At 43.2% G+C, this 57,671-nt stretch carries 47 protein-coding genes (2 of these 47 cut by a window edge); 31 read left to right on the forward strand and 16 right to left on the reverse strand.

All coding sequences use genetic code 11. From position 1 onward, the window contains the following. Positions 1-131, forward strand: partial view of an NFACT RNA binding domain-containing protein gene (locus B0E43_RS27580; RefSeq protein ID WP_077347815.1) — the 3' end only. 1,453 nt of this gene lie to the left of the window's left edge; only the last 131 of its 1,584 coding nucleotides appear in the window; the start codon falls outside the window, past its left edge; its stop codon occupies positions 129-131. Between the two features lie 201 nt (positions 132-332). Here B0E43_RS27580 and B0E43_RS27585 read toward each other — a convergent pair whose 3' ends face one another. The 3 genes from B0E43_RS27585 to B0E43_RS27595 form a co-directional block, all read right to left on the reverse strand. Next, positions 333-1,304, reverse strand: a complete 972-nt coding sequence (locus B0E43_RS27585; protein WP_254423372.1) for a fasciclin domain-containing protein — start codon at positions 1,302-1,304, stop codon at positions 333-335. Positions 1,305-1,424: 120 nt separating this feature from the next. After that, the gene (pyk, locus tag B0E43_RS27590) at positions 1,425-2,855 is read right to left on the reverse strand and encodes a pyruvate kinase (RefSeq protein ID WP_077347819.1); all 1,431 of its coding nucleotides are present in this window, start codon (positions 2,853-2,855) and stop codon (positions 1,425-1,427) included. 7 nt (positions 2,856-2,862) lie between these two features. Continuing rightward, a complete protein-coding gene (locus tag B0E43_RS27595; RefSeq protein ID WP_077347821.1) occupies positions 2,863-3,291 on the reverse strand; it encodes an IPExxxVDY family protein in 429 nt (142 codons plus the stop codon). Positions 3,292-3,443: 152 nt separating this feature from the next. On the opposite strand from B0E43_RS27595, the gene B0E43_RS27600 reads away from it, so the two are divergent. Genes B0E43_RS27600 through B0E43_RS27620 form a run of 5 tightly spaced genes read left to right on the forward strand, consistent with a single transcriptional unit; the run spans position 3,444 to position 8,678 of the window. Continuing rightward, on the forward strand, positions 3,444-3,680 hold the full coding sequence (locus B0E43_RS27600) for an acyl carrier protein (protein WP_026950184.1): 237 nt from the start codon (positions 3,444-3,446) through the stop codon (positions 3,678-3,680). A gap of 19 nt (positions 3,681-3,699) precedes the next feature. Next, the gene (gene fabF / locus B0E43_RS27605; RefSeq protein ID WP_077347823.1) at positions 3,700-4,950 is read left to right on the forward strand and encodes a beta-ketoacyl-ACP synthase II; all 1,251 of its coding nucleotides are present in this window, start codon (positions 3,700-3,702) and stop codon (positions 4,948-4,950) included. A gap of 5 nt (positions 4,951-4,955) precedes the next feature. Beyond that, entirely contained in the window at positions 4,956-5,696 is a 741-nt protein-coding gene (gene rnc, locus B0E43_RS27610; RefSeq protein WP_254423373.1) for a ribonuclease III, read from the forward strand. Between the two features lie 29 nt (positions 5,697-5,725). Continuing rightward, a complete protein-coding gene (gene nadE / locus B0E43_RS27615) occupies positions 5,726-7,564 on the forward strand; it encodes an NAD(+) synthase (protein WP_077347825.1) in 1,839 nt (612 codons plus the stop codon). Between the two features lie 10 nt (positions 7,565-7,574). Then, on the forward strand, positions 7,575-8,678 hold the full coding sequence (locus tag B0E43_RS27620) for a prolipoprotein diacylglyceryl transferase (RefSeq protein ID WP_077347827.1): 1,104 nt from the start codon (positions 7,575-7,577) through the stop codon (positions 8,676-8,678). Here B0E43_RS27620 and yidD read toward each other — a convergent pair. Then, positions 8,675-8,899: a membrane protein insertion efficiency factor YidD gene (gene yidD, locus B0E43_RS27625; RefSeq protein ID WP_139352673.1), complete on the reverse strand. Its 225-nt coding sequence runs from the start codon at positions 8,897-8,899 to the stop codon at positions 8,675-8,677. The two genes, B0E43_RS27620 and yidD, sit on opposite strands and share 4 nt — an antisense overlap. 91 nt (positions 8,900-8,990) lie before the next feature. On the opposite strand from yidD, the gene B0E43_RS27630 reads away from it, so the two are divergent. From B0E43_RS27630 to B0E43_RS27645, 4 genes are all read left to right on the forward strand, one after another. After that, on the forward strand, positions 8,991-10,406 hold the full coding sequence (locus B0E43_RS27630; protein WP_077347930.1) for a POTRA domain-containing protein: 1,416 nt from the start codon (positions 8,991-8,993) through the stop codon (positions 10,404-10,406). 68 nt (positions 10,407-10,474) lie between these two features. Continuing rightward, complete coding sequence (locus tag B0E43_RS27635; RefSeq protein ID WP_077347829.1) at positions 10,475-11,296, forward strand: hypothetical protein; 822 nt, start codon at positions 10,475-10,477, stop codon at positions 11,294-11,296. Beyond that, complete coding sequence (locus B0E43_RS27640) at positions 11,293-13,386, forward strand: helix-hairpin-helix domain-containing protein (protein WP_077347831.1); 2,094 nt, start codon at positions 11,293-11,295, stop codon at positions 13,384-13,386. Before B0E43_RS27635 ends, B0E43_RS27640 begins: the two co-directional genes overlap by 4 nt. 64 nt (positions 13,387-13,450) lie before the next feature. Continuing rightward, positions 13,451-15,865, forward strand: coding sequence for a zinc-dependent metalloprotease (locus B0E43_RS27645; protein ID WP_077347932.1), 2,415 nt, complete (start codon positions 13,451-13,453; stop codon positions 15,863-15,865). A 55-nt stretch (positions 15,866-15,920) separates the two neighbouring features. Here the strand turns inward: B0E43_RS27645 and B0E43_RS27650 are convergent, their stop codons facing one another. Further along, positions 15,921-16,505: a hypothetical protein gene (locus B0E43_RS27650; protein ID WP_139352674.1), complete on the reverse strand. Its 585-nt coding sequence runs from the start codon at positions 16,503-16,505 to the stop codon at positions 15,921-15,923. A 159-nt stretch (positions 16,506-16,664) separates the two neighbouring features. Between B0E43_RS27650 and B0E43_RS27655 the strand changes: the two genes are divergently transcribed. The 4 genes from B0E43_RS27655 to B0E43_RS27670 are packed head-to-tail and all read left to right on the forward strand — an operon-like array spanning position 16,665 to position 22,162. Next, positions 16,665-18,038 (forward strand): tetratricopeptide repeat-containing protein, encoded by a 1,374-nt coding sequence (locus B0E43_RS27655; protein WP_077347835.1) that lies wholly within the window; start codon positions 16,665-16,667, stop codon positions 18,036-18,038. Between the two features lie 24 nt (positions 18,039-18,062). Beyond that, positions 18,063-20,099 carry a M3 family metallopeptidase gene (locus B0E43_RS27660; protein WP_077347837.1) on the forward strand — a complete coding sequence of 679 codons (2,037 nt, stop codon included), beginning with the start codon at positions 18,063-18,065 and terminating at the stop codon, positions 20,097-20,099. Positions 20,100-20,151: 52 nt separating this feature from the next. After that, positions 20,152-21,246 (forward strand): AI-2E family transporter, encoded by a 1,095-nt coding sequence (locus tag B0E43_RS27665; protein WP_077347839.1) that lies wholly within the window; start codon positions 20,152-20,154, stop codon positions 21,244-21,246. Further along, positions 21,230-22,162 (forward strand): lipopolysaccharide assembly protein LapB, encoded by a 933-nt coding sequence (locus B0E43_RS27670; protein ID WP_168171901.1) that lies wholly within the window; start codon positions 21,230-21,232, stop codon positions 22,160-22,162. Before B0E43_RS27665 ends, B0E43_RS27670 begins: the two co-directional genes overlap by 17 nt. On the opposite strand, the gene B0E43_RS27675 is transcribed toward B0E43_RS27670, so the two are convergent. From B0E43_RS27675 to B0E43_RS27685, 3 genes are all read right to left on the reverse strand, one after another. After that, positions 22,150-25,083, reverse strand: coding sequence for an ATP-binding protein (locus B0E43_RS27675; RefSeq protein ID WP_077347841.1), 2,934 nt, complete (start codon positions 25,081-25,083; stop codon positions 22,150-22,152). The genes B0E43_RS27670 and B0E43_RS27675 overlap by 13 nt on opposite strands. Positions 25,084-25,212: 129 nt before the next feature. After that, a complete protein-coding gene (locus B0E43_RS27680; protein ID WP_254423374.1) occupies positions 25,213-26,253 on the reverse strand; it encodes a porin in 1,041 nt (346 codons plus the stop codon). Positions 26,254-26,492: 239 nt separating this feature from the next. Further along, complete coding sequence (locus B0E43_RS27685) at positions 26,493-28,754, reverse strand: aconitate hydratase (protein WP_077347845.1); 2,262 nt, start codon at positions 28,752-28,754, stop codon at positions 26,493-26,495. A 590-nt stretch (positions 28,755-29,344) separates the two neighbouring features. Between B0E43_RS27685 and B0E43_RS27690 the strand changes: the two genes are divergently transcribed. Next, a complete protein-coding gene (locus B0E43_RS27690; RefSeq protein WP_077347847.1) occupies positions 29,345-31,144 on the forward strand; it encodes a histidine kinase N-terminal 7TM domain-containing protein in 1,800 nt (599 codons plus the stop codon). Here the strand turns inward: B0E43_RS27690 and B0E43_RS27695 are convergent. Then, complete coding sequence (locus tag B0E43_RS27695; protein WP_077347849.1) at positions 31,116-32,144, reverse strand: acyl-CoA reductase; 1,029 nt, start codon at positions 32,142-32,144, stop codon at positions 31,116-31,118. The genes B0E43_RS27690 and B0E43_RS27695 overlap by 29 nt on opposite strands. A 118-nt stretch (positions 32,145-32,262) precedes the next feature. On the opposite strand from B0E43_RS27695, the gene B0E43_RS27700 reads away from it, so the two are divergent. The 5 genes from B0E43_RS27700 to cas6 all read left to right on the forward strand — a co-directional run bounded on the left by B0E43_RS27700 (position 32,263) and on the right by cas6 (position 36,391). Beyond that, complete coding sequence (locus B0E43_RS27700) at positions 32,263-32,610, forward strand: 4Fe-4S binding protein (protein WP_077347851.1); 348 nt, start codon at positions 32,263-32,265, stop codon at positions 32,608-32,610. Positions 32,611-32,790: 180 nt separating this feature from the next. Then, on the forward strand, positions 32,791-33,120 hold the full coding sequence (locus B0E43_RS27705) for a DUF3276 family protein (protein ID WP_077347936.1): 330 nt from the start codon (positions 32,791-32,793) through the stop codon (positions 33,118-33,120). Between the two features lie 83 nt (positions 33,121-33,203). After that, positions 33,204-34,298 carry an AI-2E family transporter gene (locus tag B0E43_RS27710; protein ID WP_077347853.1) on the forward strand — a complete coding sequence of 365 codons (1,095 nt, stop codon included), beginning with the start codon at positions 33,204-33,206 and terminating at the stop codon, positions 34,296-34,298. Beyond that, complete coding sequence (ychF, locus tag B0E43_RS27715) at positions 34,298-35,395, forward strand: redox-regulated ATPase YchF (RefSeq protein WP_077347855.1); 1,098 nt, start codon at positions 34,298-34,300, stop codon at positions 35,393-35,395. The genes B0E43_RS27710 and ychF overlap by 1 nt, the downstream gene beginning before the upstream one ends. 99 nt (positions 35,396-35,494) lie before the next feature. Further along, positions 35,495-36,391: a CRISPR-associated endoribonuclease Cas6 gene (gene cas6, locus B0E43_RS27720; protein ID WP_077347857.1), complete on the forward strand. Its 897-nt coding sequence runs from the start codon at positions 35,495-35,497 to the stop codon at positions 36,389-36,391. A 35-nt stretch (positions 36,392-36,426) separates the two neighbouring features. Here the strand turns inward: cas6 and B0E43_RS27725 are convergent, their stop codons facing one another. Both B0E43_RS27725 and B0E43_RS27730 read right to left on the reverse strand, forming a co-directional pair. Beyond that, positions 36,427-37,701 (reverse strand): DUF5103 domain-containing protein, encoded by a 1,275-nt coding sequence (locus B0E43_RS27725; protein WP_077347859.1) that lies wholly within the window; start codon positions 37,699-37,701, stop codon positions 36,427-36,429. 37 nt (positions 37,702-37,738) lie between these two features. Continuing rightward, a complete protein-coding gene (locus B0E43_RS27730) occupies positions 37,739-39,664 on the reverse strand; it encodes an ABC-F family ATP-binding cassette domain-containing protein (protein WP_077347861.1) in 1,926 nt (641 codons plus the stop codon). Between the two features lie 90 nt (positions 39,665-39,754). Here B0E43_RS27730 and B0E43_RS27735 point away from each other — a divergent pair, with 90 nt between their 5' ends. Beyond that, positions 39,755-40,942, forward strand: coding sequence for a sorbosone dehydrogenase family protein (locus B0E43_RS27735; protein WP_077347863.1), 1,188 nt, complete (start codon positions 39,755-39,757; stop codon positions 40,940-40,942). Positions 40,943-40,976: 34 nt separating this feature from the next. Here B0E43_RS27735 and B0E43_RS27740 read toward each other — a convergent pair whose 3' ends face one another. The 4 genes from B0E43_RS27740 to B0E43_RS27755 all read right to left on the reverse strand — a co-directional run bounded on the left by B0E43_RS27740 (position 40,977) and on the right by B0E43_RS27755 (position 45,448). After that, positions 40,977-42,296 carry an AarF/ABC1/UbiB kinase family protein gene (locus tag B0E43_RS27740; RefSeq protein WP_077347865.1) on the reverse strand — a complete coding sequence of 440 codons (1,320 nt, stop codon included), beginning with the start codon at positions 42,294-42,296 and terminating at the stop codon, positions 40,977-40,979. Between the two features lie 2 nt (positions 42,297-42,298). After that, a complete protein-coding gene (locus tag B0E43_RS27745) occupies positions 42,299-42,964 on the reverse strand; it encodes a TetR family transcriptional regulator C-terminal domain-containing protein (RefSeq protein ID WP_077347866.1) in 666 nt (221 codons plus the stop codon). Between the two features lie 111 nt (positions 42,965-43,075). Continuing rightward, the gene (hslV, locus tag B0E43_RS27750) at positions 43,076-43,618 is read right to left on the reverse strand and encodes an ATP-dependent protease subunit HslV (RefSeq protein ID WP_077347868.1); all 543 of its coding nucleotides are present in this window, start codon (positions 43,616-43,618) and stop codon (positions 43,076-43,078) included. A gap of 171 nt (positions 43,619-43,789) precedes the next feature. Continuing rightward, positions 43,790-45,448: a pyruvate dehydrogenase complex dihydrolipoamide acetyltransferase gene (locus B0E43_RS27755; RefSeq protein ID WP_077347870.1), complete on the reverse strand. Its 1,659-nt coding sequence runs from the start codon at positions 45,446-45,448 to the stop codon at positions 43,790-43,792. Between the two features lie 110 nt (positions 45,449-45,558). Between B0E43_RS27755 and B0E43_RS27760 the strand changes: the two genes are divergently transcribed. From B0E43_RS27760 to B0E43_RS27785, 6 genes are all read left to right on the forward strand, one after another. Then, entirely contained in the window at positions 45,559-46,518 is a 960-nt protein-coding gene (locus B0E43_RS27760) for a YheT family hydrolase (protein ID WP_077347872.1), read from the forward strand. Positions 46,519-46,548: 30 nt separating this feature from the next. Further along, positions 46,549-47,247: an SOS response-associated peptidase gene (locus tag B0E43_RS27765; protein ID WP_077347874.1), complete on the forward strand. Its 699-nt coding sequence runs from the start codon at positions 46,549-46,551 to the stop codon at positions 47,245-47,247. Between the two features lie 101 nt (positions 47,248-47,348). After that, positions 47,349-48,347 carry a 3-oxoacyl-ACP synthase III family protein gene (locus B0E43_RS27770; protein ID WP_077347938.1) on the forward strand — a complete coding sequence of 333 codons (999 nt, stop codon included), beginning with the start codon at positions 47,349-47,351 and terminating at the stop codon, positions 48,345-48,347. Beyond that, on the forward strand, positions 48,348-48,926 hold the full coding sequence (locus tag B0E43_RS27775) for a hypothetical protein (RefSeq protein WP_077347876.1): 579 nt from the start codon (positions 48,348-48,350) through the stop codon (positions 48,924-48,926). A 107-nt stretch (positions 48,927-49,033) separates the two neighbouring features. Further along, complete coding sequence (locus tag B0E43_RS27780) at positions 49,034-50,578, forward strand: toxin-antitoxin system YwqK family antitoxin (protein WP_077347878.1); 1,545 nt, start codon at positions 49,034-49,036, stop codon at positions 50,576-50,578. A gap of 67 nt (positions 50,579-50,645) precedes the next feature. Beyond that, on the forward strand, positions 50,646-50,807 hold the full coding sequence (locus tag B0E43_RS27785) for a Lacal_2735 family protein (protein ID WP_139352675.1): 162 nt from the start codon (positions 50,646-50,648) through the stop codon (positions 50,805-50,807). Between the two features lie 203 nt (positions 50,808-51,010). Here the strand turns inward: B0E43_RS27785 and B0E43_RS27790 are convergent, their stop codons facing one another. Then, entirely contained in the window at positions 51,011-51,532 is a 522-nt protein-coding gene (locus B0E43_RS27790; RefSeq protein ID WP_139352676.1) for a phosphoheptose isomerase, read from the reverse strand. A 204-nt stretch (positions 51,533-51,736) separates the two neighbouring features. Here B0E43_RS27790 and B0E43_RS27795 point away from each other — a divergent pair, with 204 nt between their 5' ends. The 4 genes in view from B0E43_RS27795 to B0E43_RS27810 are tightly spaced (at most 23 nt apart) and all read left to right on the forward strand, a layout consistent with a single transcriptional unit that may run on beyond the window. Then, the gene (locus tag B0E43_RS27795) at positions 51,737-52,984 is read left to right on the forward strand and encodes an ROK family transcriptional regulator (protein ID WP_077347880.1); all 1,248 of its coding nucleotides are present in this window, start codon (positions 51,737-51,739) and stop codon (positions 52,982-52,984) included. A gap of 17 nt (positions 52,985-53,001) precedes the next feature. Then, positions 53,002-56,286, forward strand: a complete 3,285-nt coding sequence (locus B0E43_RS27800; RefSeq protein WP_077347882.1) for a VCBS repeat-containing protein — start codon at positions 53,002-53,004, stop codon at positions 56,284-56,286. After that, positions 56,283-57,611 (forward strand): vanadium-dependent haloperoxidase, encoded by a 1,329-nt coding sequence (locus B0E43_RS27805; protein ID WP_077347884.1) that lies wholly within the window; start codon positions 56,283-56,285, stop codon positions 57,609-57,611. Before B0E43_RS27800 ends, B0E43_RS27805 begins: the two co-directional genes overlap by 4 nt. A gap of 23 nt (positions 57,612-57,634) precedes the next feature. Beyond that, positions 57,635-57,671: the 5' end (the start) of a sulfatase gene (locus tag B0E43_RS27810; RefSeq protein ID WP_077347886.1), read on the forward strand. It continues 1,385 nt past the right edge of the window; 37 of the gene's 1,422 nt are visible here — the first part of the coding sequence; it begins with the start codon at positions 57,635-57,637; its stop codon lies beyond the right edge, outside the window.

Here is a 57,671-nt window from a genome sequence, read left to right on the forward strand (position 1 = left end):
TTTACACAGAAGCCAAATTTGTACGGAAAGTCAAAGGTTCGGCTCCTGGCTCGGTCATGGTAGATCGGGAAAAAGTGGTCATGGTGCCTCCAGTCGGCCCAGATGAGGAAACTTCTGCCAGAAAATTATAGGCTTCTTGCTGGCCGAGGATTACCCGCATTCTAAAAGCCACTCAAATGAGCTGAGTCATTTGGCTAAAGTCATGAAAACAATCATTGTTCAAAGACAAAATCAAAAGTATAAATACGGGAATTCAAAAGACTAGCTAAAAAAGAGAAAGACTGACTCAAGAGATGAATCAGTCTTTCCCAATTGTCTTGAGTGAAAACCTGCTACAAAGTCGGTAGCAAAACTCCGTCTATCACGTGAACCACACCGTTGTCAACAGCGACGTCTGCAGCTACGACTCGGTAAACATTTCCAGCCGAGTCTCTCACAGTAACTTCATTGCCTGACTTAGTTACGGTCAAATTTTCCCCAGCTAAGGTCGGAACGGGCTGACTTCCCTCTTTCAGATCAAAAGAAAAAGCGACTGCTGGAACGACATGAAAGCCGAGAACTTTCTGAACTCCATTTACTCCGATAGCACCTACCAAATCTTGTAAGGAGTTCAGTTTAAGTTTTGCCAAAAGCGCTGTAAAGGCAGTATTGGTTGGGGCAAAAACGGTGATTTCGTTGGCGTTTATAAGCGTTGGACCAACACCAGCAGCATTCACAGCATCCAAAAGCACGGTCAGATTCGCCGCAGAAGCAGCTTCTACGATGTTTGGCAAATTCAGCTCTGGAAGAAGAACTCCATCGATTACGTGAACCACCCCGTTGTCAATTGCCACATCTGCAGCTATGACGTTTACCGTATTTCCTATTGCATCTGTCACGGTGACCGTGGAACCATTCACCTTAACCGTTAAGTCTTGCCCAGCCAGCGTGGTAAATGTATTGGTTGCCGAGAGATCTTTTGAAAAAGCTACTGCAGGAACTACGTGAAATCCGAGCACGGACTGCAGGTTTTCTTCCCCTCCGATCTTGGTTACAAGTTGATCGAGATTCGCTGCGCCAAAAGCACTCAAGGCAGCAGCAAAAGCCTCATTGGAAGGAGCGAAAACCGTAATCGCTGTTTCGGACTGAAGTACGTCCAGCAGGCCGGGAACAGCATCCACTGCACTAATTAGTGTGGTCAAACCCGCATCGGTAGCCGCTTCCGCCAACGTTGGGTTCTCTACAGGCTGCTCGTCTGAATCATCGCATGAAACAAATGCGAAAAGCACAAAAAGGGTAAGTAGGAGTTTTGGGAACTTTATCATTTGTAGTAGTAATTTGTTTAACATTTAAATCTTTTTGTTAAACATTTTGTTTTGATAAATACAAAAAAAAATGGTGAGCACTTCTGCCCACCATTCTAATTTCTCGCAATTCCTTCCCTGTTACTCTACCACGTGTATTTTCAGCATGTTTGTTCTGCCTTTTTCCTTGAGCGGCATGCTGGCGGTATTGATGATGATGTCACCGGACTGCACATGACCGTCGTTTTTCAGCGTCTTTTCAATATCCTCGAAAGTGGCATCGGTTGATACTTGGCTGCTGTAATGATAGGCTCTTACACCCCAAACCAAAGACATTTGGGAAAGTAGTTTTTCATTTCTGGTGAAAATAAAAATATCTGCCAAAGGACGATGAGATGCCAATCTGAATCCAGTAAATCCAGAAGAGGTTATACCTACTATTGCTTTTGCTTTTACATTTCGGGAAAGTCTGGCAGCCATCAAGATCAGGTTGTCACTTAGGAAAGTAACGTCGTCTTCGGGGATTTTATAAAGGTTGTGGTAAATCTCCGCGTTATTCTCAAGGTAGGTGATGATGCTGGTCATCGCTTTCACTGCATTCACAGGATATTTTCCGGAAGCAGTCTCAGCAGATAGCATCACAGCATCCGCTCCGTCCAAGACAGCATTGGCGACGTCATTGGTCTCTGCTCTTGTTGGACGGGGATTTTGAATCATGCTTTCCATCATCTGCGTGGCGATGATTACAGGCTTGCAGGCAAGCTTGCATTTTTCCACCATCTTTTTCTGCCAAAGAGGAACAATTTCCATCGGAACTTCCACCCCCAAGTCACCCCTTGCAACCATGATAGCATCAGTGGCTTCGATGATGGAATCAATGTTTTCAAGTGCTTCCGGCTTTTCAATTTTCGCAACGATTTTGCACTCTTTACCCGCAGCAGTTATTCGTTCTCTGAGGTCAATAATATCCTCGGCCGACCTTACAAAAGACAAGGCGATCCAATCCACATCCTGCTCCAATCCAAACTTTAGATCTTGAATATCTTTCTCGGTAAGTGAAGGGGCTGAAACCTTGGTATTTGGAAGATTGATACCTTTTCTTGACTTCAGGATTCCACCGTGGATTACTGTTGCGTTGACATTTTTTCCGTCAGTGCTGTTGACAACCACCTCAAGGTTACCATCATCGATCAAAATTCTATCTCCCGGAACAACGTCCTGAGGAAGATTCTGATAGACAGTGCTTACCAAAGAAGCAGTACCTATTACAGGGTCATTGGTGATGGTGATTTTCTCACCCGGCTTAATCTCCACTCCGTTGTTTTCAACTTCGCCCACGCGAATTTTTGGTCCTTGAAGGTCCTGGAGAATACCCAGGTGGCAATTAAGTTCTTTGTTTACTCTTCGGATGATTTCAATTACCTCCTGGTGTACCTCATGACTACCATGAGAAAAATTCAGTCGGAATACATTAGCACCGGCAGCTGCCAGGCTTTTGATCATTTCGTAATTGTTTGAGGCGGGGCCTATTGTAGCCAGAATTTTTGTTTTCTTAAAAGGCAGGTGGCTCATTGGGTCTTTAATAAGTTAATAGGTTTTCTTTCGATTTTATTTTTGAAACATCCAACCGCACAACGCTTTGAATGAAGGGGTTTTTTGAGAGGTGATCCACAAATGTAGTAATACTGAGTTGTTGTGTTTGGTCTTGCACTAAAAGAAAGTAGTCCAAATTTCGCAATTCCGGGATCAAATATGCCAATTGCTGAGAAGTATTGAGTGCTTTATTTTTCAAAAGTTGGATATATCCATGGGGTAAAGGAAGGAAAAACTGGGAAATTTCCAGCCTAAGTGAGGAGAGAAATTCGATTTGGATATCCTCCGATCGGACCAATTCCAAGTCTAAGTCCCTATTGATCAACCAAGCCATTTTATAGTCTTTAACAGGCGAAACAAGCCCTATAAGCTCAAAATCAAATGTAGGTTCTATAAATAATTTGGTCTTCTTCATGAAGGAAGAATGGGGATGGCAACAAAGTTAGAAATTAAAATTGAGCAGGACGAACGGACAATTTGCATAAAAATTTACTTCGGTCATTTCTTTGCCAATTAGGTTTTAAATATATTTCTTTGCGGAGTGTTATTAACTAAACTGATCACAAAATGTCTGAAATTGCACAAAAAGTAAAGGCCATCATTGTTGACAAACTGGGCGTAGAAGAGTCTGAAGTGACTATGGAAGCAAGCTTCACCAATGACCTTGGTGCTGACTCTCTGGACACTGTGGAATTGATTATGGAATTCGAAAAAGAATTCAACATCTCTATTCCAGACGACCAGGCCGAGCAAATCGGTACTGTTGGCCAGGCTATCACATACCTTGAGGCAAACGTAAAATAAGAACTACTAAATTCATTGTATGAATTTAAAAAGAGTTGTTGTAACGGGTTTAGGTGCCCTCACACCCATAGGAAACACCACAGAAGAATTCTGGAAGGGGTTGATTAATGGTGTGAGTGGCGCTGCGCCTATCACCCGCTTCGACGCTTCACTTTTCAAGACCCAATTTGCCTGCGAAGTCAAAAATCTCGACCTCGACCAATTTATTGAAAGGAAAGAGGCAAGAAAAATGGATGCATTCACCCAATATGCAATGATCACAGCCGATGAGGCCATCATTGACTCAGGGTTGGATCTTGAATCCATTGATAAATCCAGGGCAGGTGTCATCTGGGGATCCGGGATCGGAGGACTTAGAACCTTTCAGGAAGAAGTTACCGATTTTGCAAAAGGTGACGGTACCCCTCGCTTCAATCCATTCTTTATTCCTAAAATGATCGCGGATATTTCCGCAGGATTTATTTCCATCAAATACGGATTCAGAGGACCAAACTTTGTCACTGTTTCTGCCTGTGCATCTGCTACAAATGCATTGATAGATGCATTCAATTACATACGTCTTGGCAAAGCTGATGTCTTTATCAGCGGTGGTTCCGAAGCAGCGGTTTCTGAAGCTGGCATTGGAGGCTTCAACGCAATGAAGGCACTTTCTCAGCGAAATGATTCTCCTCAGACAGCTTCCAGACCTTTTGACAAAGAAAGAGACGGTTTTGTATTGGGTGAAGGTGCGGGAGCTTTGATCCTTGAAGAATTGGAGCATGCTAAAGCAAGAGGTGCCAAAATCTATGCTGAAATCGTAGGTGGTGGTATGACGGCTGATGCTTACCATATAACTGCCCCACATCCAGAGGGATTGGGAGCAAGCAGTGTGATGAAAATAACACTTGAGGATGCGGGGTTGAAACCTGAGGCAATTGATTATATCAATGTACATGGAACCTCTACGCCACTTGGTGATGTAGGTGAAACAAAAGCGATTCAAAAAGTATTCGGCGAGCACGCTTATAAGCTCAACATCAGCAGTACCAAGTCAATGACCGGACATTTGTTGGGAGCAGCAGGAGCTGTGGAAGCTATTGCTTCGATCCTGGCCATCAACAACAGCATTGTACCTCCTACGATCAACCACTTCACAGACGATGAGGCTTTTGATCCGGGACTCAATTTGACGTTTAATAAAGCGCAGGCGAGAGAGATCAATTATGCGCTTAGCAATACCTTTGGATTTGGTGGGCACAATTGCTCTGTCATTTTCAAAAAATATAACTGAACAGAGTGAAACTCTTCCAGAGACTCGGAATCCACACTCTTTTCTTTAGCTCAAAAGACAGAAGGCTTGCATCCTCGATCAAAATGATCATTGGGCGCAAGCCTTTAAATTTATCGCTCTATCGACTGGCGCTCACACCTTCCGGTCTTGGAGAAGAAACCTCGAACGGTTTTAGAATTTCAAATGAGCGATTGGAATTTTTGGGAGATGCAGTACTAGGTTCTGTCATTGCCGAACATTTATTTAAAAAATTCCCCTACCGAGACGAAGGATTTCTGACTGAGACCCGGTCCAAACTTGTAAACAGGGAAACTCTGAATGAAATTGGAATCAAAATCGGGCTGAAAAACACGCTCGAACAAGTTGTCAGCAGCCGACAGTTTATCGGCAACAAATCTCTTTTTGGAGATATCCTAGAGGCATTTGTCGGAGCGGTTTATCTGGACCGGGGGTATGAATTCACTCAAAAACTCATCCTACAACGAATTCTCTTACACATGGATTTAGATAGTATGATAAGTACTGTAACCAATTATAAGAGTAAGATTATCGAATGGTCGCAAAAAGAAACCAAGGCTGTTGAATACAAAATCCTTAAAATCACAGGAAACCAACGATTTAAGGAATTTGTTGTCGAGCTGTGTATCAATGGTGAATCAATAGCCCAAGGAAAAGGCGGCACCAAAAAGAAGGCTGAACAAGAAGCTTCAAAAAACGCCTGCGAAATCCTTAACATTGCCGTTTAGAAGTTAATTTTTGCCAATTCAACCACCCCATGGCTGCCATCAAAATAGCAGGTGCTACTGTCAATCAAACTCCTCTGGACTGGAAAGGCAATCTGGACAGGATCTTGGTTGCCATTCAACAGGCAAAATCCCAGCAGGTTGAAATTCTTTGCTTTCCTGAATTGGCGATAACCGGATATGGGTCTGAGGATCTTTTTCTGAGCTATTGGTATCCCAAAAAGGCACTTACCCAGCTGTCCAAGCTGATCCCCTTTTGCACAGATATTACTGTGGCTGTTGGACTTCCAGTGAGAATTCAGGACAAAGTCTATAATACCGTAGCAGTCATCGAAAATGCCAAACTGAAGGGTTTTGTAGCCAAACAGTTCATGGCAATTGACGGAGTCCATTACGAATTTCGCTGGTTTACACCTTGGGAAGCTAATCAGGTTATTGATTTTGAGTTTGAGGGTGAAAAGGTCCCACTTGGTGACTTGACCTTTCATCACAAAGGAATCCATTATGGATTTGAGATCTGCGAGGATGCCTGGCGAGGAAAAAACCGCCCTGGCTATCGGCTTGCTGACAGAAATGTCGATGTGATCTTCAATCCCAGTGCCTCCCATTTCGCCATGAAAAAGACGATTGAGCGCAAGGAATTGATAGAATTCAGCTCCCAAGCCTTTAATTCCTACTATTGCTATGTCAACTTATTGGGCAATGAATCCGGTAGGATGATTTTTGACGGAGAAATCCTTATGGCAAAATCAGGGCTACTTTTAGCCCGAAATCAGCTCCTCTCATTCCAAGACTATCAGGTTTTTGTGTTTGAATTGGAGGAAAAACTTCAGGAAATTGCCCCCATTCAACCCAAGGAATGGGAATTTGTGCAAGCCTCGGCTTTGGCATTATTTGATTACCTGAGAAAAAGCCGAAGCAAAGGATTTGTCCTGTCTCTTTCCGGAGGAGCTGATTCATCCACCATCGCTGTATTAGTTGCTGAAATGGTGAGAAGGGGAATCGGAGAGTTGGGACTCGAAAGATTTGTGGAAAAATTAGGGATTTCTTTTTCACCCAAAACAGACAATCCGGAAAAGGAACTGGTCGGCGAGCTCCTGACTACAGCCTACCAAGGAACCAAAAACTCATCCCAGGACACCTTCAATTCTGCCAAAAATCTGGCAGAAAGTCTTGGAGCAAAATTTTATTCCTGGAATATCGATGAGGAGGTTGGATCCTATACCCAAAAAATCGAAACCGCTATCGGTCGCAAACTTACCTGGGAACAAGACGACATCACGCTACAAAATATTCAAGCCCGGACCCGGTCTCCGATAATTTGGATGCTCGCCAATATCAACAATGCGCTTTTGCTCTCCACTTCCAACCGAAGCGAAGGAGATGTCGGCTACGCAACCATGGATGGCGACACCAGTGGCAGCATCTCTCCTATTGCGGCTGTGGACAAGCATTTCATCCTCCACTGGTTGAAATGGGCGGAGAAAAACCTGGACAGGCCCGGTCTTGCCTCGGTAAACTCCCTTACACCAACTGCCGAATTGCGTCCCTTGGAAAGAACCCAAACAGACGAAAAAGACCTAATGCCCTATTCGGTAATCGTGGAGATCGAGCGATTGGCGATCCGGGACAAAAGATCCCCGATGGATATTTTCTTGGTATTGAAAGAGGAACTAAGTCTCGAAGACGCCGTTTTGAAGGAGTATATCAAAAAATTCTTCCGACTTTGGTCCCGAAACCAATGGAAAAGGGAGCGATTGGCTCCATCTTTTCACTTGGATGAATTCAACGTCGACCCAAAAACCTGGTATCGCTTCCCGATTTTATCAGGAGGTTTTGCCGAGGAACTAGATCAATTAGACCAAATTTAAACAGCTATTTATGCTTGAATCTTTTCTGAATTATGTGGTATGGGATCCCAATCAGGCAGTTTTTGCCGGATTTGAAAGACTGAGATGGTACAGCTTGCTTTTTGCCTTGGGCTTTATCATTTCCCAGCAATTCATGGTTTACTTTTTCAGAAAAGAAGGTCAGGATGAAACTTTGGTTGACAAGCTGACCATCTACATGGTTTTGGCAACTATCATAGGAGCGAGATTGGGACATGTACTATTCTACGAGCCCGACAAATACCTCAGCAATCCGATTGAAATCCTAAAAGTTTGGGAGGGTGGTCTGGCTTCCCATGGAGCGGCCATTGCTATCCTTTTTGCGCTCTGGATGTATTCCAAAAGGACACCCGGACAAAGCTACCTTTGGGTAGTAGACCGGATCGTAATCGTCACAGCAATGACGGGGGCATTGATCCGTTTTGGGAATCTGATGAATTCTGAAATCGGTGGAAAAGACACCGGAACTGACAGTGGATTTGTTTTTGCCCGGGATACAGAGGAAATCCTGGAAACCCTGAAAGTCCCATTTGAGTCCATAGAAGCCTATAAACCCGAAGATCGCTCAAGTGAAATACAGGGAAATGGAATTGTGCCGGTAAATTTTGACATAAAAATCAGCAAAGGAAATTTCTCGAAAGAGGACCTTTCTTCCATTTTAGAGCGAGACATTAAATATGCTCTGACACAGTTTAAATCCTCCAAAGAATACCTCGCTGAGTCAGTAGAGAGCCCATTGAATTTTGAAATTCAAGAACAAGCGGACGGCTATCTCGTGACTGTAAAAACATTTGGCAGGGTCAAATATCCAACCCAAATCTATGAGGCGGTTTCCTATTTTCTGATCTTTTTGATCCTTTTGGGACTTTGGTCAAAGTACAAATCCCGACTTCCAGAAGGTTTGCTGTTGGGACTTTTCCTGATTAGTGTCTTCGGAATGCGCTTCGTCTGGGAGTTCTTCAAGGAAGTTCAGGTGGATTTTGAGCAGTCGATGCAATTTAACATGGGGCAAATCCTGAGCATTCCATTGGTAATCATCGGGGTAATCTTAGTGGGTATGTCTCTGAAAAAAGGATTTAAGCCGGAAAAAATTTAAGGAACTGGATCATGGCCATGTCCTCCCCAGGGATGACATCGGCCAATCCTTTTGAATCCCAACACGCCTCCTTTCAGAACCCCATGCTTCAAAATCGCCTCTTTCATGTACTGACTGCATGTGGGGGTAAACCGGCAACTTGCCGGAAAAAGCGGAGAAATTACATATTGGTAGACCAAAACAGGAAATATGGCTATCTTTCTCAAGCGGGTTTTAAACATTTGTTATACCTTTTGGTTCGGCATGCTGTGTTTCAACCAAATTAACTCAATTAGAATTCCATTGATTTTACTTTTCAGAAACATATTCAGCTTGACTTTTTTTTGCCTATTGGTGTGTCTAGGTGAGGTCAAGGCTCAGGATACAACACTGGAACCTGTCAATCCCCCTACTCCAGACAGTGTCAAGGTAAATAACATCTTCATCATCGGGAATGAAAAAACCCAAAAATCCATCATCCTCAGGGAATTGGATTTTACAACGGGGTTTTATTACGATTGGGAAACATTCATGGGAATCCTCAAAGCGGATCAGATAAAAATCTATAATCTGAGGCTTTTTACTGAAGTTGAGGTCACTCCTCTTTTTACCGGAGATGATGAAGTGGAAATTCTGATTTCCGTCAAAGAGCGCTGGTATGTCCTACCATCTGTAATATTTCAGCTTGCAGACCGGAATTTTTCCGAGTGGTGGACCAATCAGGGCAGAGACTGGTCGCGCGTCAATTATGGACTAAAGATTAACCACGGGAATGTCGGTGGCAGGAATGAAAAACTCCGTTTTTCAGGCCAATTGGGATTTACCAAAGGACTGGACATTCTTTATTCCAAACCTTACATCGATAAAAAACAAAACCATGGATTGGCGATCCAGCTGACCTATGCTGATCAAAAAACCATTGCGATTAAGTCAGTGGACAACAGGCAAGTTTTTTACACCAATGAAACTGAGGATGTCCTGCGGAAAAATTTTTCCACTGCACTGAGGTATACCTATAGGAGAACTTTCTACAACTATCATTTTCTCACTCTCGGCTTCAACAAAACCTGGGTAAGTCCGGATGTACTTATAGAAAACCCGGACTATTTCCAGCACGAGGGCAACAACCTTCGGTATGCCTATCTGCAGTACTCTTTTCGCCATGACAGGCGTGATAATGTAGCCTATGCCACGCAGGGGGAATTGCTCCAGCTGACTGCTACCAAGTATGGAATTATCTACACAGATGAACTTGATGAGGTAGAAGTCAATATCGTGGCCAATAAATATTTCCCAATCGGTGAAAAATTCCACTTTGCCACCGGCTTAACTGGTGTTTGGTTTTTAAGCCCGCAACAACCTTACACGCTAGTCAGGGGAATTGGATATGCTCCGAATTTCATCCGTGGCTATGAACTGAATGTCATTGAAGGTCAGCAGTTGTACGTTCATAAAAACAGCTTTAGGTATAAATTCCTCGATCTGTCTTTTGACATTTCCAGATTAATCCCAATGGACCAGTTTAACACTGTTCCATTTAAAATGTACCTGAGCGGAAATTTCGACCATGGAACGGTGACGGATCGAAACCAACTTCCTGAAAATGCCCGACTCACCAACAAATACCTTTTTGGCTACGGTGGAGGGATAGATATCGTAGGAATTTATGATTTGGTCCTGCGATTTGAATATTCTATCAACAACCAAGGCGAAGGAAATCTCTTCTTCAATTTCAGAGCTCCCTTCTGATTTTAAAAAAGCACTTTACTTAAGTTTAATTTCTACCTAAATTAGGTTCATATTTTTTTCTGAACCTGATGAAGCAATTTCTTTTTTTATGCTTCTGGATTTGGGCTGTTGGCATATGCAAAGCCCAAACCGACCCACTCACACAAGCCCATGGTGCCCGAAGCCAAGGCTTGGGAAACTCACGAGTGTATCTGCCGGATTCCTGGACCTATTTCAATAATATCGGTACATTGGATCGAATGGAAGAAACCGAAATTTCAGCCGGCTTTGATTCCAGGTTTGGGCTTCAGGAATTGAGTACGGTAGATTTGGCGCTGGGCTGGAAAAATGACTTTGGTACAATCGGTTTGGGTATTTCAAGGTTTGGAGGAAAGCTCTTCAACCAACAATTGATCGGATTGGGCTTTTCCAATACCCTTGGAATTGTAAGTCTTGGTGCGAAAATCGATTGGTTTCAAACCCAAATCGAAGGGTTTGGGACCGGAAATGCAATGGTTTTCTCCTTGGGTGGAGTTGCCGAATTAGGACCTGATTTTTTTCTGGGAGCAAATTTTTCAAATCTAAATCGGGCAAAACTCAGCCAAAACAGTGAACAGCGACTTCCTACGGCCATTCAAATGGGGATTGCCTATTTGCCTGGAGAATCCCTGAAAATTCTTGCTGAGATTGAGAAAGACATCGAACTGGATCCTGTTTTCAAGGCCGGAATTGAATATCAGCTCAGGGAAGGGGTATTTCTTCGTACTGGAATCAGCAGTAATCCCAGTCGGCTCAGCTTTGGTTTGGGACTGAGAAAAGAACAATTCGGCTTTGACTATGCTTATGGGCAAAACACCAATCTGGGCCGTACCCATCATCTGAGTTTGGTTTTGAAACTGGAGAAGAAATGAGATTTGGGCTCGGAATTTTCTTTTTCGTGCTTTTCCCATTTATGGCTTTTCCACAAAGTCCTCCAAAGTCTGCCATAGATTTGGAGTCCTTTATGGAGCGACTTTTCCCAATTCAGGAAGAGGATCTGGATTATGAGTCCATCTATGAGGTGCTTTTCCAACTCTACCTAAATCCAATAGATATCAATCGGGCAGATGCAGAAATCCTTCAGGCCTCCTACCTTCTCAATCCGTCGCAGATCAGCAGTCTGATTTCTTACAGAAACGATTTCGGCCCTTTGCTTTCACTGTATGAACTTCAGGCTGTTCCGGAATTTGACCTTTATACCATCGAAAATCTAATCCCATTTATCACATTGGGGGATTCAGGTTTAAGAAGTGAGAAATTTTGGGAAAGGGTGAAAAAAGAAGAACAGGCCTATCTCCTTTTTCGCCACCAACGCACTTGGGAAACCCGAAGGGGATTTACCCTCGCAGACACCAGTGCCAACGGGACAATTTCAAGCAGATATTTAGGTGATCCAAACAACGTCTATTTGAGATTCCGCATTCAGCATGCACGGGATTTTAGCATGGGAATTACCCTGGACAAAGACGCCGGGGAACAGTTTGCTTGGGATGGAAAAACGGCAAGATATGGGTTCAACTTCTTTTCCTTTCACTTTACCCGCTACTATGTGGAAAAATGGAAAACCATCGCTCTGGGTGATTTTCAGGCTTCTTTTGGACAGGGATTGGTATTTGGAGCTGGATACACCTTAGGAAAAGGAGCCGAAACAGTGCCTACAGTCCGACGCAGCAGCATCGGAATTTTGCCTTACACCGCTGCCATGGAGTTTGGATTTTTCAGAGGAATCGGCTCCACACGCCAATTCAAAAACTGGCAGGTTTCTGTTATCGGTTCTCATGCCGAAAGGGATGGAAGAATCTCAGTTTCCACTGATTCCATAGACTCTGCAGAAGACATCATCAGTTCCATAAATCAATCCGGACTGCATCGAACTTCCAGTGAACTGTCAACCAAAAATCAATTTAAGGAAACCAACTTGGGTGGAAACATCCAATATTCCCATCCATCAGGGAAGCTACAAATCGGTGCAAACTCTTTGTTTTCACGCTTTGACCGTCCCTGGATAAGGTCAGTCCAACTTTATAACCAATTTGAATTTGCTGGTCAAAGCAATCTTGTTTCAAGTCTCTATTTTAACTACAACTGGAAAAATTTCTTTCTTTTCGGAGAATCGGCTCTTTCCCAAAGTGGAGGTAGCGGAACAGTTTTGGGTTTTGTCAGCAGCCTGAGCAAACAGGTTGATTTTTCATTGCTTTGGAGAAACTATGACCGGAATTTCCACAGTTTTTATGCTTCAGGTTTTGCAGAAAATACCCGCCCCATCAATGAGCAGGGAGTCTATTTGGGTATCCAGATCAGACCGGAAAAACGCTGGAAGATCAATGCCTATTACGATTTTTTCAAATTCCCCTGGCTGAGATATCGGGTGTATGCTCCTTCAAAAGGATACGAATGGCTAGCCCGAATTAGTTACCAACCGTCTCGAAATCTGATTGCTTTTCTCCAAATCCGAGAGGAGCAAAAAGACAGAAATCTGTCTGATTCAGGAGAACCAACTTTACCCTACCTCGTTCAGCCCGTTAAAAAATTGAATGGCTTGCTGAGTTTGGAGACCCACCTTTCCAAAAATCTTTTCCTCCGTTCACGGATTCTTTTAAGTCAGGTAATAATCGAAGAGAAAAAAACCTATGGATTTATGGTTTTGCAGGACGTCCAATACGGCCAAGACAAATGGCGACTCACGGGAAGAATTGCTCTATTCGATGCCGAAACTTATGACAACAGGCTGTATGCCTTCGAAAACAATGTGCTGTGGACTTTTTCAATTCCTGCTTTCTCTGGTCAGGGAATGAGGTATTACCTACTCGGACAATACCAGATTACTTCAAAACTGACAGCATATTTGCGGTTTTCACGAACCACTTACACTGATCGGGAAGTCAGCAGCAGCGGACTACAAACCATTGAAGGCCCCAAACAAACCGACACTGCATTGATGATCCGATATTTTCTTCGGTGATTTTCCACTGATGGTGCTGGAGTCCCTGAGCTTTTTGATAATTTGTACCAAAGCAAATTACCCTATGAAAAAACCACTTTACCTACTCAGTTTTTTATTGCTTTGGACATTTTCAGGTTTCTCGCAAACCTTGGATCTGAGCAAAATGAGCAAAAAAGACGGATTTGTGCCTTTTTACCTGGATGAGGAAAAAGGCAAAATCTACCTCGAAATCTCCTCCCTCGACAAGGAATTTCTCTATGTCAACTCCCTGACGGCCGGTGTCGGTTCCAATGACATCGGACTGGATCGCGGCCAACTCGGCGAAGACCGATTGGTCGAGTTCCGAAAAACCGGAAACAAAGTTTTTTTGGTGCATAAAAATTTGGGTTTCAGAGCTTATACTGACAATCCTTATGAAGCAAAATCCATCCAAGACGCTTTTGCGGAATCCGTCCTTTGGGGTTTTGAAGTTGTCCAAAAAGAAGGCGAAAACCTGATAGTGGACGCTACCAATTTTTATCTTCAGGATGCACATGGTGTATCAGAAACCCTCAGCAGATCACGTCAGGGCACTTATCGGGTTGACGCAAGCCGCTCCGGACTTTATTTTCCCATGACCAAAAACTTCCCGCAAAACACGGAAGTGGAAGCAACGATTACTCTTACCGGAACAGGTGCAGGTGGCTATCTGAGATCTGTGACGCCAACTCCAGAGGCGGTTACTGTAAGAATGCGGCATTCCTTTATCGAACTTCCGGAACTGTACGCCAAGAGAGAATTTGATCCGCGAGGAGGGTTTTTCTTCATCAGCTATCAGGATTATACCACTCCCATCGATCAGCCGCTTGTAAAGCGCTTTATTTCAAGACATCGTCTGGAGAAAAAAGATCCAAATGCTGCCGTATCAGAAGTAGTTGAGCCAATTGTGTATTACCTCGACAGAGGGACTCCTGAGCCGGTGGCTTCAGCTTTGATCGAAGGTGGAAACTGGTGGGCTCAGGCTTTTGAGGCTGCCGGATTTAAGAATGCATTCCGCGTGGAGCTTGCCCCAGAAGGTTTGGATTTGCTGGATGTCCGGTACAATGTCATCCAGTGGGTTCACCGCTCGACGAGAGGGTGGTCTTATGGGTCAAGCGTGAGAGATCCACGAACAGGCGAAATCCTGAAAGGACATGTTTCCTTGGGGTCTTTGCGTGTAAGACAGGATTACCTGATTGCTCAGGGATTGCTGCAGCCATTTGAAGAGGGAAAACCCGCTGATCCAAAGATGATGCAAATGGCATTGGACCGTCTCAAGCAATTGTCTGCACATGAAATTGGCCATACAATCGGGGTGGGACACAGCTATGCCACTTCTCCAAGCAGCCGATCTTCTGTCATGGATTACCCCCATCCAGTCATAACTGAGGGAGCCAATGGTGAACTCGACTTTAGCCAGGCTTACGATCTGAAAATCGGTGAATGGGACAAATGGGCGATCAAATATGGCTACGGCACCCCAACACCAGGACAAAGTGAAAGTGAGTTTTTGGAGAAGACTTTAAATGACACCTATGCAGCCGGATTCGAATTTATTACGGATTCAGATTCCAGAAACCCGAGCGGTGTTCATCCCCGCTCCCATCTTTGGGACAATGGAGCCTCAGCATCTACCGAACTGATGCGCTTGCTCAAGTTGAGAGAAAACCGCATGAAGTCATTCGGCTTGAATGCCATCCGAACAGGTGAACCCCAGGCAATTTTGGAAGAGGTATTTGTGCCACTTTACCTTATGCATCGCTACCAGTTGGAGGCGACAAGCAAATTGATCGGAGGATTGGATTACACCTACAAAATCAAAGGAGACAACCAGCCCGCTCAAAAATGGATCCCTGCAAAGGACCAGAATGACGCTTTGAGAGCTTTAATGACCACCATTTCACCGACTCAATTGGAAGTTCCGGCTCACGTGTTGGCCTTGATTCCTCCCAGACCTTTTGGTTATGGAAGAAACAGGGAGACTTTCCCTTCCCGTACAGGGCCGACTTTTGATCCGATTGCGCCTGCTGAAACCATTGTGGACGCAACATTTAGCTTCCTTTTTGAAAGCGGAAGGATCAATAGAATTTACCTCCAAAACCTCCAGGATAAATCACTTCCCGGTTATGAATCAGTGTTGGATCAAGTTTCTGATCAGGTGTTTTCTTCAACCATGCCTGGTGGCTTAAAAGATGAAATAAAGCTGATGACCGAGGCAAAATTGGTTGATCACCTGATTTCACTTTCAAAAAATCCGGAGGCCTCACAAACCGTGAGAGCACTTACGCGAATGCGGCTTGAAAAAATTGCCGCGATGTCAGGAGGCACCAGTCTTTTGGCAGCTCATAAACAATATCTGAGAGATAAAATTGAAACTTATCTTGAGTTACCTGAAGAATTAATCGTCCAAGAAACTCTTTCAATTCCGGATGGAGCACCGATCGGAATGGATGAGATGAGCTGTGATTTTGACTTTTAAAAATGAAAACCGGGTGATAAGCCCGGTTTTTTTATGGAATTTTCATTGTCTTTGGTCAGTTCGATCTGTTCCAATAAGCTCTCTTGTCAAGGTCAGGCAATGCTTCTTTGAAATTGGATTCAAGGCCTTTTATGATCCATTTTTTCTTTGATAAAGCGCCCACTCCCGCTCCGACAGCCACACCGGCGGTAGCTCCAAAAAATCCAGATCCAATGAATAAGGCGGAATCTCCTCCCGATTCTGCATAGATTTGAGAAACCGGATCTGCTTCTGATTCAAAAGTCGCGGCATGAATGAGCATGCCTGAAACAAATCCTATCAAACTTCCTACAGCAGCACCTTTTCCTACCGGTCTGTTTCTTATTGTTACCAAAGACTCAATCTGAGAATAATGCAGCCGCTTGATTTCTAATCCGGTAGTCTGGGCCGTTATAGATTTCAGACGGGTCTCAGTGAAGTAAACAGAGTCTTGGGACACTTTTAGAAGTAATCCCCGAGAGGTCTTTTGCCCATCGGTCCCGGTGATCCAAACCTGTCTTCCAGCTTTATTGAAAAACAGCCCACCGCCAACTTCTGCCTGTGCAAATCCCTTTGAAAAAAGGATTAACAGAAAAATCAAATTGAAAAGAAGGGTTTTCATAGCTTTTCTTTTTAAGAAAATTACCATCAAAACTCATTGGTAAGGCTCCAAAAAATCACAAGTTGAAATAATTGATTTGCAGAATTTACTTCATAAAACCATTACCTTTCAGGATATTAGAATTAAGCTTTCAATCGCCATTTTTGATTTTTTAAAAGAATGAGTACTACTAAAAAAAGATGCTTTGTTGTGATGGGATTCGGGATCAAAACCGACTATATCAACGGACGAAAACTTGACCTGAACAAATCCTATCGGTTGCTGATCAAACCTGTGGTGGAAGCCAAAGGAATAGAATGCGTCCGGGCTGACGAAATCACACACTCCGGATCCATCGATGTGCAAATGTACCGGGAATTGCTGCAGGCCGATTTGGTCATTGCTGATCTTTCCACACTCAATGCCAATGCGCTCTATGAACTCGGGGTAAGACACGCGCTTCGACCCTTCACGACTATCGTGATTTCAGAGAATAAACTGATGTATCCCTTCGATCTCAACCACGTGGTGATTCACAGCTATCAGCATTTGGGAGATGCAATTGACTATGAGGAAGTGGAGCGTTTCAGAGCAGCATTGGGCGATGTGATCCAGTCCGTTTTGGAAAAAAATCAAGCCGACAGCCCTGTCTACACCTATCTGAATTCCCTGATTCCCCCCAAACTCCAGGAACAAATCGAAAAGGCCGTGGTAGAATCGGAGAAAAAAGAAACTACTCCGGAAATTGGAAAAGCACTTTCCCTGATCATTCAGGAGGCCGAAGATGCCATCGAAACAAAGGAATTTGCAAAAGCTAAGAGTCTCTTCCAAACTGCAGTAATGCTTTCAAGTGCAAACTCTGCTCAAAAAGACACCTATCTCATCCACCGCCTGGCTTTTACAACTTACAAAGCTGCTCAACCGAATTTGCTTCAGGCTCTCTATGAGTCATTGAACCTACTCCAATCCATTAATCTGGATACCACAAATGATCCAGAAACCGTCTCGTCCGCCGGCGCTGTGGAGAAAAAACTCTACGAATGCGGCGAAGGAGATCAACACCTTGAAAATTCGATTCTATACTACCAGAGAAGCTATTACCTGCTCAACAACCGCTACAACGGGATCAATCTGGCGATGACCCTCCTTTATCATGCCACCTCCAACCTGGCAAAAAATGACCAAGACCGGATAGCTGATCTGATTTTTGCGCAGCGGACCTGGAGGCGAGTGCTATATCTTTGCGAACGCGATTGGAAGCTGATTCAAGAAAAAGAAAAAAATGACCAAGCACTCATCAACGACGGCACCAAAGACGGACAGGAACTTCAGGAATATTACAATAGCCAGAAATACTGGATTTTAGTCAATCGGGCTGAAGCCAATTTCGGCCTAGGAGATTTTGACTCTTATCGAAAATCCCTCGAAGAGTCTAAAAACACCCCTTTCCATCCTTGGCAGTTGGAGAGCTTTACCGAACAAATCGGTAAATTGGAGGCTGAAATGAAAAAAGTGGGGCATCTCCTTGAACCAAAGTGGATTGCTCCAAATTAATTACCCAAACGATTGCCCAATTCTATGACTAACCCGCTTTTGGCAGATTTTGCCACGCCTTTTGATACCGCTCCCTTTCACCTCATCCAAACCTCACATTTCCTTCCAGCTATCAGCGAAGCGATTCAGCTGGCAAAAGCCGATATCGAGAAAATTAAGTCTGAACCAATTCCGACCTTTGAAAATACGATCGAGACACTGGACAGATCGGGAAAGAAACTCGGGATAATTTCTTCAATATTTTTTAACCTCAATTCGGCGGAAACCAACGATGAAATTCAGAAACTGGCAAGGGAAATCTCTCCTCTCTTGACCGAGCATTCCAATGACATATTATTGGACCAAGAGCTTTTCCATCGAGTAGCTCAGGTTTTTGAGGAGAAAGAAAACCTAATACTTTCCCCGGAGCAAACTACTTTACTCGAAAAAACCTACAAATCCTTTGTCCGAAACGGAGCAAAATTGAGTATCGAAGACGGTGAAAAGCTCCGAAAAATCGATCAGCAACTTTCTCAATTGAGTTTGAAATTCGGAGAAAATGTGTTGGCTGAGACCAATAAATACGTGCATTTCATCGATGATGAAGCTCAACTGGACGGCCTGCCAGAGGGCATCAGAGAAGCTGCTGCGCAAATCGCTGAAGAAAAAGGGCAGCCCGGAAAATGGGCCTTTACGCTCGACTATCCCAGCTACATTCCTGCATTGACTTATGCCAAAAACCGTGAACTGCGGAAGACGCTTTTTATGGCTTTCAATACCAAATCCTCCAAGGGTGACGATCTGGACAACCAAGAAATAATCAAAAATCAGCTTCAGCTCCGCCATGATCGGGCAAATCTTCTGGGTTATTCCTCTCATGCAGCATTCGTTTTGGAGGAAAGGATGGCAAAAAGTCCGGAGACAGTGATGGAATTTTTGGAATCCTTGCTTCAAAAAGCCAAACCAAAGGCCGAAGCAGATGTCCGTGAGGTTGCAGAATTTGCCCAAAAACTGGATGGGTTGGAAACTCTCGAACGATGGGATTTTGCTTATTACTCAGAGCTTCTGAAAAAGGAAAAATATGCGCTGGATGACGAAGTATTGAGACCCTATTTTCAGCTGGAAAAAGTAATCGACGGGGTTTTTCAAACTGCTGGAAAACTCTTCGGAATCACTTTCAATCCCAACCCTGAGATTCCGGTTTACAATCCTGAGGTGACAGCATACGAGGTGAAAGACCGGAATGGAAAACATTTGGCGGTTTTTTATGCTGACTTTTTCCCAAGGCCTGGAAAACGTAACGGTGCCTGGATGACCTCATTTCGTGGGCAGTACTTAGAAAATGGCACAGATCATCGACCTCATATTTCTATTGTTTGCAATTTCACAAAGCCTACCAAGAGCAAGCCAAGCCTTTTGACATTCAATGAAGTGACTACTCTTTTCCATGAATTTGGACATGCGCTTCATGGAATGCTGGCCAGAAGTACCTACGAATCTCTGTCTGGCACGAGTGTTTTTTGGGATTTTGTGGAGCTTCCCTCCCAGATTTTTGAAAACTGGTGCTATGAAAAAGAGTGTTTGGATCTATTTGCCAAACATTATCAATCCGGTAAAAAAATCCCTTCTGAATTGATCGAAAAAATAAAAAATGCGGCAAATTTCCAGCAAGGTTATATGACGGTGAGGCAGATTAGTTTTGCCCTTTTGGATATGGCGTACCATAGCAAAAATCCTGAAGCCATTTCTGATATCGGCGCATTTGAGGAAAAATTAATGAAAAATACCGATGTGCTTCCAAGAGTGCCGGGCACCATGGTGAGCACCAGTTTTTCCCATATTTTCCAAGGCGGGTATTCTTCAGGTTATTACAGTTACAAATGGGCTGAAGTACTGGATGCCGATGCATTTGAATTGTTCCAGGAAAAAGGAGTATTTGATTCTGAAACAGCCCGCTCATTTGAAAAAAATGTCCTTTCCGCAGGAGGGAGTGAGCATCCTTCCGTTTTGTACCAACGATTTAGAGGAAGGAATCCAAAACCTGATGCTTTACTAAAAAGATCGGGCCTGATTACAAGTTGATTGCAAAATCACCTGATTAGTTCTACCTTCTTTGAAACAAATTTTTGATTATATGAATACCCTCCGTTTCCAGTTGCCTGCATACATGAAAGCCCTTTCAGTTATGGTTTTCATCATTGTACTAGTTTTTTTTCTGATTGTGGGCAAAAGTCTGTTGGTTCCACTTTTCATGGGAGGCTTTTTTGCAATTCTGTTTACTCCTTTGGGAATGTTTTTGGAAAAATTTCGGATTCCAAGAATTTTCAGTGCCATTATTTCCCTCCTGCTAATGATTGCCTTGGTTGTAGGACTGATGAGTTTTATAATCGGCAACATTGTTAGTTTCACAAAAGATTTCAATGACGTTTCGGGTCGACTGGTGACAGTAGCGAGTAGCTTGGATCAATGGACCTATCAGAATTTTGGAATCAATGAAAATTTGGCTGAAAAAGCTGAATCTGACTATCTCCTTGAATTACTAAATCAAAATAGTTCGAGCATCTCCAATTTTGCTTTGAATACAATAGGATCCCTCACGGGTCTGATATTGATTCCGGTTTTTATGTTTTTCTTTCTGCTTTACCGCGACCACCTTACTAATATGATGATCATGGTCTACCGGGACCAGGATCCGAAATTAGTAAAACTGCGAATCACCAACTTGCGGAAAGTTATCCAAAGCTATATCGTGGGTGTTGGCAAAGTCATGGTCATTCTGGCTGTTTTAAATATTTCTGCATACTCAATTTTAGGGGTCAAGCATGCCATATTCTTTGGAGTCATTGGAGCAATTTTGAATATTATCCCCTATGTCGGACCATTCTTTGGAGTTTTATTGCCAATAGTTTATTCCTTTTTGACTATGGATAGCCTGTTCTATCCATTTGCAATTTTTGTTGCATACCAGGCAATCCAGATGCTAGAAGGCAATTTTCTCACGCCAAAAATTGTCGGAGGAAATGTCAACCTGAATGCCTTTATCACGTTTCTTGGCTTGCTGGTCGGCGCAGCTATTTGGGGCGTGGCGGGGATGATTTTGGTGATTCCCACGATGGCAATCCTACGGGAAATTTTCGATTTGAGTGAAAACACAAAACCTTTCGCTATGCTTCTGGGAGAGGAAAAACAAGAAAAAAAAGAGTCGACTGAAAATGATCAATCCCAATAAAATTCTTCTTGGAATCTGTCTTTTGGCAATAATTGGCTGCGATAGCATCGAGGATAAGAAAGGAAGGTTTCTGCTCAAAGGCAATGAAAAACTGGAGGAAAATGATCCCAAATCAGCGATTGTTTTTTATAACGAAGCATTGGCACTGGATTCTGCCTACGCTGATGCTTACTTTAATAAAGCGATGGCTCAACTGCGACTCCACCAACTGGATGAAACCATCCTGGATCTGAGCAAAGCCATCCAGATTCGGCCGGATTATTTCGAGGCCATTTTTCAACGGGGTTTAAGTTACTTGGATAATGGGGAGTTTTACAAGGCAAAAGAAGATGCAGACAGGCTGCTCCAACTCGATGCTAACAACTGGAAATCTTATTTCCTTACCGGCCTCAGTCAGGAAAAACTGAAAAAATTCGCGGAAGCCCTTGTGGCCTTTGAGCAGGCTTCAATTCTTGAACCCAGCAATTCTGACTTGCTTGTCAACCAGGCAACACTCCTCTTTTATCAAAAAGACTTCGGAAAAGCTAAGGAAATTATATCCAAGGCAGAACTTTTGAATCCCTCAGAACCCAACCTTCATAACCTGCGCTCAATGATCCTTTTTGAGGAAAAAGATTTGGATGGAGCATTGATTTCAGTAGAAAAAGCAATTGCCTTTGACAATCGGCAAGCCTATTTCTACAATAACAAAGGGCTTTATCTGCTATTTTTGGGAAAACCTGAAGAAGCCATAGACTTGATCAACCAAAGTATCCAGATGGATTCCAAAAATCCGTTTGCAATGCGTAACAAGGGGATTTATTATGTGATGCAAGGGGATAAAATCTCTGCTTTGCAATACCTGAAAGAACTGTCAGAAAAATATCCGGATATGGATCTAGTCCAGGAATACTATCAAAAAGCTCAGGCTTTGTAGGATTTTTCAGCAATCACTTCCTTCACTTTTTTAAGGAGTTCATTGGCATCAATCGGCTTCGCCACAAATCCCTCAAACCCGCATTCGTCAATCCTTTCCATGATTTCGAGTTTTGCAGCTGCTGTCAAGGCGATGATTGGTGTGTCGCAAAATTTCTTTATTTCTATAGTGGCTTCAAAACCGTCCATTTCAGGCATTTGGATATCCATCAGGATACAGTCGTACTTTCCTTTCCGGACTGCATCTACCGCTTCTTTTCCATTGATGACTCGCTCAAATGTGAATCCCCATTTCTTGATGATTTTTCCCAAAACGAGGGCGTTCACCTCATTATCTTCCGCCATCAAAAAGTGAATGTTTTCAAAAGATTTTGAAGGACTTTCATTTCTTGGAGTTGGGATGGCTTCCTCCTGAGCTTTTTCAAACTCAAGGTCAAAAAAGAACCGACTGCCTTTCCCCACCTCTGATTCCATAGCGATTTTTCCGCCCATCAGATTCAATAGCTTCCTGGTAATAGAAAGCCCAAGGCCTGTTCCTCCATACTTTGAACTAAAAGTAGGTCTTACCTGATCAAAGTCGTTGAAGATTTTCGCATGATTTTCAGGAGCGATTCCTATCCCAGTGTCCTTTACTTCAAAACTGACGCGAACTTTACCTTTTGCTTGGCCAAGAAGCTCGATTTTCACATCGACGTTTCCTACGTGGGTAAATTTGAGCGCATTGGTAATCAGGTTGTTCAAAACTTGAGACAGTCTTGTTTTGTCTCCCCTCACCTGGATATCGAGGCCATCTGACAAATGAAGTTCCAGTTTGTTTTTGCTGTCTTTGGCATGAAAAGACAGGCCCTTCATCACCTGCTCCAGCAAATTTTTCAGGTTGAATGGATTATTTTCGATAGTCAACTTTCCGGCTTCGATTTTCTGGAAATCAAGCAGGTCATTGATCATGATGATCAGGTTGTCTACTGCAAAATTGATGGTGTTGAGAGCTGTCTTTTGGTTTTCCGTCGGGTCCTCATGGAAAAGGGAATAAACCGATCCAGAAATAGCATTTAATGGAGTCCTCAATTCATGGCTGATCATAGACAGGAAGTCAGATTTGATCTGGTTGGCTTTTTCAGCTGCCAGTCTAGCCTCATCCAGCTTAGCCTCAAATTCCTTCTGTTTCGAAATATCTGTCAGATATCCATACCAAACCATGTCTCCATTTTCCAAAGCCTGTGGTCTGGCTGCTCCCAATACCCAGCGGTAATCTTGTGGTGATCCTCCGGATTTGACTCTGAACTGACATTGCCATGGTTCCATTTTACGGGCAGATGCCACGGAAGACATGATTACCATGGGTAAATCCTGGGGATGAACTTTGGAAATTGCCGCCGAGATATCGGTGAATTGGTGAATTTCATCCTGGGAAAGCCCAAGAACTGAATTGATTCCTTTGGAGAGGAAAGAGAAATTCATCTGACCCTCCGAATTCAGGACAAGCTGATACAATCCCCCAGGTACTTGCTCTGTGAGGTTGATCAAAAAATCACTGCTAGCTTCTACTCTCTTTTCAAGATTTATTTTTTCGGAAATATTCCTGAAGGATAGTGTGATGTATTCTGTTTGATTAAAAACAGTTTTGCGTGAAGCCACCTCTAGGGTTAGCTGTTTTCCTTTATCATTAATCAATAGTGTGGAAAAACGCGAAACTGATCTGTCGCTTGCCGGTGAAGAGACCCATTCTTTCCATGGGTTGGATTCCTCGAAAAAAACATTCAAATCCTCCAAGTGTGAGATATGATCTGTTTTTTCAAACCCGAAAAGCTCATTCACTTCTTTGTTTGCCAGAAAAACCTTGCCGCTCGGTTCCACGATCATCATCGCTTCAGGGCTTTCCATCCAAAGATGCTGATGCATTGCCAACTCATTTTGAATTGCAATTCTTTGGCTGTCATCCCAGATTACTCCCCAAATTTCAGTTTTGTTTGGATCAGGGAAAAAAGCTGAAAACCTAATCTTATGGGATTTTGATAGTTTAAGACTTCCCTCAAATTCAATTTGATTGGAACTTTGCTTCGCGGCTTCAGCTCTGATTTGGTCCAAAAACAAACTGCGAACGGTCTCGATTTTGAATTCTTTCCCAAGCAAATCCGTGATAATTTTTTCGGTAGCAGGCTCGAGCACCAGGACTTGCTTTTCCAGATTCATTTTCCAGTTTCCTGAATAGGTTAAATCTGAAACACTTTCGCGTAAAGTCTGAAGTTTTTTATCGTTGCTCTGGCTTTTGACCCGCTTTGAAATATCTCGGGCAATCACAAAAAACGTCTCTGGATTGAATTGGACCGAGCATTCCAAGTGACGGAAAAACCCGTCTTTCCCCAAAAATCTCAACTCACAAAAGGCAACTGTTTGGCTTTTGTGATGTGATTTCCAGATCTCCTGAATATTCTTTAGGTCCCCCTCGTGGATGAATGGGCAGAGATTGGTATTGAGAAGTTCTTCTGTTTCATATCCCAAAACCGGCAAAACTGTGGGATTTAGATAGGTCAGGTGATCGAATTTCCCAATGGCAATAAGATCTACCTGTGAAGAAAAAAATTGGTAGGCCTCCTTTTTACTCGGAAGCCCGTGTGTTTTCACTTCTTTTCCTTTGTAGAAAAGGAAATAATTAGCTCCACTATCTTGAGGCAATTCGAGTCTAAAGGAATAGTCTTTTTTATTGTGGGATAGAATAAGTTCTTCTTTAAAAATATAGGCATTGATATCCAGTCCCAAACCAACCAAAGACCTGTCAGTCAAGGTCTCTCCTACCTGTTCCTCAAATGATTCGTTGGCATAAAAAATAGAATAGGGATAGGTATCGTCAGCAAGAAAGACCATTTCTGATGATTCATAAATAATCTTTTTAAAGGTGCTGTTTATGCCTTTGTCCTGCATTGAAATTCAATTGCTGTATGTCCCGAAAGGAGGTAAACCATAAATGGTTCCACTTACACGGTAAACATACAGCAATTTGCATTTCGTAGCAAGTTAAATTACTTATAAATACAATTTTTTACAGAAAAATCATATTCCAAACTCGACTTGGAAGGTTCCGAACCAGTAATTGTCATAGTCGTTCAATTCTGGGGCTGCATCCAACCAGCCGTAGCCAAAGTTTGCCTGGATTTTAATGCGGTGACCGTTGAGATATCGGGTAAAACCGAGAATGGCTTCTTCAGCTCTTTTTTCAAGATTTACAATTTCCTGGTCAGGATTAACGACTGCGTACCGGAAGGCAAGCTCGGATTTTCTGGACAACATCCTACTAACATGGAAGTTGGCGCCATTTCCAACCCAAACCGCCCGTTTGAGTCCTTCGGCATTTTCGGTGATTGGATCCAGGGAATTTCTACGGAAATACTCTGCCATCACTCCCCAACCGATGTACTTAAACATGGCATCGGCAATAAAGACATTTTGATCCCTTTTCTCATACAGATATGTCCCTAACTGACCTCGAGTTCTTGCAGCATTTTCATTCCAGTTATAGGTTATCCCAATGGAAAGTTTAGGATTGGGTTCAAATTCCAGATCTCCCTCAGAGTAATCCCCGGAGTTTATGAATTTTCCAAAAGGCAGGTACTCAAACCTACCTGTATAACTCAGCCCGTAGTCTCCAGGAGATGGATTTCTGCCCTCACCAGTACTGACAGCTCCTTTAAGTTGGTATTGAGCCTTCCCTTTGGTTGGTAGAGTATAGTATCCAAAAAATCCAAAATCACGATCCAGGGTAAACACTCCATTTGCGATAGAACGATCAGCAAACTGGAGATTACCAGAACTAACCACTCGCTCACGGTTACCCGGCAATTTGGATTGGCCAAATCCAAAATAAAGATTCGGTTTGAAATAATAATAAATAATGGCATCACGGATTGGCTGGGCATATTCTCCTCCATCCAGATCGAGATCGGATTTTGAAAAGCCCAACTGGATGTAATATTGAATCCTCGGATTCAAAACGTAGCCGTCAAATCTTAACCTAAGCCTTCTGACACGGAAATCTGTTTGCTCAATGGATAAATCCTCCCCACTTTCAGTTCTGACACCAAAACGGTTTTGCATCCTGAACCTTAGGTTTAACTTAAATAAGGAATCTTTGGAAATGCTTATGCCATTTTCCACGTTTAGAAGAGCCCTTTCGTCACTTTCAACTTGGGAAAAGGCAGGATTGGAAATCAAACCAATCATTATCATCGCCCATGAAACAATGATTATGGACTTTGGTGATAAATTATTCATGAATCAGATAGAAAAAAAGCCGTAACGAATGACGCTACGGCTTCACTTAATTACTCGTTTAATTATGCTTTTGCCTTGATCAAATTTAAAGCTGCACCTGCTTTGAACCATTCAATCTGGCCTTCATTGTAGGTATGATTGGCTGAAATGGTGTGGCTGCTGCCATCTTTGTGGTTAAGCACAATTTGCAACGCAACACCCGGTGCAAATGTAGTCAAGCCCAAAATATCTATGGAATCATCTTCCTGAATCAGGTCATAATCTGCCGGATTAGCAAAAGTCAAAGCCAGCATCCCCTGTTTTTTCAGGTTGGTTTCGTGAATACGTGCGAATGACTTCACCAAGATGGCGCGAACACCAAGGAATCTTGGTTCCATGGCAGCATGCTCTCTGGAAGAGCCTTCGCCGTAGTTTTCATCCCCTACGACTATCGAACCGATTCCGTGTTGCTTATAATTACGCTGAGTTGCAGGTACTTCCCCGTATTCACCGGTCAGCTGGTTTTTCACAGAGTTTGTTGCATCGTTGTAGGCATTGACTGCACCGATCAACATGTTGTTGGAAATATTATCCAAGTGACCTCTGAATTTCAACCAAGGACCTGCCATGGAGATGTGGTCAGTGGTACATTTTCCTTTTGCTTTGATCAAAAGTTTTAATCCTTTCAGATCGACACCTTCCCATGCTGGAAAAGAAGCAAGCAATTGAAGTCGGTCAGACTTTGGATCGACAAGTACACTTACCTTGGATCCATCCTCTGCCGGAGCTTGATAGCCGGCATCCTCGACAGCAAAACCTTTGGTAGGAAGTTCCAATCCGGTTGGCTCGTCCAATTTCACAGCCTTACCCTCTGTGTTGGTCAGTGTATCAATCAAAGGATTGAAAGTCAAATCACCTGCAATGGCCAAAGCAGTTACGATTTCCGGAGAAGCTACAAATGCGTGAGTATTTGGATTACCGTCAGCACGCTTCGCAAAGTTTCTATTGAAAGAAGTAATGATGGAATTTTTCTCTTGCTTTTCTGCACCGTGACGTGCCCACTGACCGATACATGGACCGCAAGCATTAGCCAGGACAACTCCACCCATTTTTCCAAAAGTTTCCAAGAAACCGTCTCGCTCCACAGTGAAACGTACCTGCTCAGAACCCGGAGTGATGGTATACTCAGATTTTGCAATTAATTTTTTGTCCACAGCCTGCTGAGCCAATGAAGCTGCTCTTGAAATATCCTCATAAGAAGAGTTGGTACACGATCCGATCAATCCCACATCCAGTTTCGCTGGCCAACCGTTTTCTTTTACAGCAGCAGCAAACTTAGAAATTGGCCAAGCCAAATCCGGAGTAAATGGTCCGTTTACGTGAGGCTCAAGCTCAGAAAGATTGATTTCAATTACCTGGTCGAAATATGTCGCTGGGTTTGCATAAACTTCCGGATCACCTGTTAAGTGCTCAGCAATTGCATCAGCCATGGCGGCAACATCCGCGCGGCCGGTTCCTTGGAAGTATGCTGCTGACTTCTGATCGTAACCAAAAATGGAAGTAGTCGCTCCTATTTCAGCACCCATGTTACAGATGGTGCCTTTTCCTGTGGCAGAAAGTGAACGTGCCCCTTCTCCAAAATATTCTACGATTGCACCGGTTCCGCCTTTTACAGTCAAAATACCGGCAACTTTCAAGATTACATCTTTTGCTGAAGTCCATCCGGACAACTTTCCGGTCAGCTTCACGCCGATCAGTTTGGGAAACTTAAGCTCCCAAGCCAATCCTGCCATCACATCACAGGCATCTGCTCCACCAACACCAATTGCGATCATGCCTAGACCTCCGGCATTTGGCGTGTGAGAGTCGGTACCGATCATCATTCCACCTGGAAAAGCATAGTTTTCCAAAACTACCTGGTGAATGATACCCGCTCCCGGTTTCCAAAAACCGATTCCATATTTATTGGAAACAGAAGCCAAAAAGTCATACACTTCTCTGTTTTTATCCTTGGCTTTGCTCAGATCTTTTTCAGCACCAATTTCAGCTTGGATCAGGTGATCGCAATGAACGGTTGAAGGAACTGCAACCTTGTCACGGCCAGCCTGCATAAATTGAAGCAAGGCCATCTGTGCAGTTGCATCTTGCATCGCAACCCTGTCAGGCTGAAAGTCAACGTATGAAGCACCTCTTTTATATGCCTGAGAGGCAGAGCCTTCGGTCAAATGAGCGTAAAGAATTTTTTCAGTCAAAGTAAGTGGCCGTCCAACAACCTTGCGGGCTGCTGCGATTCGCTCCGGAAACCGGGCGTACACCTCTTTGATCATCTCGATATCAAAAGCCATTGTTTTGGATATTTAGGTGGATAAAAGGTTCGATTTTTCGAACGCGAATATAGGGAAAAGCCCTCAGAAAAGGTAACTGAAAGTGAACTGTATTAAAGGCATAGCCCCAGTATTTACGCAACAGGTCGATAGTTCTTACTCTGAAAAAAATGAAAATAGGAAGTACTCAGCCAAATCAACCACTGAAAAAGAAAATCCGTGAAAAATGGCGAATTTTTCTGACCCAAGCTCCTTAAAACTAAATTAATGGAATGGGCCGAAAAGGCTGCAAAAGGTTGCTTTATTGATTTCTAAATGTAAAGGACTAAAATTGGGTTTTCTGTTTTTACCGAGCAGGCCTCTATGAATGAACCTTTTCAATGTTAAATGAAGCCATGAATCCCGAAGAATTTTTTTTGCAAATCCTCAATCAAAATCAAAAAAAGTGAAAAAATAGCCCAACATGAACCCAAATAGTTAAATCAGAGATTCTATCTGAAATTCAGAGAGTGATTTTCTCAAAGCTTTTCTAGTTTAAAATAATCATTTATTATTGGTATCCTTTTTCTGGTACCTTATTCGGGAAGTCGCCCGAAAAACCCAAATATTCCATGGAATTTGTGTTCAATCCATATGCCTTGACCTTGATCTTGTCAAGTTTGCTTGTGGGTGGCCTTTCAGTATACATTGGATTGAAATTAGAAGACTCGGTTCGATGGATCGTCTTTACGATGTTGTCTTTTTCGGTTTGGGGCTTTTTTTATGGAATCGAACTCACGGTCCAAACTGTCGAGGACATGCTCATCTGGAGCAAAGTCCAATATACCGGTCTTGTGTTAGCACCTGCTTGTTGGATGGTTTTTGCACTAAAATATACCGGGTACGACGTGGCCTCCAAGCGATGGATTTACCCCGCTATTTTCTTCCTTCCCATACTTACATACCTCATCGTCCTCACCAATCATTGGCATCACCTTCACTATAAAAGCAATTGGCTGATCACCGATGGACCTTTCCCGATTTTGGGGATTGAAAAGGGAATCTGGTATCCGGTGCAAGTCGCGTATTCTTACGTGTTTTATTTTCTTGGTACTGCCGTCCTGTGGAAAAGATTCCAATATGCCAATATTCACTTCAAGAGGCAGACCAGACTTTTGATCGCCGGTGGTCTTTTTCCGCTGATAATCAATGTATTTTATCAGTTTTCCTGGTGGAAGCCTTTCGAAGGATTGGACATGACTCCCTATGCCTTTTTGCTGACTTATTTGCTGATTTCGGTGGCAATCCTGAGATACAATCTTCTGAATCTAAAACCGGTGGCTCGGGATAAAATCCTTGAAATAATGACAAGAGGGGTAATCATTTTTGATCACAGAAACAAGATTGTAGACTTCAATACCGCTGCAAAAAAACTCTGGAATCGACAGGAAACTCTTAAAATCGGAATGTCCGCCAGCCTCCTTTTTGAATCTGAACCTGAAATCATAGAGCTGCTAAATTCGCAACAGCATCAATCCATCGAGTACCATTTAAAAGAGGAAGAGCGAGCGAAAAATCTAAAAATAGAAGCAGTACCGATCTCGGACAACAAAGCCCTTGCTTCTGGTATTTTACTCCTGTTTGACAACATCACCGAACAGATCAAAACCAATGAACAGCTAAAAAAACAAGCGTTGGAATTGCGTCAGTTAAATGATCTCAAGGACAAATTTTTCAGTATCATTTCGCATGATCTCAAGGGTCCGGTATTTGGTGTAAAGGAACTGATCCACCTGACCCAAAACGGCATAGTAACCGAGGATGAGTTTTTGGAAATGCTTCCTGAAATCTCCAAAAACATGGAACATGTGGCCATTCTATTGGAAAACCTACTTGCTTGGACTAGTTCTCAGCTACGGGGAGAATACATTGAACCACAAACATTGGATCTGAACAAAATAATCCTGAGTCAAAAAAGTCTCCTTGACCGGATTGCCAGGGAAAAATCCATCCTTCTGGAACTTCAGGGATTCGAAAACACCTGGATTTTCGCAGATAAAAATATGCTGGAGCTAATCATCAGAAACCTGATATCCAACGCCATCAAATTCTCGAATCCGGGCACCAAGGTTTTGGTGACCTGCGAGGAACAAAACGGGAAACAAAAGCTTTGTGTCAGGGATTTTGGCGTAGGCATTTCGGAAGAAAACCTAATTAAGCTGAACGAGGGAATTTCCTTTACCACAAGAGGTCAATCCAATGAAAGTGGAACCGGTCTGGGCTTGCTTTTGGTAAGGGAGTATGTTCAAAAAAATGGTGGCACGCTGACCGTCAACTCTACTTTGGGAGAAGGGACCAAATTCTGTGCAACTTTCCCAATTGCCGAAAAACCTGTCCAATTACTTAATCCAGAGCTAAAAGAAATTTCATAGTATCAACCCTGTCGGCATAGTCCCAAGGCTTGGGATATTGTGCTTCACCAAACTTGATGGCATCAGGGTATTTTTCAGGATCTCCCACCACACATTGGATCTTGGATTCGTTGGCTTGAAATAATTTAGAAAGCTCAGCCTCGCTACTATAGACTTCATAAAAAAGCACTCCAATCGGGGAAACTAGGTCTTTGCTTTCTTTCATTAGCAAAAACCCATTGTCGAGATGAGGTTCCCTGTTTACCAAATAGATGGATTTATTGTATTCGTAATTGTTCAGGTATTTATGGTTGTTTGCCACCCAATTATACTTCTCCATGACATCCAAAAAATGCTGCAGCTGATTTACATTTTTCACGAAAATCTTAGAAACATTTCTACAGCCCAAACCGAAGTACAAGAAAATGTCCAATCCGAGTTTATCCAATTCATTATCACTTTCCTCTCCAGTCAAAATCGCAATGGAGGTGCGGTTTGCCCGGATAATGCTTGGATACTTTCCAAAGTAATAGTTGAAATAACGGGCTGAATTATCGCTTCCAGTGGCGATATAGGCATCCATGCCCTTCAGCATTTCTTCGATAAGAATGAACTTTTCAAATTCTGGAGCTACTTCAACAAGCCGGTCAATCAGCCATTTTGAAAAAAAGGAATCTGAAGAGCTCAATTTCACGACTGCAATATTTCCGGAAATAAGCACGCACATCAAATCGTGAAATCCCACACCTGGAATATTTCCTGCCATCAAAATCCCTACTTTTTTGGGGGATGTACTTTCAGGTATTGAATATTCTGAAAGCCATTTCTCAATATTTTCTTTTTCCAAAAGCAACGAAAGTCCGGAAAGCGCTGATTCCATTGAAACTTCAGTAAACCAGCTGTTTTGATTATTGGCTCTTCGAAACAGACTCTCTTTTTCCTCTATATCGAGATTTATGATCAAAAGGCCCAGTTTCGAAAATCCATTAATTCTTTCTTTGGACGAAATACATGCTGTCATTGGGCAAAGTTATCAAAAGGGAATAAGCTTGGAGTAAAATTAAATTAATTAGTATGACAACTTTTTATTGCCTTGGAAGTAATGAGATTGTACTTTTGAGCATCAAATTGATTGAACCATGGCTATAATGATTACAGACGAATGCATCAACTGTGGTGCATGCGAACCTGAATGTCCAAATACAGCAATTTATGAAGGCGGTGTCGAATGGACTTGGGGAGGCGGGACGAAGCTGAGTCAAGTGACACTCGAGGACGGAACTGTGGTGAGTGCCACCGAAAAACAAGAGCCCGTATCGGATGAATTTTACTATATCGTTACTGCAAAATGTACAGAATGCAACGGTTTTCATGAGGAGCCTCAGTGTGCCGCTGTATGTCCTGTGGATTGCTGTGTAGATGATCCTGACCACGAGGAAACAGAAACAGAACTACTTGCCAAAAAGGCATTTTTGCATGGAGAATAAAGGGGCGAAGGCCTCTTTTTTCATTTAACCAGGATAATTTATTGCTGATTTTTAACTCTTTGCGCTCGTTTTTTAGCAAGATTCCAAAAAAAGTGAAGATCCTCTTTGAATTCTCTATGGCTTTTGTTTTATCTTAGATCGATAAATTATCCTAACCCAACACCAAAATCCGGAAGCACTGTGGAAGATCACCGAGGATTCGATCGAGAAGAAATATTCTCAAAAAAAGTAAAAGCAGGCAAAAGAACTTATTTTTTTGACATTAAATCTACCCGAGCCAGTGACTTCTATATCACCATTACGGAGAGCAAAAGAAGAACCGTCGGAGACAGTTTTACTTACGAAAAACACAAGATATTTCTTTACAAAGAGGATTTCTTCAAATTTGTAAATGCCCTGAACGAAACGGTTGACCATCTCAAAAATGACCTGATGCCCGAGTTCGATTTTGCCCAATTTGAAAACGAAGATTCCGAAAACGAAATCAATGACGAGCTGAAATGGGAATAACTTACCCGGTAAGCTCTGATTGCTTATCCTGAGTGGATTAAAGTATATTTGAGGAGGCAAGTGCCTCCTTTTATTTTGTAGCTATGCAGCGGTTTTTCATTTATCTCATCCTTTTTCTGGGAGCTTTTTTCCTGTTTGGCTGGTATTTTTCAAATATCAGCCTATATCTAATCCTGTCTCTAATCACGGCAGCACTTCTCCGACCACTCACCAACAGACTGAATGACTTTCACCTGGTCAAGCAGCACATTCCCAGATGGTTGGCGATTTTGATCTCCTACAGTTCCATCATCTTGTTGATTTTCCTCCTGAGTCTCCTGTTTTTGCCATTGATCAACAATCAACTGCTGATCCTTTCAGAAATGGATTTAGAGGGAATTTACCTGCAGATTCAAGAGCCCATTGGCAAAATAGAACGTGTTTTGTTGAGGTACCAATTATTGGAAAACAAACCCGGGGCACTGTTTGAGGAGATGAAAAACTCGATTATTGAATTCATAAAGACTTTTGATTTTGGTGGCTTCATTACCGGATTGGTCAATCTGACCAGCAGTCTTCTGATCGGGGTAATGGCAGTGGCTTTTATCACCTTTTTCCTACTTCTTGAAAATGGTCTTCTGAGAAGAAATCTATTGAACCTGATCCCCAACGCCTATTTTGAACTCTCAGTAGCTACTTTCACCAAGGTGGAAAAGCTACTATCCAATTACCTTTTTGGATTATTGATTCAAATGCTGTTCATTTTTTCGATAGCCAGCTTGGGTTTGACTTTTGCCGGGGTGGATTATGCACTGACTATAGCTCTATTCGCGGCTGTAGCAAACCTAATCCCCTACGCAGGACCAATCTTGGGAGCAGTATTTGGGATTATTGTGGGGATTTCGACAGGTACATTTGACAGCGATGCAGAGTATACTTACTTTCTTTTCAAGATATTATCGGTCTTTGCGGTGGTACAACTCACTGATAATGTGGTGCTTCAACCAATGATTTTTTCCAAATCTGTAAAGGCACATCCCCTTGAGATATTTGTTATTATCTTTGCCGGGGCAAAAATCGCCGGGATCGTAGGGATGATCTTTGCAATTCCGGTTTATACCATTTTCAGGGTTTCCATTATGGAATTCTACGAAGGGTACAAATCCTATCGAATCTTTAAAATTAAAGCAACGAATTAATGGCATTACAATGTGGCATTGTTGGACTTCCTAATGTGGGAAAGTCTACCTTGTTTAATGCGCTTTCGAGCGCCAAAGCAGAAGCAGCGAACTTTCCTTTTTGTACCATCGAGCCAAACGTAGGCGTAGTTTCAGTTCCTGACAAAAGACTTCAGATCTTGGAGGGATTGGTCAATCCACAACGCGTGGTGCCTACAATAATCGAATTTGTAGACATCGCCGGACTGGTAAAAGGCGCCTCAAAAGGCGAGGGTCTTGGTAACAAATTCCTTGCTAATATCCGGGAAGTAAATGCCATCATCCACGTGATCCGTTGCTTTGAAGATGACAATATCGTGCACGTAGCAGGTGGAGTGGATCCGATCTTTGACAAAGAAGTGATCGACACAGAACTTCAATTGAAGGATCTGGAGTCTGTTGAGAAAAAAATCCAAAAGACAGAAAAAGTCGCAAAAGCAGGAGATGCAAAGGCTAGAGTCGAACTTGAAATCCTCAACCGGTTCAAAAGTGGACTGCTATCCGGTCTGAATGCACGTGCAATTGAGGCAGATAAAGAAGAGCTGGAAGCGGTAAGGGATTTGCATTTATTGACCATCAAGCCGGTCCTATATGTAGCCAATGTGGACGAAGGAAGTATCCTTACCGGAAATAAATTTGTGGATACGCTGAAAGAAAAAGTGAAAGAGGAAAATGCTGATGTAATTCTACTTTGTGCAGCACTTGAGTCTCAGATTGCGGAGTTTGAAGATGCCGACGAAAAGGCAATGTTTCTTTCTGAATATGGATTGGAGGAAAGCGGACTGAACAGATTGATCTCCGGCGCTTATACTTTTTTGGATTTGATCACCTATTTTACCGCTGGTGTTCAGGAAGTTCGGGCTTGGACTATCAAAAGAGGATGGAAAGCGCCTCAGGCTGCAGGGGTGATTCACACCGATTTCGAACGAGGATTTATCAAGGCAGAGGTTATCAAACTGACTGAATATGTCCAATTCAAAACCGAAGCAGGTTGCCGTGAAAATGGGAAAATTGCAATTGAAGGTAAAGAATACGTTGTTCAGGACGGGGATATTATGCATTTTAGGTTTAACGTTTGACTTTTTTTGAATTTTATTTGTACTTTTAGCACCTGCTTATCCACCCAATTACGTAAGTATTTTAATTCACCATTTGTCTCATTTTATTTTTAAATCACCGTGAGAGTTAGACTTATATTTTCACTTAAAAACAAAGGCTCTTATTTGCCTTTTCATCACCAGTATATTCTTGCACAATTTCTCAAAGGAGTAATTGTAAAAGGAGGAAGAGAAGAATTCTTCAACTATAACTACTTCAACTTTTCCGGCCTGAAAGGTCAGACTAAAGTGAGTAGAAGTGGCTTGCACTATTATTCCAGTCTGGTGACGCTCGTCCTTTCTTCGCAAAGCGAGGACTTCATGGATTACTTGCTTGAGCAGGTTTTTGCTACACCAAAAATCGAACTTGGCAATCTGATCCTATCCCCAGAATACACCGAATTGGAAACCGAGCCTACGCTGGAGACCAATAACAAATTCGTGTGTATCTCTCCGCTTGTTTTGATCACCCCTGCTTTCAATGAAGAAGCCGGCAAGCGATTTATCAATCCGGACAGCGATGAGTTTTCTGATTTGCTTTACGAATCTACTTTGACCCGAATGGAAAAGTCGGGCTGGTACACTCCCGAGCAAATGGAATCCTTCTTCAAATTCCAAGTTGTTCCCGACATGGTTTATGTCAATAAACTGAAGGAGCAGCAGAAGAAATTTGCAAGAATCTACGCCGTGTATGACATGGACGTGAAGTATGAGGTGAGAGGATATACCCTTCCATTCACCCTTTATGCTGCTCCGGAAGTTCAGGACTTTGTATTCAAATGTGGTCTGGGAGCCTTCACTCACAAAGGATTCGGTATGCTCGATTTGGCAAACCATCCGTCTGGAAACAGAACTACAACTTACAAGTTCAAGCGTGAGGGATTCGTTCCTTACAAGCCCACCGAGCGAATTAGGCAGAATGTTGCTCCCACCTCAGATGAGGTCGACGGTGAAAGTGAATTACCTGAGGAACTATAAAATTTTAAATCCTCTCCAAGTGAGAGGATTTTTCTTTATAGCCTTCTTCGATTTGGATGTAAATACACATATCCAACCAATTGATCGTATCTGGATCCCAAGGCTCGATAATAAACCAGAACTTCGTATTCATTCTCAGTTTCAAAGAAGCTGCCTTCGATCGGATCTGAATCGTATCCATCTTCCGTGGGAAAACCATATTGGTAATCATACCAGCCCTGCTTCACCAAGATGGAAGTACTGTACAGACCCGTTTTTGGGTCATAGGTCAATTTTGAGTCAGGATTATTGCCCCAAGCTGTCAATGATCCCAACATTCTGATATCCCTGTTTGGATCAACCTGAAGGTAAAAAGTCGTATAGATGTATTCGCTTTCCACTTCGGGATTTCCGCCGGGTCGATCATTAGTATAGACCATGTATTGGCCATTTAGATCAAGGTACTGGGAATATACTCCTCCAGGTCGGGGTTGGTCTGTCAAAGCATTGGCGAATATCACCGTTTCTTCCACCTTGACATCGGCAATATTTACGCCGGTAGCCCGGATAAATCTCAAATCCACAAACCTGAATTCATTTCCTGCTCGAAAAGTACTCGTCCCGTCGAACGGCTCGTACCGGATAGTCTTTCCTATTTGATTTAGAAAAGTTGGCTTTGCCAAAAACTTCGCATTGTCCCAGCGCTGGTTTTGCCGTATGAGTACTTTCACCTGGGTGGTGGGGTCCACTAAATCAATTCTGGAATAATTCACCGCCACATTGATCTGCTGGAGAGCTCTTCTGTTTTCGGTCTCCGTTGGTGGGACAACGGATGCTCCCACCGTAAACAGCTCCTCATAAACCATAAATCTTTTGGTCAGGATCACCTCATCTTCATTTCGGTTTCGGTAGACCTTAAGTATATAATTCCCCGATTTTGTGACTCTGGGAACCGTAAAGGCATAATGGATGTAGGGAATTCTGGTATTGACCGAGTAACTGTACTCCTCAATGTTGTATTGATTGAAAGAAACAGAAAAGTCATTGTCACGAAGGGAAGACTTTTGCCAGTTTGCATCACAATGAATCAGCTTCACGGTGTATTGCTCCGGGTCGTAGGCAATATCATCAAAGAGCAAAACCAATGGCCTCGAATCAGTAATCGAAACCACAGCTGCATCCAATTGACTGTCCTGTTGGAGCCCCAATGGGAACAACCTCACCGAATGGACATGCTCTGAATAGACTTTGTCTTCCAAAATCTGGGACAAAACTTCCTCAGATCTCAGCAAAACCAAGAAAATCACGAGGGAAAATATGCTTTTGGTCATGAACTTAAAGTAGGGAATTTAGTCCAAAACCACCCAATTAGCCTGCCAATTCCTGAAGAGAAGAAATCTGATCTACCAATTGCTCCCATTTGGCATTGGCTTCATAAAGGCTGTTTTGAATACTTTGGTAGCTTTCTTGGACTTTTTGGGCTTTTGATTCATTCTCATACACCTCCGGATCAGCCATTTTCACCTCGGTTTCCGCTTTCAAAAGATCTAAGGACTCAATTTCTTTTTCGATTTTCTGAAGCTGTTCTTCCATTTTTTTCAGGTCTCTTTTTGCCTGTTGAATTTCAGATGCATTTTTTTGAACAACCGGGATTGGCTTTTTCTCGACTTTCTCAGCAGCAGGCACTGCTTTTACTTCCACTTGTTGGCTTCGCCAAAATTCGTATTCATCGTATGTTCCTGGATATTCTTTGATCTCGTAATCTTCGATGTACCAGATCTTATTTGCCACTCCTTTGATAAAGTGTCGATCGTGAGAGACTGTGATAAAAGTCCCCTCGTATTGCTGCAAAGCCTGAATCAGGATATTAACCGACTGAAAATCCAGGTGGTTGGTAGGTTCATCAAGCAGTAGAAAATTAGCTTCAGATATCAGCGTTTTCGCCAAGGCAACCCTTGATTTTTCCCCTCCGGAAAGCACTTTGATTTTCTTGAAAACTTCTTCATTTGAAAAAAGAAAACATCCCAAAACTCCACGAAGCTCCATCTCTGATTTTTTGCTCCCAGCTTGAGCCATTTCTTGGATGATCTCATTGTCCAAGGTTAAGGCTTCCAGTTGATGCTGTGCAAAAAATGCCTTGATCACATTATGTCCTTCCGTTCGGGTTCCTTGATTCTGATCTGTTCCGGCGATTATCCTCAGCAAGGTCGATTTTCCTTTTCCGTTGGCTCCGATCAAAGCGATCTTGTCTCCTCTTTCGATTCGTGCGGTGGTATTTTTCAAAATAACCAAGTCTCCATAAGCCTTGGAAACATGATCCAAAACGACTACATCCCGACCTGACTTTTGTGAAAACTTAAATTTAAAGTTTACGAAAGCTTCGTCATTTACCACCTCATTGACACGATCCATTCGATCCAGAGCCTTGATCCTGGATTGGACTTGGTTGGATTTGGTCGCCTTGGCCCGGAAACGCTCGATAAACTTCTCCGTCTGTTTGATCATCTGTTGCTGATTCTCGTAGGCATTTTGCTGGAGCTCCATCCGGATTTTCTTTTCTTCCTTGTAGAAAGAATAATTTCCCGGATAGGAAGTCAAGGTCTGATTGGCTACTTCCACTGTTGTGCTGATGCAGTTATCCAGAAAAGTCTGGTCGTGAGATACGACCACAACTGCACCTTCATAGTTTTTCAGATAATTTTCCACCCATTGAATGGACGGTAAATCCAGGTGGTTGGTAGGTTCATCGAGCATAAGAAGGGACGGCTTTTCCAAAAGTAGCTTGGCAAGCATTACCCTCATCCTCCATCCACCGGAAAACTGCCGAAGCGGCTTTTCCAAATCTTTCGTCTGAAATCCAATACCCTCCAAAACCTCTTCAGCTTTGGCTTTGATGGTATAGCCTTCATTGCTTTCGAAGCGATCCTGCAAGTTTGCCAGTTTGTTGATGATCTCCTCGGAGTAGTCGGTTTCCATCAATTTCAGGACTTTTTCGATCTCATCCTGAAGCGCCAGAGTCTCTTTAAAAGCTGCCAGGGCAACATTTAGGATACTTTCATCTGACTGGTAAGAAAGCAAGTCCTGATTCAAAAATCCGATTGTACAATCTTTGGCTTTCTGAACTTCACCTGTCGTCGGCTGGTAGTCTCCATGGATGATTTTGAGCAATGTGGATTTTCCTGTTCCATTTTGCCCAACAAGCCCGATTTTGTCTTTTGGCTTGATATGGAGGTTGGCATTTTCGTAAAGCGGACGACCGCCGATGAAGTAAGAAAGGTTGCTAATAGATAACATGGCGCAAAAATAACCAAAGCCCCGTTTATACACTCCCCACTCGGAAAACAATCTCAATTGTATTAGCTTATTTCTTCAAATAACTTGCTCATGAACTACTTCAAACCCTTTGTTTTTTGTCTCAGCCTAGGATTGGTCAGTCTGAGCGCCAGTTGCCAGGGAAAACTTTCTCCAGAATCGACAGCTTCAGGCAGCAATAAGCAGGATATCCGAAGTGCAAAAGCCGATGTCCAACTGGAAAAAATCAAACTCCAAGCTGGGTTCAAAATAGAAGTTTGGGCAGCTGACGTACCCAACGCCCGATCAATGGCAATCTCCGAAGAGGGAATTGTTTTCGTAGGAAATCGCCAAGAGGAAAATGTGTACGCCTTGGTTGACGATAATGCTGATGGCAAAGCCGATTCCAAGTACATTTTGGCAGAAGGGCTCGACATGCCAAATGGAGTGGCATACAAAGACGGAGACCTTTATGTCGCAGAAGTCAGTCGGATTTTGAGATTCAAAGACATCAAAAACAACCTGTCAAACCCGAAATTTGAAGTCGTCTTTGACGGCTATCCAACCGAAAGCCACCATGGCTGGAAATTTATTGGCTTTGGTCCGGATGGAATGCTCTATGTTCCAGTTGGAGCTCCTTGCAACATTTGCGATCCGGAGGAGGAGATTTTCGCAAGTATTACTCGGCTTGATGTGACCAGGCCAGGTGCAAAACCAGAGGTTTACGCTCATGGAGTAAGAAACACAGTGGGCTTTGACTGGCATCCTGTGAGCAATGAATTATGGTTTACAGACAATGGCCGCGATATGCTTGGAGATGACACGCCGGATTGCGAGCTCAACAGGGCGACTGCTGCCGGCCAACATTTTGGATATCCCTACTGGCATGCAGGCTCAGTCAAAGATCCAGAGTTTGGTAACAAGGGCAAAGAAGCGGCTGCTTATTCGGCTCCAGCCGCCAAGATGGGGCCTCACAACGCTCCACTTGGAATGCGGTTTTATGAAGGCGAAATGTTCCCTGCCTCCTATAAAAACAATGCGATCATTTCAAAACACGGCAGCTGGAACAGAAGCAAAAAAGCAGGCTACGAAGTTATCTTGGCCAAAATCGATGCATCCGGCAAAGTAACCGGTCAGGAAACATTTGCCACCGGTTGGTTGGATGATGCTAGCCAGGAAGTCTGGGGAAGGCCAGTTGATGTTCAGGAACTTCCTGACGGAAGCCTTTTGATTTCAGACGATATGGCAAATTGCATCTACCGGCTGACCTATTCGAAGTAATCAAAAAGGGAGGTTTTTAGCCTCCCTTACTTTTTCACTTAAACCATTCCGGCTTAGTAGTATCCACCTCGGCCTGCAGCTGATTGAGCAGGTTATAGAGCCCAAAATAGGTTCGGTTGATATACAAGCCATGTCGGGAACCTCGTGCTTGACGGGACTTTTTGAACATCTTATCGTTGGAGATTTTGTCACCCAATTGAAAAATTCGCTCAAAGTAGCTGTCATCAGCAAAGTCAAATCGATCCACGTGAAAGGGTTTGCCCAATAGAGAAATCATGTCCTTAAACACGCCTCTGAAGTAGATTTTTTCTTCCTCGGTATCTCTATCCGAAATAAAATCAAGCGAATAGAAAATCTGATTCAACTCGTCTTCCTTCAAAACCATCCCCTTTTTCATCAAAGGAAAATAGCCCTGATAGAAATCCTCCGGGATCACTTTGACACAGCCAAAATCAATAATTCCCAATCGATTATCGTCCTGAATTATAAAATTGCCTGGATGGGGATCTGCGTGAACCTGCTTCAGATTGTGCACCTGATGGTGATAGAAATCCCAAAGAGCCTGCCCGACCTGATTTTTGGCCTGCTGGCTCGGTTTGGTTTCCATCCATTCCTTAATGTGTTTGCCGGAAATCCAGTCCATAGTTATCACCCGATCTGAGCTGAATTCATCGTAATAGGTCGGGAATTTCAGATTGGGAATATGAGAACAGGCTTGGGAAATCTCACGTGAGCGTTCCACTTCTAATTTGTAATCCGTCTCCTCAACCAATCGCTCCTCTACCTCTTCCATATAATGGTCGAGTTCTTTCTCATTCATATTGAGAAGCCGGAGGGCAAATGGCCGGACCAATTTCAAGTCCGAACTGACGGAATCAGCGACTCCAGGATACTGGATTTTCACTGCGAAGGTCTTTCCATTTTTGGTCGCCTGATGAACCTGGCCAATCGAGGCTGCGTTTACTGCAGATCTGGTAAAGGTCTCGAAGATTCCTTCCGGCGGCTTCCCGAAGTATTTTTGAAAAGTCTTCACCACCAAAGGATAAGACAAAGGCGGTGCTGAGTACTGTGCCATCGTAAACTTATCTTGATAAGCTCTCGGCAAGAGATTCTTGTCCATAGACATCATCTGAGCCACTTTCAGAGCCGATCCTTTCAGCTCACTGAGCGAATTATAGATATCGGTGGCATTGTTGGAGTGGAGCTCTTCCTTATCCATCGATGGATTAACCATCTTTTTGGCGTAATGCTTCACGTAATTTCCTCCGACTTTTGCTCCGGTGGAGATAAATTTGGCCGCACGCTGCACTTTAGAAACCGGAATGGATTCCTGTTCTTTTACTTTGCCAGCCATGATTATTTGTTTTGATAGAGAAACTTCGCGAAGTCTAAAAAGCTATCAAAAGCGCTTTTTCCCATTAGGTCAAAAGCCAGATTCACAGATTTTTCAATCGCGGCATCAGTTTTTTCAAATCGCGGACTTCTGTCATCTAGCCAATATCTAAACACAAATGCTACCTGAAGCCAAAGTGCCTCATCGTAACGTTCCGAAATGAACGGTCGAGAAGCGATCTCCTGAGATTCTTTTCCTTCCAAAATTATCTCTCCGGCAAAGTCCTTGAACTTGGCTTTGAATTCCTTGGTGTCAGAAGGAAGAGATTGGAAGGACTTTGTTTTATTCTGATAAAGGCTTAGCAGGTAGGACCTGTTTTTCTTCAATTCCTCAATCCAGGTGAACAGAAAACTGAGAAACTTTTCCCTGACACTGTATTCTTGGTAGACTTCCTGAGCTTCGATCTGCTCCAATGTGGTTTCAAAAATTGAAACCCATACCGAGGATTTGATGGAAGCAAAAGAAGTGAAGTAGGTGTAAAACTCCTCCTCCTTCATCTTCAGATCCTTTGCAAACTTGAAAACCGAGGCCGGCTCCGACCCATGCTCCAGCACATGGTTCTTATATCCTTCCAAAATCAGTTTTCGATAATCTTTTTTTGCAGTCTTCTTAGTGGTTGTCGTTTCCATGGGTTTTCCTTGAGATACAAGTAAATAACTCCCAATCGTCCCCGGAGGTTTGCCAAACGCAAAAAAAAGCCGGAATAAGATTCCGGCTTTCCAATTATGGATTCAGTTATTTCAATTCTTCACCTTTTCAATCACCAGATTGTGATTGGTGTAAATGCAGACATCGGCAGCGATATGGAGGCTCTCCCTTACCATTTCTTCAGCTGATAGATGCGGAGCAAACTTCTTCATAGCCCGGGCTGCAGATTGAGCAAACATGCTTCCTGAGCCAATGGTAGCGATTTCCATATCCGGTTCGATCACATCTCCGGTACCGGAAATAATCAGGATATCATCCTTGTCGGCGATGATCATCATTGCTTCCAAGCGGCTTAGCATGCGGTCCATCCGCCATTCTTTGGCCAGCTCGACCGCTGCCCGTTTCATGTTGTTACCGAAGGCTCCGAGTTTTTCTTCAAATTTTTCCAAAAGTGTAAATGCATCTGCGGTGGATCCTGCAAAACCGGTTACGATTTTCCCTCCCTGCAATACACGCAGTTTCTTAACTGTACTTTTTGCAACAGTATTCCCCAAAGTCGCCTGTCCATCTGCTCCGATGACTACCTCACCATTGTGACGAATGGCTACTACGGTTGTTGATTTGATTTTTTCCATGGATAAAAGTTATTGGTTATTAGTTTTTGAGTTATTGGATCCAACAATTTGGCTTTATGAGTTTTGACTAGAGCAATAGTAACTGATAACCAATAACTGCACAACCCCTTCTCCAATAACCATACAAAAGCAAAAGTCCTGTCGAAACAGGACTTTTTGGCAGTTATTCTATTAAATCAGGATCCTGACCGGATCTTCAAGTAAGCTTTTCAATGTGATCAAGAATGCTGAACCTACAGATCCATCTACCACTCTATGGTCACAGGAAAGGGTCACCTTCATGATATTGCCGATCTTCATCTGACCGTCTTTCACGATTACAGTTTCTTTGATCCCTCCTACCGCAAGGATGCAAGCATCAGGCGGGTTGATGATCGCAGTGAACTCGTCGATTCCAAACATTCCCAAATTGGAAATGGTGAATGTATTTCCTTCCCAGTCTTTGGGCTGAAGTTCTTTGGTTTTTGCTTTTCCGCCAAGAGTTTTCGCTTGAGTGGAAATCTGAGAGAGAGACAAACTATCTGCAAAACGAATCACAGGCACCAACAGTCCCTCCTCCACAGCTACGGCCATCCCAATATGAATATGGTCGTTGTAGCGGATTTTGTCGCCCAACCAGCTGGAATTTACTTTTGGGTGCTGACGCAAAGCAGCTGCTGAAGCCTTGATCACCATATCATTGAAGGAGATTTTTACAGGAGAAATCTCGTTCATACTCTTTCTTGCTTCGATTGCCTTGTCCATATTGATTTCCATGGTCAGGTAGAAGTGTGGAGCTCCAAACTTACTTTGAGCCAGTCGCTTGGCAATTACTTTTCTCATTTGAGAAACTTTCTCCTCGCGGAAGCTTTCCTGACCAACTACCGGAGCGGATGCAGGAGTTGCTGCGATTGTCGGGGCAGTAGCCGCAACTGGAGCCGCAGAAGGCACAAATGTTTCCACATCACGCTTCACAATTCTTCCGCCTTCACCAGATCCATTTACCAGGCGAATGTCGACGCCTTTATCCTCAGCCATTTTCTTGGCCAAAGGGGAGGCTTTTACTCTTTCCCCATTCGGTACAGCAGTGGTAATTGGAGCCGCCGCAGCAACTGGAACTTCAACTTTTGCTTCCACCACAGGTTCAACTTTTACCTCAGTTGGAGCAGCAGCTTTGCTACCTCCCTGATTTGCCTTTAACAAAGTCTGGTAGTCAGCACCTTTTTCGCCGATCACTGCAATGACACCATCTACTGAAACGCTGTTTCCAGCTTCCACGCCAATATAAAGCAACACACCGTCTTCATAGGATTCAAGCTCCATGGTAGCCTTGTCAGTTTCGACTTCGGCAATGATTTCACCGGATTTCACGGTATCACCCACTTTTTTCAGCCAAGTGGCAATGGTACCTTCCTGCATGGTATCACTCATTTTTGGCATGGTGATCACGGTGGCATTGATACTGGAAGTATCTATTTTTTCTGCCGGAGCTTCAGTTTTGGCCGAATCTGAAGATTTTGCAGGTTCTGCGACTTTAGCCTCAGGCTTGGATTCCTCTTTTTTGGCTTCAGCAGGAGCGGCAGACCCGCTGAGCAAATGCTCGTATGCTTCCCCTTTTTCACCGATAATGGCAATGACACCATTCACAGGTACTGAATCTTTCTCCTGAACTCCAATATATAAAAGGACACCCTCTTCGTAAGATTCCAATTCCATGGTTGCTTTGTCGGTTTCTACTTCAGCCAGGATGTCTCCAGGCTTTACAGTATCTCCCACCTTTTTCAACCATGCAGCGATCACCCCCTCCTCCATTGTGTCACTCATTTTTGGCATTCTGATTATTTCGGCCATAGGTAATTTTGAGCTTGTTCGTTTTTAAAGAGTCCAAAAATAGTTTTTAAAAACGCTTTATTCAAATTTATATCCTGTATTTTCCGAGCTGTTTTAGGCCGTTTTGCTCCATGCCACTTACTTCTGAAAGCTCTTACCAAAGGCCTAATTGGCTCTTTAGCGGACACTTAGAAACCATTTATCCTGCGCTTTTTCGTAAAGTTGAAGTCCAAAAACCTATGAGGGAAAGGATCGAAACTCCTGATGGAGACTTCCTTGATCTGGATTGGTTTAGGAGCGGAAATCCCCGCTTGGTAATAATCAGTCATGGTTTGGAAGGAAACAGCACTCGGCCTTATATGCTTGGAATGGCTCGGGAATTTCTTAAGAAGGGATTTGATGTCCTGACTTGGAACTTCAGGGGATGCAGCGAGGAAATGAACCGAACTCTGATTTTTTACCATAGCGGCGCCACTTATGACTTGGATACTGTGGTCAATCATGCCCAAAAAGACTATCGGAAGATTTTCCTGGTGGGATTCAGTTTGGGAGGAAATCTCTCTCTGAAATATTTGGGAGAAAAGAAATCCAGCAATCCAAAACTCAAAAAAGGAGTGGCTATCTCAGTTCCCCTGGATCTTGCCAAATCCTGCGAAAAAATTTCTACCGGAGAAAACGTCATTTACTCCAAGCGCTTTCTGACCACTTTAAAAGAAAAAGTGATCAGAAAATCCCAAGCTTTTCCGGGAAAATTGCCCCTGAGTCAGCTGCGCAAAGTCAAAACATTAAGAGACTTTGATGAATACTTTACCGGGCCAGTTCATGGTTTTTCGGATGCCGCGGAGTATTACCAGGTCAACTCTTCGCTGCAGTTTTTGGACCAGATCGAAGTACCAACTTTGGTTCTCAATGCCCAAAACGATCCCTTTTTAAGCGAGACTTGTTTTCCGGTAAAACTGGCCAAAAAGCTGGATTTGGTCCATTTTGAATTTCCAAAACACGGTGGACATGTGGGGTTTTCCGGTCCTTCCCGTGAAAAAAGCTATTATTCAGAGCTTAGGGCAGTTGAATTTATAAGCCACGATCTCTAAATTCCGCTCAAATCCATTAATCCCCTGACCATGTGCGGAAGATATTCCCTCAGCAAAAGTAAAATTGAATTGGAAGAACGGTTCCAGGCGGAAATGCTGGCGGATTTCAAACCGAGGTTTAACATCGCCCCTACCCAATTGGTGCCTGTGCTTACCTCAGACAGCCCCAAAGGTTTCTCGTTCTTTTATTGGGGGATCACTCCTGATTTTGGACAAAACAAACCGGTTTCCCAAAAACTGATCAACGCCAAAGCTGAGTCTGTCAATGAGAAAATTTCCTTCAAAAGCTCCTTTCAGAGGAGGCGCTGTCTGGTGCCTGCTGACGGTTTTTTCGAGTGGAAAAGGCTTGGCAAAAAGACCAAAATCCCTTACCGCTTTACCTTAAGAGATGAGGATACATTCGCATTTGCCGGGATTTGGGAAGAATATGAAACAGTTTCAGGAGAATCTCAGCATACCTTTTTGATCCTGACCACCACGCCCAATGAAGTAGTGGAAGAGGTCCACGACAGAATGCCGGTAATTCTAAACCGGGAGCAGGAAAAAAAATGGCTCGACAAATACACTTCAGAATCAGATCTCCTGAATATGCTAAAAACCTATCCCGGAGAATTGATGTTGAGTTATACAGTTTCTCCTCTTGTCAATTCAGTGCAAAACGATACACCCGGAATTATCCGCCGTACTTCACCCATGGACCAGTTTGGGAATTATACGCTGTTCGGGTAAAGTCGAAAACAAAAATCCTGATTTGAGCTTTTTTGTGGGATTGCCAGCAAGTACCGATATTGGCAAACCTTATAGTTTTTCACTCAATAGACCCAATAATGATGAAAAAATCCCGAATTCTCGGAGCCGGGCACTACGTACCTGAAAGGATCGTGACAAATGAGGAGCTTTCGCAGATGATGAACACCAATAATGAGTGGATCGTCGAACGTACCGGGATTCATGAGCGCCGCTGGTTTACTCCCGGGGTCGACACAGTCACCAACATGTCTGCCAAAGCCAGTCGCATGGCAATGGAAAGAGCTGGGGTAAAAGCAGAAGAGATCGAATTCATCGTTTTTGCTACGATCACCTCAGATTATTTCCTTCCCGGAAATGGGGTTTTGTTGCAAAGAGAATTGGGACTTTCGGGAATTGGAGCGATCGATATCAAAAATGCCTGTTCTGGATTCCTTTATGCACTTTCTGTTGCTGATCAGTTCATCAAGACGGGAATGTATAAGAAAATATTGGTCATTGGAGCCGAGATCCAATCCTCCGCCCTAGACAAAAGTGACGAAGGTCGCTCCAGTGCGGTGATCTTTGCCGATGGAGCCGGGGCAGTGGTTTTAGGTGCCGTGGAGCAGGATCAACCGGGAATTCTCAGTTCACATTTGCATTCAGAAGGGGCCTACGCAGAGGAATTGTATTGCATCGCACCAAGCTCAAGTGGCAAAGTCAGACTCTCTCAGGAGATGATAGATCGGGGAGACTTTTTTCTCAAAATGAACGGAAATGCAGTTTTCAAACATGCAATTGTCCGATTTATGGAAGTGATCATGGAAGCTCTTGAATTCAATGGATTGACAAAAGATGATCTTGACTTGTTGGTTCCTCACCAAGCCAACCTCAGGATTTCTCAGTATATCCAACAAAAGCTCCAACTTCCGGACGAAAAAGTGTTTAACAATATCATGTACTTGGGAAATACGACAGCCGGCACCATTCCAATTGCCCTTTCTCAGGCTTGGGAACAAGGCAGATTGAAACAAGGCGACCTGGTTTGCCTCGCTGCCTTTGGTTCTGGATTTGCGTGGGCATCAGTGTTATTGAGGTGGTAAATGATGAATGAGACTCAATTGACTTTGGATCTTGAGCTTTGGTTAAACGCTGACATTTACCGTAGACAAAATGTCCTGAAACGCCAATTTATCAGCCTCTTGGAGGAAATTGGCAATTCCTTTTCTGCAAATGATTTGAGCCAAATTTCCAAAAATTCAAAAGGTTCCAAAATATCCAAAGGGAACGATTTACTGGGATTTCCTTACCAGGTTTTGGATTTGATCCGGGATTTTGACCCTGATTCCGGAGTGAACATCCGACTGCTCAACTGGTTTGGTAATGGTTTTTTTCTGACTGTTTTACTGGGAAAAAACAGATTAAATCCAATAAAATCCTTGTTAGACCTTGGTTTTAACTATGGCCTGAGCGAAAATCAATGGGACTATCCAGACCTGATTTTGAAGCAAAATCACACCCTAAATCAGGAAAGAATCAAAGCATCTGCGCTTCAATTCCATCATTGGATCAAAGTTTATGAACCAAAATCAGAACCAAAGGTCAATTCTGAAAAGCTTTGTAAAGCGATAAAAAAAATCCTTGGGATTCTGAGACTTCCGTCCGAACAAAGCGGGATTTAACTTAATTTTAAACTGGAAAACAGTTCGTACGTAGTGAGTATACAGAATCTATTCCTTTGATCGTTTGAAAAAGGTTCTGATTGGGGCCTCACTGAAATCAACATGATATGAGATATTTGCTTTTGGCAGTTTTTACTTTCCTCTACTTTTCAGCATATTCTCAAGAACCTAAAGTGATTCAGCAATTCAACTCTGATTCCACCATTATGGCAACCGGAGTAGTTGCTAAAGGTAATCGAGAAGGTTTGTGGAAATTTTACAATCCCAAAACCAACACACTGATTGCCGAGGGTACTTTTGCCGATGGTAAAAAAGAAGGAGCATGGACCCAGTATTATCCAGATGGGAAGCGAAGAGAAACAGCTGATTATCGGGATGGAAAGCTTTTTGGACCTGCACAATATTTCGATACAGAGGGGGCATTAAAAAAGCAAGTTGTATTCCAGGACAGTATTTTGGTGGGTAAGTACACGGAATTTTTCGGAAAAGCCGGAACGTCATCCTACATTGATCCCACACAGGTCACCATCGAAGGCCAATATGAAAACGGAAAAAGATCAGGCCAATGGGTCACTTTTTATGAATTCGGTGAGCTGGCATCCCGTGAATTTTATGTGAATGGGCTTAAAGAAGGTCCCTATCTGGAATATGACTCAGACGGAAATGTAATTACGGAAGCTACCTACGTCAAAGGACAGTTAGAGGGCAGTTTCAAAAGGTCATTGTATATGATACTCCTGGAAACGGGCAATTATAGAAATGGCCAAAAAGTCGGTGAATGGAAACGCTATTTTCCAGCTACCAAAACCATTGAAGCCGAAGAATATTATGACCAAAATGGCAACAAAACGGGTGAATGGAAATACTATTACCAAACCGGAAGGTTGGCCAGAGTCGAAAAATACGAAAATGATATTGCCATTGGCGTTTGGGAAGAATACTTCCCGAATAAAGCGCTTTCAAAACGTAAAACATACGAGTTGGGCGTTCCAGTCGGTGAATACATCGAATATCACAGCTCCGGACAGATATCAGTTCAAGGCAAGTATGAAAATGGCGCCAAAAGCGGAATCTGGAAAAGCTTCTTCCCGGATGGGGAAATTTATTCGATTGGAGAATACAAAAATGACCAAAAAACTGGCCTCTGGAAGTATTTCAATAAAATCGGAATCTTGATCGCGGAAGGGGAATATAATTTGGGAATGGAAGAAGGCCAATGGTTTTACTACTATGATGGAGGCCAGCTTAAATCTGTCGGAACCTACAAACTCGGTTTGGAGAATGGAATTTGGGGACTTTTTTACGACAACAAACAGCTGACTCAGGAGGAATTTTGGGATTACGGCCGTTTGAAAAATGTAGGAGATTATTTCAGCTTTGATGGGGCAACCAAACTGGACAAGGGAACCCTTAAGGATGGCGATGGTACCCGAATCACCTATTACATCAATGGGCAGAAGGAATCCGAGGGTACTTTTGAATCCGGGAAAGCTGAGGGCTTATGGATTTTTTACCATGAAAATGGCCGAAAAGCTTCTGAAGGAGCTATGATTGACGGAAAAAAAGAAGGCCCCTGGAAATACTACAATTCTGCAGGAAGACTGGAAGACCTTATCAACTATAAAAACGATGAGATTGTGGCTTCTAACTGAGAAGCGAATTTGTTTTCTTACTGAACATTGAAGCTAGTCTCTAGTTTAACTTCCAAAAAAGCAACCCATGTTCGGACTGTTCAAGAAAAAATCTGAAAAAGAAAAACTCCAGGAGGCTTACGAGAAAATTCTGTCCCAGGCCTTTAAAATTTCCCATTCCAACCGTACTGCCTCAGATCGAATGCTAGCCGAAGCTGAAGAAATCGCTAAAAAGATCGAAGAGCTCTAAATCCATAAAAAAGTATTTTGTATACCCATCAAGTATTTTTAAATCTAAATATTTGGATTTTAACAATTTATAAGTAAATTCATCTACTTCTTTGGACTTGTCCGCAGTTGTATTTTTTGATCAGGTGTAGTTTATTTTAAGGGTGATTGAGCTACGGACCAAATTCTAAATTTTTAAAGCTCGGGGCAAAACCCCGAGCTTACTTATTTTCTGGAGTAATCATCTTGCAGCCGAACAATATCGTCCTCATCTGAAGGATTTTCAGGGTTTGAATGCATCCAAATTTCCGCAACCACCCCCCAATTGTTTGTCCCAATCAGCCTATGGCGTTCCCCTTTTTTTAGAGAAACAACTTTTCCCTTGATCATTTTTTCCACCGGCCCCTGCTCATCCGATTGACTTCTGGAAATTGCTGTTTCCCCAGCTATCAATTTCCAAAGCTCAGCTCTCCTGAAATGATACTGCCAAGACAACCTTGCCCCCGGCGCAACCAAAAGAAATTTAGGACTGAGCTTTTGATTTAATTGCCCATCAGAAAGCGCTACTTCATCAAAAAACTCAGATTTAAAGTTTTTGATTTGGGATTCTTCCAGCACAAAAAAGCCGCCCCAAGGCCTACTCTCGTCTTTTGAGGATACTTTAAACCCTTTTTTTGAGAGAAAATTTTCGACTCTTTCAAAAACCTCTGTTTTGCTCAGTTGAGCTTCAATTATTAAATCATTCATATCATAAAAATTTGAGACAAACATAAGAATTGTTCAAATCGGGAAATATCTCAAAGTGAAATTTTCAAATCTTTTCAGAAAATTTCATCCGCTCTAAAAATTATTCGACTTTCCAATAAAAAATCTCCTCTCATTATTTAATTTTTTTCTGGAAGTCTTTTTTGAAACCTAAAATTTCCCTTAATTCAGGCATCACTAGAAGCTATGAACCTAATAAACCCACAAGAAATCATCTCCAAAATGGAGGGAGTGGTAGAAATCAAAAGCTACCTCAACAAAATCAAAATCATAAAGAATCTTTACCTCAAAGGAGCAAACACTGCTAGCGAAATCTGCAATGAGGTCGGAATCTCACTTCCCACCGTCAATGCCCTACTGGGCGATCTGATGAATTCCGGGGAAGTTATCAAACAAGGCCGTGCGGAATCGCAGGGTGGCCGAAAGCCCGATCTCTATAGACTGGCTGAAAATGCCTTCTATATCCTCTCAGTGGACTTATCCAAGTTCGACATGCACCTAGCCTTGTACTCATGCACACATGAGCTTGCATTCGAAAAAGAAGAGCATAAAATCGTCCTCAACAATGAAAAGGAGACATTTGATCAGCTTTGCGAATTGATTGAAAACTACCTCGAAAAAACCAATATCCCTGCCGAAAAGATTATCGCGATAGGATTCTCGATGCCCGGACTTGTGGATTCCATCGGCGGAGTGAACTATACCTATCTGAGATTTGGAAAAAAGACATTATTGGAGAATCTGGAAGCCCGTTTTCAGAAAAAAATATTTCTGGAAAATGATGCCCGCGCCATGACTTTGGCCGAATTCAAATTCGGATCAGATCACAAACACAAAAATGTCCTCGGAATTTTCATAGGTTGGGGAATCGGACTTGGGATCATCATCGAAGGAAAAATATACCATGGCGCCTCAGGATTTGCCGGAGAGTTTTCGCATTCTCCGATTTTTGAATCCAGAGAAGTAACCTGTACCTGTGGAAAAAAGGGGTGCCTGGAATCCGTTGCATCGGGTACAGCCATTGTTAGAATGGCTGAGGAAGCCATCAAACTGGACAAGGACAGTATTTTGGCGAGAATGGTAAGAGATCACCAAGGGGAACTGGAACCGGGATTGGTTGTGGAAGCTGCCTTGGCAGGAGATCAGCGGGCAATTACCATTCTTTCTGAAGCAGGGCTTGATTTGGGACGCGGCATTTCTATTTTGATCCAACTCCTCAATCCGGAACTTATTATCATTGGCGGATCGGTTGCTGAGGCCAATCAATACCTTATCACTCCAATCCAACAGGCACTCAATATCTACAGCATGGCCAAATCGCGCGAAAAATCGCAATTAGCGCTTTACCAACTTGGCAAGGATGTAGGACTCTTAGGTGGAGTTGCAGTGGTCAACGAAAAGCTGTTTGAAGATGTCATTAACAGGTTGAGTTAACTCGGCCTTTTTATACCATGCTTACCCATTTTCGATTCCTGACTTCTCTTTGCATTGGCATTGGACTGACTTTCGGTAGCATTTCCGCCGCAAGTGCTCAGGAATACCGGTCTAAGTTTGAAAAACTTTCCGCAAAGAAAACCGGAGTTAATTTCAAAAATCAGCTCAGGGAAGATTCGCAAAACAACATCCTACGGTACGAATATTTCTACAATGGCGGAGGTGTGGCTGTCGGAGATTTGAACAATGACGGGCTGGATGATATTTTTTTTACCGGTAATATGACCGGAAATAAATTATACAAAAATCTTGGTCAGCTCAAGTTTGATGATATGACCAAATCTGCCGGAGTTGGAGGAAAAAATACCTGGACAACCGGCGTCAGCATGGCCGATGTCAATGGAGATGGACTCCTGGACATCTATGTCTGCTACTCCGGGAAAGGCAAACCAGAAGACCGAACAAACGAACTTTGGATCAACCAAGGTGATTTTAAGTTCTTGGAAAAAGCAGGGGAATTTGGGATTGCCGACCCATCCAACAGCACGCAGGGATTATTTTTTGATTTTGACAAAGACGGAGACTTGGATCTCTACCTCCTCAATCACCACATTCAGGTGATCAACGAACTGGAATTTGATGCGGCCCGAGATGCAAGGCATCCCTATGCAGGTGATAAACTTTACCGAAACGACTCGGGAAAATTCGTGGATATCAGTGATAAAGCCGGAATCAAGGGATCAGCTTTGGGATTTGGTTTGGCGGTAATTGCCTCGGATATCAATCAGGATGGCTGGCCTGACCTACTCGTCACCAATGATTACATCGAGCCTGATTACCTGTATATCAACAATGGCGATGGGACTTTTTCGGATATGACAATTGATCATTTTCAGCACATTTCCCATTTTTCGATGGGTGCTGATATCGCAGACATCAACAACGACGGGTTGCCGGATGTGTTTACCCTGGATATGTTACCAGAGGATAACGAGCGTCAAAAGCTCCTCTATGGGCCCGAAAACTATGAACAATATGCGCTGATGGTGCGGAGGGGATTTTATCACCAAAACATGCGAAACATGCTACAGCTCAATCAGGGAGTTGGTTTTTTCTCAGAAATCGGACAGATGGCTGGAATTTCCAATACAGACTGGAGCTGGTCGGCGCTTTTATTTGATGCAAACAATGACGGAGAAAAGGACCTCTTCGTGACCAATGGCTATTATCGGGATTACACCAATCGGGATTTCCTCAAATACAAAGGCGACTACTATTTCAAGCAGGCTGTTGCCAATGAAAAAGCCGACACCCTTCAATTGGTCACTTCCATGACCTCCACTCCTATCCACGACTATTTCTTCCAAAACCAAGGCAATCTCCAGTTTCAAAACACTTCTCTTTCGGCTGGATTTGAAGAGAAAAACTTCTCCAGCGGTGCTGCCTATTCCGATCTCGACAATGACGGAGATTTGGACTTGGTGGTAAATCACCTCAACGAATCGGCTGGAATCTTTGAAAACAAAAGCACTTCAGGAAATTGGCTCCAAATAGAACTGCTTGGAAAACCAGGAAACCAATTTGCCATAGGCTCAACCATGAAAGCCTTTTCCGATGGAAAAGTCACTTTCCTGGAGCAAAATCCAGTTCGGGGTTTTCAGTCCTCCGGAACATATCGACTTCAAATTGGGCTTGGAAAAGCTGCTAAAGTGGACAGCATTTCAATCTCCTGGGCAGACGGAACCAAGTCCAAAATTGGTTCCACACAAGCCAACCAACTTATCAAAATCAATCAGAAGGGGGCACAGACTTATTCTCAAAATCCTGCCCAAATCAAAGCCTTGTTGACAAAAACGGCTGCACCGGATTTTCTTTCCACGCAGTCGAATCTAAACGATTTCAAGCGTCAGCCACTAATGCTGACTATGCCGAGCCATATCGGACCAAGTTTAGCTCAGGCGGATTTGGACGGAGATGGGAATATTGAGATTTTTATCGGTGGGTCAAAAGGCACTCCTGCCAGGATTTATTCTTTTAAAAATAACAATTGGGAAGCCTATCGGGGATTTAGATCATCCTCAGATTTCACCGATGCAGTTGCGGTTTTCCATGATTTCAACGGGGATCAAAGGCCTGACCTTTTCATCGGAAGCGGTGGCTATCACGATTACCTGAGTTCAGATGAATCACTTCGGGACAGATTGTATTTGAATGACGGCACCGGAGTCTTAATCGCCCAAAGTGACTTTCCAAAATACCTGACCAGCACAGGAATCGCCGTTGTTTTGGATGCGAATGGAGATAGCTTTCCCGATCTTTTTATTGGTGGGAAAGTTGTGCCGGGACGCTATCCAGAATCGCCGGAAAGCAAGCTTTTGCTCAATGACGGAAAGGGTAAATTCTCCGATCAGACAAATGCATTTCTCCCCAATCAGGGAAAACTGGGAATGGTCACAGGAGCAGTCTCCCAGGATTTGAACAAGGATGGAAAGTCCGATTTGATTCTGGTTGGGGAATTTATGGCGCCGACTGCCCTGATCAATCAGAATGACGCTTCTTTCCTGAACCAGTCATCGGATTATTTTCAATCGGACCTGTCTGGCTGGTGGTCAAGTCTGACACAAGCTGATATTGATGGAGACGGAGATTTGGATCTGATTGCCGGGAATTTTGGTCTCAATTCCCAACTGGTGGCAAATTCTGAAAAAAGCATCAGACTATACGCCGCAGACTTTGACCAAAACGGAAGTATCGATCCGATCTTGGAGTGCTACATCGGAGACGGATTTTACCCCTATGCCAGCCGTGACGAATTGCTTGACCAGATGGTGAGCATGCGAAGCAAATTCACCGATTATTCGTCCTATTCCAAGGCCAAAATAACGGATTTGTTTTCAGCCCAAGAACTCGAAAAAGCACTGAAACTGGAAATTCAGACGCTGGAATCCACCTATTTTGAAAATACCGGATCCGGCTTCAAAGCTACATCACTCACCCGCTTGGCTCAGGCATTTCCGGTTTATTCCATTCTTCCAATCGATTTGAATAAGGACGGAAAAATGGATTTGATTTTAGGCGGAAATCAAAGTCAAACCCGTATCCGTATCGGTAAAATGGATGCAGGTTTGGGTCTGGTTATACTAGGAGACGGAAAAGGAAACTTCACACCAATGACACCTGAAGAGTCAGGATTGGGAATCAAAGGAGATATCAAATCAATTTTGAATCTAAAATCTGGAGATACCAACCTGCTCCTATTCGGAATCAATCAACAAAAACCGGAGGCGTATAAAATTCAATGAAAAAGGCTGTTTCTTTCTTTCTGGCATGTCTTTTCCTTCCATTGACAGGTAATCTTTTGTTTGCTCAAAAGGGAAATCATGATTGGGCTCAACTCTACTCCGTACAGCTTTTTCACATCACCGAAGTCATGGTGACGGATGTGGCAAGTCCTCCCGTGGCCGCGCGGATTTATGCCTATACTAATCTCGCGTCCTATCGGGTCATCCAAGAATCAGGAGCAACATTTGAACGAACCGATTTCCTCACTTTTTCACAAATACAAAATCAAGTTTCCGATCTTCCTTTGGAACCCATTGCATCACCTGAATTCTCGGCGGTTTATGCCATGTTTTTGGTGGGAGAAAAAGTAATGCCCTCCGGGTATTTGTTGAAGGAAAAACAAAAAGCCTGGCAGGAATGGGGATTGAAAAACAAACTGGTTACCAAGAAAAATCTGGAGCAACACCTGGCTTTTGCAAAAGCTGTAGCAGATCAGGTTTTGTTACTCGCAAAAACCGACGGATATACCCAACTCACTGCCCTCAACCGCTACACGCCAAAAGAAGGCGAGGGCTTTTGGTACCCCACCCCTCCTGCCTACATGGCCGCAGTAGAACCGGAATGGAAAACCATGCGGACTTTTTTCATTGAAAACCTGGATGATTTTGCCCCAGCTCCTATGGCAGAATTTGATCTTACCAAAGGAAGTTCCTTCCAGATTCAGCTTCAGGAAGTCTATGATCAAGGCAAAAATTTGACTGAAGAGGAGAAATTAATTGCCAATTTCTGGGACTGCAATCCATTCAAAGTTGAGTTTTCAGGTCACATGGCAATTGGGGTCAAAAAGATCTCACCGGGCGGTCACTGGATCGGTATTACCGGAATTGCCTCTCAAAAAGAAGAGCTTTCTTTCGCTGAAACCGCCTATATCCACACCTTGGTTTCCTTGACTCTTCATGACTCTTTTGTCTCCTGCTGGAAAGCCAAATATGAAACCCATCGAATCCGGCCTGAAACTGTAATCAATGAAAAACTTGATCCCAACTGGAAACCACTACTTCAAACTCCTCCATTTCCCGAATATACCTCCGGGCACTCCGTGATCAGCAGTGCCTCAGCTGAGGTTTTGACTGGGTATTTTGGGGAAAATTTCGGATTCCTTGATTCTTCCGAAGTCTATTTTGGATTGCCGGAGCGAGCTTTTGAAAGCTTTTTCCAAGCCTCAGATGAAGCTGCCATTTCCAGACTTTATGGAGGAATTCACTTTCGAGATGCCATCGAAAACGGCGTGACCCAAGGCAAGAAAATCGGGAAATCGATCTGGGATAGGATTGAAAAATTATAAGATTCTAAAATTGAAAAATTGACATGGCAAGCCACTTCTTTTCTTTCATTCTAGCCATTT

The organism is Algoriphagus sp. A40 (assembly GCF_002002735.1).
Taxonomy (GTDB): domain Bacteria; phylum Bacteroidota; class Bacteroidia; order Cytophagales; family Cyclobacteriaceae; genus Algoriphagus.

Bases quoted from the DNA above. Each gene is read 5' to 3' on its own strand.
- B0E43_RS27585 (WP_254423372.1), bottom strand. From the start codon at position 1,304: ATGATAAAGTTCCCAAAACTCCTACTTACCCTTTTTGTGCTTTTCGCA.
- pyk (WP_077347819.1), bottom strand. From the start codon at position 2,855: ATGAGCCACCTGCCTTTTAAGAAAACAAAAATTCTGGCTACAATAGGC.
- B0E43_RS27595 (WP_077347821.1), bottom strand. From the start codon at position 3,291: ATGAAGAAGACCAAATTATTTATAGAACCTACATTTGATTTTGAGCTT.
- B0E43_RS27600 (WP_026950184.1), top strand. From the start codon at position 3,444: ATGTCTGAAATTGCACAAAAAGTAAAGGCCATCATTGTTGACAAACTG.
- fabF (WP_077347823.1), top strand. From the start codon at position 3,700: ATGAATTTAAAAAGAGTTGTTGTAACGGGTTTAGGTGCCCTCACACCC.
- nadE (WP_077347825.1), top strand. From the start codon at position 5,726: ATGGCTGCCATCAAAATAGCAGGTGCTACTGTCAATCAAACTCCTCTG.
- B0E43_RS27620 (WP_077347827.1), top strand. From the start codon at position 7,575: ATGCTTGAATCTTTTCTGAATTATGTGGTATGGGATCCCAATCAGGCA.
- yidD (WP_139352673.1), bottom strand. From the start codon at position 8,899: ATGTTTAAAACCCGCTTGAGAAAGATAGCCATATTTCCTGTTTTGGTC.
- B0E43_RS27635 (WP_077347829.1), top strand. From the start codon at position 10,475: ATGAAGCAATTTCTTTTTTTATGCTTCTGGATTTGGGCTGTTGGCATA.
- B0E43_RS27640 (WP_077347831.1), top strand. From the start codon at position 11,293: ATGAGATTTGGGCTCGGAATTTTCTTTTTCGTGCTTTTCCCATTTATG.
- B0E43_RS27645 (WP_077347932.1), top strand. From the start codon at position 13,451: ATGAAAAAACCACTTTACCTACTCAGTTTTTTATTGCTTTGGACATTT.
- B0E43_RS27650 (WP_139352674.1), bottom strand. From the start codon at position 16,505: ATGAAAACCCTTCTTTTCAATTTGATTTTTCTGTTAATCCTTTTTTCA.
- B0E43_RS27655 (WP_077347835.1), top strand. From the start codon at position 16,665: ATGAGTACTACTAAAAAAAGATGCTTTGTTGTGATGGGATTCGGGATC.
- B0E43_RS27660 (WP_077347837.1), top strand. From the start codon at position 18,063: ATGACTAACCCGCTTTTGGCAGATTTTGCCACGCCTTTTGATACCGCT.
- B0E43_RS27665 (WP_077347839.1), top strand. From the start codon at position 20,152: ATGAATACCCTCCGTTTCCAGTTGCCTGCATACATGAAAGCCCTTTCA.
- B0E43_RS27670 (WP_168171901.1), top strand. From the start codon at position 21,230: ATGATCAATCCCAATAAAATTCTTCTTGGAATCTGTCTTTTGGCAATA.
- B0E43_RS27675 (WP_077347841.1), bottom strand. From the start codon at position 25,083: ATGCAGGACAAAGGCATAAACAGCACCTTTAAAAAGATTATTTATGAA.
- B0E43_RS27680 (WP_254423374.1), bottom strand. From the start codon at position 26,253: ATGCAAAACCGTTTTGGTGTCAGAACTGAAAGTGGGGAGGATTTATCC.
- B0E43_RS27685 (WP_077347845.1), bottom strand. From the start codon at position 28,754: ATGGCTTTTGATATCGAGATGATCAAAGAGGTGTACGCCCGGTTTCCG.
- B0E43_RS27690 (WP_077347847.1), top strand. From the start codon at position 29,345: ATGGAATTTGTGTTCAATCCATATGCCTTGACCTTGATCTTGTCAAGT.
- B0E43_RS27695 (WP_077347849.1), bottom strand. From the start codon at position 32,144: ATGACAGCATGTATTTCGTCCAAAGAAAGAATTAATGGATTTTCGAAA.
- B0E43_RS27700 (WP_077347851.1), top strand. From the start codon at position 32,263: ATGGCTATAATGATTACAGACGAATGCATCAACTGTGGTGCATGCGAA.
- B0E43_RS27710 (WP_077347853.1), top strand. From the start codon at position 33,204: ATGCAGCGGTTTTTCATTTATCTCATCCTTTTTCTGGGAGCTTTTTTC.
- ychF (WP_077347855.1), top strand. From the start codon at position 34,298: ATGGCATTACAATGTGGCATTGTTGGACTTCCTAATGTGGGAAAGTCT.
- B0E43_RS27725 (WP_077347859.1), bottom strand. From the start codon at position 37,701: ATGACCAAAAGCATATTTTCCCTCGTGATTTTCTTGGTTTTGCTGAGA.
- B0E43_RS27730 (WP_077347861.1), bottom strand. From the start codon at position 39,664: ATGTTATCTATTAGCAACCTTTCTTACTTCATCGGCGGTCGTCCGCTT.
- B0E43_RS27735 (WP_077347863.1), top strand. From the start codon at position 39,755: ATGAACTACTTCAAACCCTTTGTTTTTTGTCTCAGCCTAGGATTGGTC.
- B0E43_RS27740 (WP_077347865.1), bottom strand. From the start codon at position 42,296: ATGGCTGGCAAAGTAAAAGAACAGGAATCCATTCCGGTTTCTAAAGTG.
- B0E43_RS27745 (WP_077347866.1), bottom strand. From the start codon at position 42,964: ATGGAAACGACAACCACTAAGAAGACTGCAAAAAAAGATTATCGAAAA.
- hslV (WP_077347868.1), bottom strand. From the start codon at position 43,618: ATGGAAAAAATCAAATCAACAACCGTAGTAGCCATTCGTCACAATGGT.
- B0E43_RS27755 (WP_077347870.1), bottom strand. From the start codon at position 45,448: ATGGCCGAAATAATCAGAATGCCAAAAATGAGTGACACAATGGAGGAG.
- B0E43_RS27760 (WP_077347872.1), top strand. From the start codon at position 45,559: ATGCCACTTACTTCTGAAAGCTCTTACCAAAGGCCTAATTGGCTCTTT.
- B0E43_RS27765 (WP_077347874.1), top strand. From the start codon at position 46,549: ATGTGCGGAAGATATTCCCTCAGCAAAAGTAAAATTGAATTGGAAGAA.
- B0E43_RS27770 (WP_077347938.1), top strand. From the start codon at position 47,349: ATGAAAAAATCCCGAATTCTCGGAGCCGGGCACTACGTACCTGAAAGG.
- B0E43_RS27775 (WP_077347876.1), top strand. From the start codon at position 48,348: ATGATGAATGAGACTCAATTGACTTTGGATCTTGAGCTTTGGTTAAAC.
- B0E43_RS27780 (WP_077347878.1), top strand. From the start codon at position 49,034: ATGAGATATTTGCTTTTGGCAGTTTTTACTTTCCTCTACTTTTCAGCA.
- B0E43_RS27785 (WP_139352675.1), top strand. From the start codon at position 50,646: ATGTTCGGACTGTTCAAGAAAAAATCTGAAAAAGAAAAACTCCAGGAG.
- B0E43_RS27790 (WP_139352676.1), bottom strand. From the start codon at position 51,532: ATGAATGATTTAATAATTGAAGCTCAACTGAGCAAAACAGAGGTTTTT.
- B0E43_RS27795 (WP_077347880.1), top strand. From the start codon at position 51,737: ATGAACCTAATAAACCCACAAGAAATCATCTCCAAAATGGAGGGAGTG.
- B0E43_RS27800 (WP_077347882.1), top strand. From the start codon at position 53,002: ATGCTTACCCATTTTCGATTCCTGACTTCTCTTTGCATTGGCATTGGA.
- B0E43_RS27805 (WP_077347884.1), top strand. From the start codon at position 56,283: ATGAAAAAGGCTGTTTCTTTCTTTCTGGCATGTCTTTTCCTTCCATTG.